This window comes from Acinetobacter sp. FB, assembly GCF_056033405.1.
Window position 1 is genome coordinate 1,038,089 of the sequence record NZ_CM148502.1, and the last position, 57,671, is coordinate 1,095,759.

The window sequence follows — 57,671 nt, forward strand, 5'->3', positions numbered from 1 at the left end:
AAAATGGCTATGGCGAAATTAATTTTGGACATGCTTCAGAACAGCAACCACAGTCAGATCAGGCTTTGGGGTCAATGGTTGAACCCAGTGTTTTGAATGTGACGATTCAACAAAAAATGTTGCAGCAGCTCAAAGATTACCGAACTCAAGTTAAAGTTGTTCGAATTGAACAGATTCCGCAAGGCTGGTCAATTCAATTGGCAGATGGCACAACACTAAAAACCAAGTTGCTGGTTGGTGCAGATGGTGCGAATTCTTTTGTACGTGAGCAAGCGTATATTGATCTAGATGTCTTGGATTATAAGCAAGCCGCGATCAGTTGTTCGATTAAAACCACTCAGCCGAATCACTATGTGGCACGACAAATTTTCCTACCGACGGGTCCATTGGCTTATTTGCCGATGGCGAGCCTTGATCCACAAGAGAACGGCTATTGGCAGTCGATTGTTTGGACTTTACCTGATGATTATGCCGATGAATATTCAGCATTAAATGATCAAGACTTTATGCGCTTACTGACTCAAGAAAGTCTGCAAATGTTGGGAGAAGTGGTTGAGGTGCGTTCTAGAGCACAGTTCCCACTAAAAGCTCGCGCTGCCCAGCGTTATATTAAATCTGGTTTAGCCTTGATTGGCGATGCAGCACATGTAATTCATCCTTTGGCTGGTCAAGGTGTAAATATTGGCTGTCTGGATGCTGCGGTATTGTGTGATGTTCTACTGCATGATTTAAAACGCGGTGTGTGGGCCAATGAGCAAACTCTATTGCGTTATGAACACCAACGTAAAGGTCAGAATGATGCCATGATGCACAGTATGTCCGCGATTGGTTGGTTGGAAAGTTCAGAATTATTTCCCTTTGTTTGGGCACGGAACTTTGGTCTAAAACAAGTTGAACAATTCGATTGGTTTAAAGATCGCTTTATGCGACAAGCGAATGGATTAGGGGCGTTACAGCACACTCGTTACGCTTGCTAAAAAACAGTAGATATTTTTTAAACAATCATTTATAAATCAGAGTGAATTTGGTTATAAAAAGCACAATTTAATGAATATTTTGCTTTGATAAATGAGAAGAGCTTGTTAAATTTCATCAAGTTCTGATGACCAAATAACGATGATGAGAGTTTAGTCATTGTGGGGAGAGTAATATGACGGAAATGAATGATTACGACGAAAACACTGAAGATTCTGCGGTAGACGATGAAGAAGCGAAAGCTGCAGAAAGTGGTGCGGATAGCGAAGAGTCAAGTGCCAATGATGCAGATTTGGCTGAAGCAGAAACCTTAACAGTAACTGCCAAACAGAAACAACGCCAAGCTCTAGAAGATGAGGTTGCAGCGTTTTTGGCACGTGGTGGGCGTATTACCGAAGTGCCACCGGGTGAGACCCACGAATAATTTATGCATAAAAGAAGCCTAATCATAGGCTTCTTTTTATTGAATTAAAGTATTAAAGTAAATAGGATTCTGTGTTTACTATATTATTAATTTATTGAAATATTTTTCTTATCTTTCATAGTCGAACTCTTGCTAATCAATCCTCCAATTGCACCCATTAAATTGCTCATTAGCCAGTTTATAATAAACCAAACAATTGTTTTGATAGTTGCCAGTAGTTACGAAAAGAGAGCAGTTGAAAGTTGATAAGGATTAAAATTAAAACCATAAATTGTCATGATTAAGGTGCTTTTTTATGTTGGTGAGATTCATGCTCACATTCAAGTGGTTGATGTAACTCCTTTAAAATACCACATTGCTGAATTGTACGATGTTGAGAACATTGCTGTTTTAGGTGATAAAGATCTTGCTTGAGATGTTCTAGATTTTTTATTTTCTGAGAAACTTCATCAAGATATTGGTCTATTAGATGATCTACTTCCATACATGTTTGATCTGGATTTGCGGATAGTTCTTTGAGTTTTTGAATATCGTGTAGTGTAATTCCAAGCTCCCGACAATGTTTTAGAAATAAAACCTCTGAAAGCATCTGTTCAGAGTAATAGCGATAATTTCCAGCACTTCTTTTTGCTTTTTCAAGCAATCCAATTTTTTCATAATAACGAATGGTATCGACTGAAACACCAGTCTCTTTTGCTAATTGTCCAATCGTAAGATTAATCATGCTTGACTCTGGAGTTACTCTAGGGTTTTAAATCACTATAAAAGATTATGTGAGAAAAGTCATGGCAGGATGTGGATGCAATACAGCATGTGCCCCACCAAAAAACATTAGCCCAAAATTTAGAAAAGCACTTTGGATTGCTTTAGTTTTAAATGCACTGATGTTTTTTGTTGAGATTATTGGTGGTTCACATGCACGTTCTGTGTCGTTATGGGCAGATGCATTAGATTTTGCAGGTGATGCTGCCAACTATGCCATCTCATTGGCAGTGTTGTCGATGACCTTGTATTGGCGGGCGACAGCGGCTTTGTTAAAAGGTATTACCATGGCTGCGTTTGGCATTTTCGTTATGATGAAAGTGATGTGGACATGGTGGCTTGGGATCACGCCTGAACCGATGCTGATGGGAACGATTGGTGTACTTGCATTAGTCGTGAATGTGGTTGTTGCATTAATGCTTTATGCATTCCGTGATGGTGATGCAAATATGCGGTCAGTATGGCTTTGTAGCCGTAATGATGCGATTGGTAATATTGCGGTGGTTATCGCTGCGGTGGGGGTATTTGGGACAGGAACCATGTTTCCAGATTTAATTGTTGCTTTTATCATTGCATATTTAGGTGTTTCATCTGGTTTGAGTGTCATTCAACAAGCCAGAGCAGAAAGAAAAATAGACCCAAATACTTTCGGTACAAAAGCTTAAAAGAGATTGTTTTGATACTTTATTTTAACAAAGGTGTAGATTTCACAGAAATCTACACCTTTGTTTTTTTTAATCTTTTTGAGTGAGTTCTAAAGCACGTTGATAAGCAACTTTCTTTTTGATACCTGTCAAATCAGCAGCCAATTGAGATGCTGCCTTGACTGATAAATCTTGTAATAAGCGTTTTAGCAACTCATCCAATTTATCTTGTTCCATGTCTTTTTCAGCAGTGGCACCACCCACCACGACTACAATTTCACCTTTCTCTTGGTTGTGATCATTTTCAATAAAAGTGACCAACTCTTTTAAAGTCATTTTTTTAATAGTTTCAAAGGTTTTTGTGATTTCACGAGCAAAACCTACAGGACGATCTTCACCAAATACCTCAGCCATATTTTTAATACTATCTAAAATACGATGTGGTGCTTCATAGAAAATGAGTGTTTGTGTCTCATCTTTTAGTTTTTCAAGTTGGCTAATTCGTTGCGAAGCCTTTGACGGTAAGAAACCTTCAAAACTAAAGCGATCACTTGGTAAACCTACAGCACTCAAAGCTGCAATTGCAGCACAGGCACCTGGTACTGGAATGACGCGGATATTATGTTCTTGTGCTGCGCGTACTAACTTAAATCCAGGGTCACTAATTAACGGTGTTCCCGCATCACTAATCAGAGCAATACTTTCACCATTTAACATTCTTTGTATAAGTTGATCAATTTTGTTACTTTCATTGTGATCATGGCACGCTGTTAACGGTGTTGAGATAGTATAGTGTTTAAATAATTGAGCAGATTGACGAGTGTCTTCTGCCGCAACCACCGATACAGACTTTAAAATATCAATCGCACGAAAGGTCATGTCATCTAAGTGCCCAATCGGGGTTGCTACAACAAATAATTGAGCACTCATAAAAGGTAACTCCCTCATGTATTACAAAAAATATTGTTTGCTGCTAGGTTTGGCAGCGCTTGTGAGTCCTGTATATGCGGACATACTCGTGATTCTACCTGAATCGGGTACGATGGCGCGAGCGAGTCAAAGCATCAAACGTGGTTTTCTGAGTGCTTATACAGCATCTGGCAATAAAGAAAAAATTATTTTTGTAGATTCAACTAAAAATAGTATCGATACGATTTTTAAGAAAAAAATAGATCACAACGTCCATTTGATTGTTGGGCCCTTACTACGAACTGAAATTGAAGAGGTGACTCAAATGAATCCTCAAATTCCTGTGCTTGCTTTAAATGATGTTAATACTCAAAGTGATAAGGTATGGCAATTTAGCCTAGCAAAGCAACAAGATGCGGCAGCATTAAATCATCGTTTTCAAAAAGATCGCATCAAAAAGCTTTTTATCGTTCGAGAAACAGGAACTGAGTCAGCAACAGAACTTTTGCTCTCTGCACTAAAGGATCAATTTGCATCAGAAACAGAATTTGTTGATGAAATACCACAAAAACGATCAAGTAAAGAAGGGGTATTATTGTTAGGGAGTCACCATTGGTTGGAACAATTAGGTACATTACCCGAAAAGAATATTTACGTCACACCGATGAGTATTGAGCAGGGACAATCTATTCCAATCGGTTTAAGTTTTTGTGATACACCGGCGCTATATAATGGACAATGGGCAGATTTAATCGAAGCCTATAAGAAACAACCAGAAACAATGGCATTTCAACGTTTATTAGCTTTTGGAGGAGATGCTTGGACGATAAGTCAACAATTATTAGAAAACCCTGAGCGTAAATTCTCCTTTGAAGGACGTACAGGTACGATTAGCGTTAAAGATGGAAAAATTGATAGGCAACCTTTTTGTTATCAACAACAAAAAAATGAAATTCAAATTTTAAAATAAAAATGGTCGTAGTATGACAGAAGATATTGTTGAGGATTTGGGGCGTTGGGCAGAACAAAAAGCAAGGGAATTATTGGAATTAGAAAATTACCAATATGTAAATCAAAATTATCATTCTAGATATGGTGAAATTGATCTGATTGTAAGATCAGGTAAAGAGCTTGTTTTTGTTGAAGTAAAGGCTAGATCTTTAGGGAGTTATGCGACCGCTTGTGAAGTTATTACTCGCGCGCAACAACGTAAAATCATTAAAACAGCACAATTTTTTTTACAAAAACATCCTAGTTATGATGATTTTGATTGTCGTTTTGATGTGATTTGTTTTGATTTTCCAAAGAAATTTGCAAAAACAGTACAACCAGATTTTTCCAAATTGCAGTATGATCAGCAATGGATTCAACATGCGTTTACTTTAGATTGAGTAATAATTTATTATTTTTTAAGATAAATGCCAAAGATTTAACAAGTTTGAAGATAGGGAGTCTTGCCAAGTGTTAAAACGTTTAACGATTACGTTACTTTGCGCTGCAAGTTTATCAGGATGTGCGAGTTTTATTTCAGGTGGTACAGGAACTTCGCCGATTGGTACTGAAAGTGGTGAACGTAGTTTAGGGCAGGTTTTTATTGATTCCTCAATTAAACGCACTGCAAATATTAATTTGTATAAATTGGATCATCGCTTTAAGCAGTCACGAATCAATATTGAAAGTTTTCATAGTAATGTTTTATTAACAGGGCAAGTTCCTGATCCTTATTTGAAACAATTAGCAGAAGACAATTTAAGAGCGATGAGTGATGTAAAAGCTGTGCATAATTACATTACTGTTGGTGATAAAGTAAATTACAACACGATTATGCAGGACTCTACTGTGACTGCAAATACTCGTGGTTTGCTAATGAGAGCACCTGTTGTATCTGACAGTAAAGTATTAGTTCATACTGAAAATGGCATCCTTTATGTGATGGGGCGTTTAAATACTGCTGAGATAAGAGATTTAGATGATGTCTTACAAAAAGTTGGTAATGTGAGTAAAATCGTGACACTGATTGATAATATTGATCAACCATCTGGAACGGTAGCAAGTGCTACAGCAGCAACACCGATGATTGGTGGTGCTTCAACACAACCTTTAGTTGAAACTCCAGTTGCAATTGATCCCGATCAGACTGAACCAGCGACTATTACTCCGACTAAACCCTAATCTATGAAGCAACTTATTCAACAAGTACAAGAAAATGTTATACGGGCGAAAAACTTTTATCAGGAATTTCGCCTATATGATTTAGCAAGCTATTCGATGAATTATCTGACGCCAAAGGATACTTTTGAAAAAGAAGAACATCTTGCTTATGGGTTAAAAGCCAGAAATCGACTGGATCTTTATCGAACCAAGAATCCAAAGAAACAAAAACCTTTGATTGTTTTTGTACATGGTGGATCCTGGCAACATGGTAATAAGAGAGATTATTTATTCATTGGTGAAACCTTTGCTCGAGAAGGTTTTGATGTTGCTGTTATTAATTATCAACTTGCTCCAGAGAATATCTTTCCAGCATTTGTCGATGATCTAGCGCAAGCGATTCATTATTTGAATCAAAATAAAGCGAAGCTGAATATTTCAACCGATAACATCATTTTGATGGGACATTCTGCGGGTGCCTTTAATGTGATGTCTGTGGTGTATTCTGCTCAGCCTCAGCAATTTAAATATACAGATAATATTAAGGCAATTGTGGGTTTGGCTGGTCCGTATCATTTTGACTATAAAGATGATCCTTTATCTGAACATGCTTTTGATCAAAAAACATCGTATCAACAAGTGATGCCGTATTATTTTATCAATCCGAATAAGATTAAACATTATTTACTGATGGCTGAGAATGATCAGTTGGTTGGTAATCATAATAGTTTCGATCTTGATAAGGCATTGAGAGAAAAGGGTAATCATAGCCATGTGATGATTATTCCTAAGACTGGACACATTACGATTGTGGCGACTTTGGCCAGTTTTGTAAGCCATTACTTCAAAACCAAGCGAACGATTTTGCATTTCTTAGATGAAGCTTTAGAAGATTAAATAAAAAAGCATCTTGATTAAGATGCTTTTTTATTCTCAATGATTTGCATAATCATTGCATGTGCAATACTACCTTTAAATGGAATTTCAGGTAGTTGATCAAACTTAAAGAATTGAGCCTCGCTAATTTCTTCCACTTGTAATTGAATATCACCTGAATCATATTCAGCATGAAAAGCAATCATTAAATTACTTGGAAATGGCCACGGTTGGCTCGACATATAACGAATATTTTTTAGTTTTAAACCGACTTCTTCAAAAGCCTCTCGTTGCACAGCTTCTTCTAATGTTTCACCGACTTCAACAAATCCGGCAATTAGCCCGTACATATTACTTTTATTATGCGCTGATTTCGCAAGTAAGATTTCATCATCACCTTTTGTAATGATTGTAATAATACAAGGCTGAACGCGAGGATATTGATGATAGCCACAAGCAGGGCAAACCATTGCATATTCTTTAGCATGAATTTCAGTCATATGACCGCAATGGCTACAGAATTTATGGTTACGTCGCCATTCTAATAGTTGGACAGCTCGACTAGCTTGAAGAAATTCTGTAGTTGACCATGACTGAATCAGTTCACGGATTGGAACGAGCTGATAGCCATCGGGAATGGCTTCATTTTCAAGTAGATCACGCGCGATCACGTGATCATTATGATTCAAGGGTAAATCACTTGCTAACTTTTCAACTTCTGGCAGTTGAAGATTTTGGTCGACTAGCAGTTTTTGGTGTTGAAAAATATAAGCAAGTGATAGTTGAGTCATTATGCGGCTATGTTTTGTAATTGCTGACTGCTTGATAATGCCACATCAAACATAGATTGCAATACAGGTTGCTTATTCTTCAGGTTATCAACGAGTAAATCTAAACCAGCAACAACATTTAGAATGCAGTTAATTTGCTCAGCATCAATCGCTTCGTTCTGATTCAAACGATGCTGTGCAAAATGTGCTGCACCTAACAGTGCAGTTTGTTGAGCAGAGCTACCTAAGAATAACGCAGCGCCTGATAACTCATTCAGATATACAGGAAGGGCTTCTAATGTATTAGCTGTTGGATCTTGTACATACAAACTCAAGGTTTGAGTCAATGTTTCAATCAAAGTCTTAGTTTCAGTCAACAATGCTCGATGAGCTTCATCTAAACGATCTAAAGAAATTTGCATATTGTTGACGCGTAATTGTAAACGACTTGAAGTGTAATTACGCTCTAAGATACCGATTGAATTCATCGATGCCAAAATACTATTCATTAACTGTTGAATAGAAGTTGCATCAGTTAATGTATTCGGTTGACTCAGTTTTTCAGCTTGCTGAGTTAATTCTTTAGCTGCTTCATTTAAGTTAAGTACCTTAAATACATTAGAAAGTTGAGTTAACTTTTGCTGTAGTTCTTGGGTTTTTTCAGCTGACATATTTTGATGGTTATACTCAATTTCATTACGAATTTGAGCCATTTCATTTGTCATTAATTGACTGATTGTATGTACTGTTTCATAGTCAGGGCCGTATAAATGACGACTCAAAACTTGAAGTTGAGTATCACTGAGCAATTCATCACCAATATTCAATTGTTGACGAATGTGTTGTGATAAATCATCTTCTTGACTAATGCAGATCGTCAAAATATCTGCCAAGTCAGCAATACTGTTTTGATAAGTTGTTGGTTGAGCCAAGAATTTTGCAATATTCGTTTCGATTTGAATAAGCGTACGTAAACGTGCCTCTGTAATAAGAAGTTCATCAATATGACCTAAGCCAACATTGACCAATTGCCAATACTGCTGACTAGGCAGATTGTTAGCTAAACCCGCAAGATAAACACCAACAAGCTTAATTCCCTGTAAATCGAGAGGAGATTCACTTTGTTTGATTAGCTTGTTTAAGCACAATTTATAAAGCTGATGGATATACTGCGACTGTTCCAAACTTGGTGCTTGTGGCAAATTAAAGTTTGGTGTCATGAAATCCAGTAAAGGTTGGAGTGTTTGACCTTCTTTGGTAATTGGCTTGCCTAAAGCTTTCTCCAAGCGATTAAGCGTATCAATTAAGAACTGAGGTACTTTGACTTCACGTAAACAAATAAACTCAATATAGCGTTTTAACATCGTTGTACCTTCACTGAGAGCAACGACATCGCTAGTTTTAATTTGTTGAGGTTGAGCCATGATTTGACGCATAAGCTCAGCTGAATATTGAGTGATTTGTGCCAAATGAGGCATATCAATTAATGCAAGTACTTGTGTGCATTGTTCGAACTGATTAAGTGCGTCATCAATACCAAAAGGCAATGCTTGTTCTTCGGCAAGCGTATTGACTGCTGTCTCCACCAATTTAATCGAATTGTCGATCTCATTTTTTATTATTAATAATGCAGTTGGGTCGAAATGAATCGAGGTTTGGTAAGACATATGACCTACACCTTTCCTAAGTTGTTATATCCATGAACCTCCTAGAATAGGAGGCAAAATCATTAACAGTTAATATAACTTAAGTTTGAAAACTTGAAATACAAAAAATTACACTCAACAGCAAATTTATTTTGCAAAAAGGCAAGCGCTTCCATGTTTTTGCTCAAATTGTTTGACCCAAGTCTCATGTTCATTTAGTTCATGTTCTGATGGATAGATAATTGGTAAATCTACTTCGATACGAGAACGAGTAGTTTTATTTTGGTTCTGTTCATTTTGTGAAAGAGCATCCATATCAAAAGAAACTTGTCCACCCGTCATTGCGAGATAAACATCAGCCAAAATTTCAGCATCGAGTAACGCACCATGGAAGGTACGATCACGTGCAGGAATTTCATAACGGCGAACTAAAGCATCTAAAGAGTTCTTTTGCCCAGGATGTTTATTTTTAGCTAAAGCCAGTGTATCTGTAACTTCGCAAACATCTGATAATAATGGCAGACCAACACGTTTGAACTCCATATTTAGGAAGTTCATATCGAATGTCGCGTTATGCGCAATAATTTCAGCGCCTTGTAAAAAATTAAACAGTGTGTCAGCAATTTCTGCATATTTAGGTTTATCTTGCAAAAACTCATCGCTGATACCGTGAATATCTTCAGAGTCACCTACAGGTTTTTCTGGATTGATATAAATATGAATTGAGCTTCCTGTAAGTTTACGATTGATCATTTCAATCGCACCAACCTCAATAATACGGTCACCATCTTGGAAATAGAAACCTGTAGTTTCAGTATCCAAAATAAGTTGGCGAGGGCCTTGCAACTGTACTTTTGCCTCAGTAATGACAATTTGAGGATGAGTTGTCGTTGTTGATGTATTTGGGCTTGCTGAGTGACTTATTACAGCTACATTAGGATTAATTTCCTCGATACTGATCTCTTCGACTTCTTCAACCAAGTTATCAATATCTTCATCAAGGTCGAGACCAAATGGGTCATCTAATAACCAGTCAGATTCAGGCTTTTTTGTATCAGCGTTAGCCTGCACGAGAGATTTCATTTGTTGAGCCGTTTGTTCGGCACCGAGATTGGCCAATTGATCAGCCATTTCATTACCAGCATGTCCAGCATGCCCTTTGATCCAATTCCATTCAATTTTTCGGTTAGCGCAAACAGCATCTAACTTTTTCCATAAATCAGGATTTTTAACATCTTTCCAATTTTTCTTTTTCCAACCATGAATCCATTCAGTAATACCTTGTTTAACGTAATTGGAATCTGTCCAAATAATTAGATGTGCGTCTGCAGGGCAGAAACTTACCCCTTCAATTGCAGCTTGCAGTTCCATTCTGTTATTGGTTGTTTCAGGTTCTCCGCCACAAAGTTTATGTTCACCCTGTTCGGTAATGATATATGCACCCCAACCACCTAAACCTGGATTGCCTTTACATGCGCCATCAACATAAAGTGTGATTGTTTGAGACATAGTTGAACCTAAAGTTAAAAGTTTGTGTTGTATTGCGAGATTACATTCATAAAAAACGACGTTTTATTTGAATGCGTGTAGCTAGAGTTTAGCACTCTAGCTAGAGAAGTTATATTTTAAAGCTTAATTCGGGTGTTGAACGGTTACAAAACTCATATTTTTTAATTTCTTGTAACATTTCCATGCAAATCACGTTAAATTATTGCCTTGTCTAAGTGACATGCTTTACTACAATGGCAAATCAAAGAAATAAACTAGCGTGAGTTGACTGGAAGTTTTTATGTATAAATCGAACACATTGGTGCTGCAAACATCTGCAACATCATTATTCAAAATCACTGTACTCACTTCTGCTCTAACTGCGTTGGGAATCACGACAGGTTGTTCCTCAACTCCACAGTCAAATAAAGTATCATCATCTAAGCAAGTTGGTTCAGGTTATTTGGATGCAAGTAGTTTAGATTCTTTAGAAGATTTATTATCAGCTACCGATATGCGCGCTGTTGAAGGTGATCGTTTATTGGTACTGAAACATGGTGATGTGTGGAAGCGAATGACAGTTGGATTCAAAATGGATTTAAACCATTGGGATTCTCGTATTGAAGCACAACGTAGTTGGTTTATTTCTCGTCAACCATATTTAGATCGCTTAAGCGCGCGTGCCAGTCGTTATTTGTATCACACAGTTAAAGAAGCTGAACGTCGTGGTATGCCAACCGAATTGGCTTTACTTCCTGTTATTGAAAGTTCTTACGACCCCGCTGCAACCAGTAGTGCAGCAGCAGCAGGTCTATGGCAATTTATCCCAAGTACGGGACGTATTTATGGTTTGCAGCAAACCAGTCTATATGATGGTCGCCGTGATGTGGTTGAGTCGACACGCGCTGCTTATGAGTTTTTAGGCAGTTTATATAATCAATTTGGTTCTTGGGAATTAGCTTTGGCTGCTTATAACGCAGGACCGGGTCGTATTCAACAGGCGATTAACCGTAACCGTGCAGCAGGATTACCAACGGATTACTGGTCGTTAAAACTTCCGCAAGAAACCATGAACTATGTTCCACGCTTCTTGGCTGTTGCTCAAATTATTAAAAATCCAGGTTCTTATGGCGTAAGTTTACCGCCTATCGCAAACCGTCCACACTTCCGTGAAGTTGGTTTGGCTGCACCTTTGGATATGAATCAAATTGCTTCAATTACAGGCTTAAGCCGTGCCGAATTGTATGCTTTGAACCCTGCTCATCGCGGTGAAACTGTTGATCCAATGAGCCCAATGCGTATTTTAATTCCTGCAGATTTAAGTCCGTCAGTTGATACGAAATTGCGTTCTGGAAAAGTAAGTTCAGGTGGTTTCTGGGCAAGCAATAGCCAACCACCTGCAATGAATAACAATACACCTAATGTCGCTACCACCACAGTTCGAACCAATATCAACTCTGGTCAGACGATTACACCGTCAACTAAGACACCACCGCCTTTAACAGCAAGTAATACAGTAGTAACGCGCCCAACAACATCAACGTTGACTAAAACCAATACACCACGAGGTTCTGATGCATTAGCTTCATTTGCTGCTGCTGCCGATGTGCCTAGTGCACCGCGTATTCCTGTCGCGATTACACCAGCGGAAAACGTAAAGCCAGTTAAGATTGAGCCGCCGATTTCGGTTAAAGAGCGTGAACAAATTATTGCCGCTGTAAAAGAAACGGGTGAGAAGAAAACAGTTACTCAAGTATTAGAACCACAAGCGACACAAGCTGAAAAAGATCAAGTTGTTGCTGAAATCAAAGCGATTGCACCTCAAGGTACAGAAATTGTCGATCCATTTGATGGCAAGATTAAATTAACAGCAATTCAAACCAGCCAATCTGTTGCTGATCAGAAAGGTGTTGAAGTCAGCAAGGGCTTTGCTTATCCAAAAAACTTAGTTGAAGATGCAGCGACAGCAAATAGTGAAGATGCTAAACGCAATCAAGGAAAGCCGTATATTAAAACGGATACGGATGTTGTTGTGGTTGCTCCGAAAGGAAAACGTAGCACTTATGTCGTTTTACCGGGTGATACCTTGGCTTTGATTGCACAAAAAAATGGCGTCAATTGGCGTGATATCGCAACATGGAACCAGATTGATCCGACTGGAACTTTATTTGTAGGTGCAAGCCTGTATTTATATGACGCAAAACCACAGGTTGTTGAGGCTGTAAAAGTCGTTGAGCGTAAACCTGAGAGTTATGTCGTACAATCAGGGGATAATCTTACCAATTTAGCAACCCGTTTTGATTTAACTTTAAAACAGTTAGCAGACTATAATAATTTATCAGTGACAGATAATTTATTTGTTGGCCAAAAACTAACGCTCAAAGAACCAAAAAACAATCCACGGAACACTCAATTAAACGCGGCACAACAATCAACTCGCGCTGTCGAAAATAAAGCAACGACGATGCAAAAGGTTGCCACGAAATCTTATACAGTGAAGCGTGGCGAATATTTAAAACTGATTGCAGATCGTTATGCTTTATCTAATCAAGAATTGGCTGGTTTAACTTCTGGTTTGACTGCAAGTAGCAATTTATTTGTTGGGCAAAAAATTAACGTACCGCTGCATGAGGTTTCAAAAACAGAAGAAAATGTTGAACCTAAAAGTACGGTTAAATATGAAAATGTAACAGCATCAAGTAACTATAAGACAGAGTCTTATATCGTACAGCGTGGTGATACTTTATCGAGTATCGCAACAAAATCTAAAATTACATTGAGTGAATTGGCTGAACTGAATAACTTCAAAGCAAACAAAAGTGTTCGTTTAGGGCAAGTTTTAAAAGTGCCAGCAGGTTCAACGATTCCTGAGCAATATGTCGTGCAATCTGGTGATAGCCTTAATGCGATTGCAAATAAATATGAGCTGACAGTAAATTATATTGCTGATTTAAATGGTTTAGAACGTACAGCAGGTGTCCGCGTTGGTCAAAAGCTCAAGCTAACTGGTGATGTCCCGAGTAAAAATAATCTCAGTGCAAATAGCAAGTTAAAAGAGAAAGAGCGTGAAGAAACTGCGCCAGATGTTTATACCGTAAAATCAGGTGATACTTTAAGCAACATCGCGAGTCGTTATTATTTACAACTAGATTATGTAACTGCTTTAAATGGTCTATCTCGTGGTAGTAGTGTTCGTGTTGGGCAAAAGCTAAAACTTACGGGTGATGTACCAAAAGCCGAATCAGCAAAATCTGAAAATAGTAAAAACAGTGCTAAGTCTACGCCAAGCAAGAATACAGAAAAATATACGGTGAAGGCGGGTGAGTCTCTAAATAGTATTGCGAACCGTTTTGGACTGTCTGGTCGTGAATTGGCTGAGTTAAATGATTTGAAAGCGAATGCAAGTTTGCAACGCGGTCAAAGTATTTCAGTACCTAAAACAGTGACTGAATACAAAGTAAAACGTGGTGATACTTTGATTGGTCTAGCAAGTAAATATGGTATGGACACCAGTGCACTTGCTGAAATGAATGATTTCACTCCAAGTACACAACTACGTATTGGTGATGTGATTAAAGTTCCAAATCTGTAATTAGGAATGAATCAGTTTGTTTTAGTTAAAAGGCTTAGTCTATTCTGTGGGCTAAGCCTTTTTGCTCATTTCGCATGCGCTACTATGCGGACGACACCTTATTTAGCAATGCATGTTCAGCCCAAATATGCAAAGTTAAATGCGATGCCTTATGCCAATCCGAATGCACCTAAAGGGGGAATGCTCAGTCAATCTAGTTTAGGCACATTCGATAATTTAAATAGCATGAATGGCAAAGGGAGTTCTACGGAAGGTGTAAATTATCTTTTTGATAGTTTGATGGATCGCGCTTTAGATGAGCCTCGGGTCATGTACCCATTATTAGCTGAAAAAGTGAGTTACGACCCTGATCATCTTAAAGATGTGACCTTCCATTTGAATCCGCAGGCCCGTTTTAACAATGGTCAGCCCTTGACCGCAGAAGATGTTAAATTCACCTTTGATACCTACCAAACCAAAGCCAATTTAGGCTTTCAAATGTATTTGTCTGATTTAGAAAAAACAGAAGTGCTTTCTAAGTATCAGGTCAAATTTATTTTTAAGTCTAAGAATAATGTGGAAATGCCACTGATTTTGGCGAGTCTACCCATCTATTCAAAATTGGATTGGAAAAATAAAGATTTTACGCGTGTGACATTACAACCGATTGTCGGTTCAGGGCCTTATATTGTTGAGCGAATTGATGCAGGGCGGAGTATCACCTATAAACGCAGTCCAAACTATTGGGCCAAGGATTTGCCAGTCAATAAAGGGCGTTATAATTTTGATCGACTCAAATATGTGTATTATCGAAATTTAGATGTTAGTTTTGAGGGTTTTAAATCTCGCCAATTTAATTTATATGAAGAAAAAAATATTCGTAATTGGATGACAGCTTATCATTTTCCCGCCGTGCAAGCAGGTCAGATCAAAAAATATAAAGCACGTTTGGGGACACCGCTCGATATTCAAAGCTTGGTGTTTAATATTCGTCGTGCTCCTCTAAATGATATTTATCTTCGTCAGGCACTCACATATGCCTATGATTTTGAATGGCAAAATAAAGCTTTATTCTTTAATCAAAATCAGCGTTTACAAAGCTATTTCGATAATACTGATCTGGCTGCTACGGGTCGACCAAGTTCGGCAGAGTTAAAAATTTTGAATTCTGTCAGGGCTCAGCTGCATCCACTCATGCGACAAGGTGTGTTAGCAGATTGGCATTATCCTGTTTCTGATGGCAGTGGTTTCAATCGGCAGAGTTTATTGGTTGCACAAAAGATTTTAAAAGATGCTGGCTATGTGATTCATCGTAATCAGTTATATGATCGACAGGGCAAAGCGGTTCGTATTGAATTATTAATGCAGCAAGAAAATCCACAACGTGAGTTGATGCCTTTTGTGCGTAATTTGAATCGTTTGGGAATCCAAGTTAACCTCAGACAGGTGGATGTTCCGCAATATATGGAGCGAATCCGTCATCAAGATTTCGATATGATGATGTTGAAATTGCCACAGACATTGACACCCGGTAAAGAGCAAGCCCAGTTTTGGGGGAGTACTGCTGCGGATGAAGCAGGAAATTATAACTATTCAGGGATAAAGAACCCTGCAATAGATCAGATGATTAACAAAATTGTCGCTGCAAAAACCCGAGAAGAAGTAGTCTTGTATACTCATGTACTCGACCGTTTATTACGTGCAGGGTATTATCAAATTCTGACCTACGGTAAACCTGAGCGATGGTTTGCTTATTGGGATATCTATCAGCAACCGAAAATAAAACCGAAACTTTCTGTAGGGTGGGAATATTGGTGGGTGGATCGTGTAAAAGCTAATAAACTCGATCAACCAATACGAAAATCTGACTTAAAATAATGAAGGATCTTATTAGATGGTTCACTATATTCTGAAAAGAATGTTATTGATGATCCCGACCTTATTTTTCATTTTATTGATTAATTTTGTTATTGTGCAAATTGCACCGGGTGGTCCTGTCGAACAAGCCATTCAGCAAATTCAGAATGCGCAAGGTTTAGGTGTCGGGAATAATGCCCAATCTAGTTTGAGTACCTTGGCTCAATATCAAGGGGCACGTGGGTTAAGTCCTGAAATGATCGAAAAAATCAAAGCACAGTATGGTTTTGATCGTCCCGCATATGAACGTTTTTGGTTAATGTTCAAAGGTTATTCGACCTTGGATTTTGGTACCAGTTTTTTCAAAGACAAACCTGTAATACAACTTCTTTATGAAAAGTTACCTGTAACACTGTCTTTAGGAATATGGAGTACTTTTCTGATTTATTTGATCGCAATTCCCTTAGGTATTAAGAAAGCCAAAAATAATGGTTTGCTATTTGATCAATCGACTTCGTTGTTGCTTGCGGTGAGTTATGCTATTCCATCTTTTGTTTTTGCCATTCTGCTCATCGTTTTCTTTGCAGGTGGGAGTTATCTACAGTGGTTTCCATTACAAGGATTAGTCTCTGAAAACTTTAATCAGTTAAGTTTTTTCGCCAAAATAAAAGACTATCTATGGCATATGAGTTTACCCATTTTAAGTATGGTATTGGGTAGTTTTGCTGCGCGAACCTATTTGACCAAATATTCTTTTGTAGAAGAATTAAAGAAACCGTATGTTCTGACGGCACGATCAAAAGGTTTAAATGACAATCAGGTACTTTATGGGCATGTTTTCCGTAATGCCATTTTAGTGGTGGTTGCGGCTTTGCCCGAAGCATTGGTGGGTATTTTCTTCGTCGGTAACTTATTTATCGAGATCATTTTTAATCTCGATGGGATTGGCTTATTGGGTTTTGAAGCAATCACCCAACGTGATTATCCTGTAATTTTTGGAACTTTGTTCTTATTTACCTTATTTGGAATGATTTTACGTTTAATTGGTGATTTGCTCTATCAAATGATTGACCCTCGGATTGATTTTGAAGCGAGGGGTGGAAAATGATGTCACCTCTGATGCGCGCACGATTTCACCGTTTTAGACAAAATAAATTGGGTGTCCGTTGTCTTCTTCTATTTTTAATCATTTTTATTTTGTCATTATTTGCGGAATTGATTGCCAACGATAAACCTTTGTTGGTTCGTTATCAGCAGTCCTTGTATTTTCCTATTTTTAAAGATTATCCAGAAACCACGTTTGGTGGTGTTTTTGAAACGGCGACAGATTATCAAGACCCTGCGGTAAAACAATTAATTCAAAATCAAGGCTGGATGATTTCACCCCCCGTTGCATTTTCTTATCAATCACCAAATCTGTCGCTTACTGTACCTGTGCCGTCAAAACCAAGTCCACAAAACTGGCTTGGAACGGATGATCAGGGACGGGATGTATTTGCTCGCATCCTTTATGGTTTGCGTATCTCGCTCTTATTTGGATTTGCCTTGACGCTTTGTTCCGCTGTGATCGGTGTTATTGTCGGTGCAATTCAGGGATATTACGGTGGTTGGATTGATTTAATTGGGCAGCGTATTTTAGAGGTATGGGGTGGTTTACCTATGCTTTTTATCGTCATGATTTTGGTCAGTATGTTTAGCCCTAGTGTCTATTGGTTGTTTTTAATCATGTTGTTGTTTGGTTGGACCGAATTAGTGGGTTTAGTCAGAGCAGAGTTTTTGCGTGCCCGAAATTTTGATTATGTTCGTGCGGCTCAAGCCTTGGGTGTTCGTGATCATCGAATTATTTTTAAGCATATTTTACCCAATGCCATGAGTTCTAGCTTGTCGCAAATACCTTTTATGTTGACCGCCAATATTATCGCTTTAACTGCATTGGACTTTCTCGGTTATGGTTTGCCTGCTGATGCCGCTTCGCTTGGAGAATTATTATTACAAGGCAAAAATAATCTTGATGCACCTTGGCTGGTGCTTTCAGGATTCTTTACGCTAGCGATTGTACTTTCTTTATTAATTTATATTGGGGAGGCGGCACGTGATGCATTTGACCCAAGACGATAATACAGTTTCGAATCCAGCTTTATTAAGAGTTAAGCAACTTAGCATTCACAATGAAACAGGACATCGTCTTGTGGAAGATTTGAGTTTTGATGTTTATCCTGCACAGACTATTGCGATTGTGGGAGAAAGTGGGTCTGGTAAATCAATCAGTGCGTTAGCTTTATTGGGGTTGTTACCCAATAATCTAACAGTACAAGGACAAGTCGAGTTTGCAGGTCAAGCGCTGTTGTCTTTAAGTCCAGTTCAGTTACAGCAGATTCGAGGCAAGCGGATTGCCATCATTTTCCAAGAACCAATGACTGCATTAAATCCTTTGCATCATGTCGAAAAAATGATGGCTGAAAGCCTCATTTTGCAGGGTATTCCTAAGGCTAACATTCGACAGCAGATGCTTTCTTTATTGCAAGATGTTGGGATTGACGATGCCAAGCAAATTCTTAAATGTTATCCATATGAATTGTCGGGAGGGCAACGACAGCGTGTAATGTTGGCGATGGCTTTGGCTTTAGAGCCAGAGATTTTGATTGCGGATGAACCAACAACAGCTTTGGATGTGGTATTGCAGACACAAATTTTAGCTTTATTAAAAAGACTACAACAGCAACGAAAGATGGCGATGATTTTGATTAGCCATGATCTAAATCTTGTTAAGCAATATACAGATCATGTGGTCGTGCTGAATCAAGGTCAGGTAGAAGAGCAGGGTAGTACGACTGAAATTTTTACACACCCCAAAACTGCATATACACAAAATTTACTCAATCACGACTTTGGACAAGCTCTATCGCTAACGCCGAGCGAGACATTACTTGAACTAAAAAATGTCATAGTAAAATACCCGATTAAACATGGTTTATTGAACCAAATTAAAGCGTATAAGGTCGTAGCGGACTCAATAAATTTCAATTTGTCCAAAGGCGAGGCTTTGGGTATTGTTGGTGAGAGTGGTTCGGGAAAATCATCATTGGCTTTGGCGATTGCACGTTTGATTTCAAGTGAAGGAGAAATTTGTTTGCAGTCCCATAACTTAAATCAACTCAATCAAAAACAACTTCGCCCCCTACGCCGTGATTTTCAAATTGTATTCCAAGATCCTTTTAGTAGCCTGAATCCTCGTATGTCTGTTGAGCAAATTATTGCGGAAGGACTTAACCTTCAAAATATTATCAAGCAACGACCTGATCAGGAAATTGATGACGTTTTAACGAAAGTTGAACTCTCTTTAGAGGATAAAAACAAATATCCGCATCAACTTTCAGGTGGTCAACGACAAAGGGTCGCACTGGCACGCGCTTTAGTTTTAAAACCGAAGCTGATTATTCTAGATGAACCAACTTCTGCCTTGGATCGAGTAACACAACGTTCAATCATTGCGTTGTTGCGTCGTTTACAGCAACAGGAGCAGATTAGTTATTTATTTATCAGTCATGACTTGCAAGTCATTAAAGCCTTGTGCCAAAAAGTCATGGTGATGCATCATGCGAAAGTATTGGAATATCAAGCAACAGCACTTTTATTTAGTCAGCCCCAAACAGCGTATACCCGTCAATTGATTGCCGCGAGCGAATATTAGCATTGAAATTAAATTGACATATGATATTGTCAGTTTATCGGAAGAACGCTTGACAGTTACAATAATCAGATTAAATTAGAGTAAATACTCTAATGAAGACAGAGGATGACCATGAGTCAGATTGCAGACAGTATTCAAATTCGTAATACCACATTTAAAAACCGTATTATAAAAGGGGCAATGAGTGAAGCACTTGCTAATCACGAAGGGCAGCCAAATGAATTGCACATAGGCTTGTATGAGGCTTGGGCAAAAGGTGGTTTAGGTTGTGCGATTACAGGCAATGTCATGGTCAATATTGCTGCCAAAAATGAGCCTGGTGTGGTTGCGATTGAAACTGAACGTGACTTAGCAAAATTAAAGCAATGGGCTGATGTTGGTAAAAAATATGGCATGGTGCAATTGATTCAATTGTCTCACCCTGGTCGCCAATGTCCAAAAGGTTTGAATAAAGAAACTGTTGCGCCATCGGCAGTTCCTTTTAGTCCAATGCTTGCAGCAATGTTTGGAACTCCCCGAGAACTTAAACATGAAGAAATCTTAGATATTATTCAACGTTTTGCAACAGCCGCAGCAGTGTGTGAAAAAGCAGGATTTGAAGGTGTGCAGCTCCATGGTGCACATGGTTATTTGATTAGCCAGTTTCTATCTCCATTAACCAATAAACGTACCGATCAATGGGGTGGTTCGATTGAGAATCGTATGCGTTTCTTGGTTGAGATCTATAAGGCTGTCCGTGCTGCAACATCAGAAAACTTTATCATTTCTGTGAAACTTAATTCAGCTGATTTCCAACGCGGTGGAATCACAGAAGAAGATGTCATTACTGTATTTAAAACCATTGATGAAGCTGGTATTGATATTATCGAAATCTCAGGTGGTACGTATGAAGCACCTGCAATGGCGGGTGCTAAAGCTGAATCGCGTAAAGCCAGTACCATTGCACGAGAAGCTTATTTCTTAGAATTTGCTGAAAAAATTCGTCAGCATGTGGCATGCAAATTGATGGTAACGGGTGGTTTCCGTACAGTAGCAGGAATGAATGCAGCACTTCAAAGTGGTGCATGTGATTTTATTGGTATTGCTCGACCACTTGCAGTTGAAACTGATCTTACTGATCGCTTAATTGCGGGCAATGATGTACGTTATGCAGTGAACCAAATTAAAACAGGGATTCCTTTTGTCGATAAAATGGCAATCATGGAAATTATTTGGTATGCGGCACAATTTAAAGCGATTGGGCAGGGTAAAAAACCAAATCCTAAATTGTCACCTTTAATTGTGTTTTTAAATTATGCAAAAGGCAATATCAAGGCTGTTGTTAAAGGTCGAGTGAATTCGCGTAAATCTGCATAATTGAATTACCACGCAATCGTCCAATAAGATTGAAACATAGAAGCAGACCATTGTCCTTTGATTAAAGATTTTTTAAAGGCAGGTCTGTTTTCTATTTGGGCTAAATAACGCTGTATATGTTTAAATTGATGGTTGTTTTGTGCGCAAGCCAATAATGGAAACCACATCAAAATATCTGCAACCGTAAATTGATCCCCAGCAAACCATAAGTGATCTTTTAAATGTTTATCAATGATGGTCATTTGTTGCTGTAACGATGGATTTAAATAGCCTTGATCAAATCCATATTTTAAAAATTTTGAAACGAAGCGAACAGGAAATGGTGTACGTTGTACAATTTGATGAAAAATTTGTTTGAGCAGTAGGTCTGGAATAAATGTGGCTTCACAATAATTTTTCCAATAATAAAAACTTTGAAGTTGTGATCCTAATAATTTAGTTTGCCCTAATTGAGGATATAGATAAGACAAGTAATCAATAATCGCTGAAGTTTCGGCTAAGATAAAAATTTGCTCTTGATTTATTATTTCAACGGCAGGAAATTTCGATAATTGATGCGGTGAATTTTTCTTTTCATCTAAGTCTGAATGGTGGTTGATGACTAATTCGTAGGGAAGTCCTAATTCTTCTAAAAACCAAACGATGCGTTGAGAACGTGAATTTTGTAAGTGGAATAAACGGATTTGCATATTAAGTTTAAATTTATGGTTTTGATCTGTTTTCAGTATAGGGTAGAAAATATGCTAAGGATAATAAAATAGATTTTTCAAAATAATTATTTTGTAGCAGCTCTATTTATAAAGAGCCAATAAAAAAGCCACTGTCTTAAAGATGCAGTGGCTTTTTTGAATTTGGCGTCCCTACGGGGATTCGAACCCCGGTTACCGCCGTGAAAGGGCGATGTCCTAGGCCTCTAGACGATAGGGACTTCTCGAGGTGGGTGTATATTAGGGCTCTGTCACTAAACTGTCAAGAAGATGAGGAGACAGTTTGTTCAAAATATAGCAAAACAGTTCAGCTGTCTTTTGAGTATCGTACAATGCAGAATGAGCCTCTTTGCCATCAAACTCGATGCCAGCTTGAATACAAGCCCGTGCTAGTACTGTTTGACCAAACATGACAGCACTCAAAGTTACGGTATCAAATACCGAAAAGCTGTGAAAAGGATTCTGATTTTTTGTACCAGATCGAGCAATTGCAGCTTGTAAAAAGCCTAAGTCAAAGTGAGCATTATGTCCTACCAATACTGCATGGGTACAATGCTGTGCTTTGCGGACTTCCGTGAGTGATTTGAAAATACGACGTAAAGCTGTCCGCTCATCTTCAGCCATCGCAACACGCATCGGATTAAAAGGGTCAATTCCAATGAAGTCTAATGAGCGACGATCTAAGTTTGCACCTTCAAAAGGATTGATGTGTGCATGGAATGATGGGCCAGGTATGAACTGACCTTGCTCATCATAGACAATCGGGATACAAGCAATTTCAAGTAATGCATCAGTCTGAGAATTAAAACCTGCTGTTTCAACATCAACAACAACAGGTAAGAATCCACGAAAACGCTGACCAATCACAGGAGCTTTGTTTTCTTCTTGTGTCACACTTTTCTCCATTGCAGTGTTTTACCTGCATGAAGTGGAATGATTTTTTGATCTTCTAGATAATCAAAAGATTCAGCAACCGTATTTTCTTCTTTCACCAAAGTGATTGTTGAAGTATTACGTGGTAAACCATAGAAGTCAGCACCGAACATACTTGCGAAACCTTCTAAGCGTTCTAACTTACCCACTTGATCAAAGGCCTGTGCATAAAGTTCAATTGCATTTGGCGCACTATAGCAACCCGCACATCCACATGCATTCTCTTTGGCATTCTGGGCATGTGGTGCACTGTCAGTACCTAAGAAGAATTTTGGATTACCACTAGTTGCAACTTCTAATAATGTGGTTTGGTGCGTTTGACGCTTTAAAATTGGCAAACAATAGAAGTGAGGTTTCACACCACCGACCAACATGTCATTACGGTTGAAGAGCAAGTGTTGTGGTGTAATCGTTGCGGCAACATTACGATCTTGTTCAAGTACAAAATTTGCAGCGTCACTCGTCGTAATATGTTCTAACACAACTTTTAATTTTGGGAACTGCTTCAATAATGGCGATAAAATTTCGTCAAGGAAGCGTTTTTCACGATCAAAAATATCGACATGATTGTGAGTAACTTCGCCGTGTAACAACAACGGGACTTGGTGTTCTTCAAGTTGTTCAATCACGGCATAGACTTTACGAATATCGCTAACGCCATTATCCGAATTTGTCGTTGCGCCAGCGGGGTAGAGTTTGATCGCATTTACATATTCAGATTCTTTGATTTTAAGAACTTCTTGAGGGGAAGTGAAATCGGTAAAATAAAGAACCATACGCGGATCAAAATGTAGTCCTTCTGGAACATGAGCGAGAATACGATCTCGATATGCCAAAGCTTCTTCTACAGTTTTGACTGGTGGAACTAAGTTCGGCATACAGATCGCGCGTGCAAATTGTTTCGCAAGATCTGGAACAGTACGTTTTAAAGCTAATCCATCACGCAAGTGAGCGTGCCAATCATCTGGCTGTAAAAGTGTAATCGTATTCAAGGTATACTTCAGGCTTAAAAATAATATAAATAATAATGCATATAGTGCGAAAATGGTAACTACAATTATGGATAAGTGGTTACGCAAAGCGCATGAAAATATGAGAAATTGTGTTATTTTTATGCTGGATAAGAATACAGCATTATAAGAAGAGTGAGAGGGATGGAAAATCAATATGATATTAAGCAGTTACGTAAAGAAAAAGAAGATCTAGAACAGTTAGTCATTACACATTCTAGAATCAAGAAAACACAAAAAAATTTGCCTACCCAACTCGAAAATGAGTTTTGGCAATTTAATATTGATCGAACTAGAATCAATGCGATTCAGTTCTTTGGTCAAGGGGTAATTACGTATACGATTTTTGTACTTTTGATTTTGCCATCGAATTTGTTGGTCATTCGAAAAAGCACCCATTTCTTTTTAGATTTTGTATATAGCATTTTAAGCTTGGTTGTTGTTGGTGCAGCACTATTTTTATTTTGGACATTTTCTCGTTTTAGACGGCTTAACCTATTATTTTATCCTGCAACCTGTGTGATTGTATTTTGTACGATTGTCATCCCCTCATTGTTAATGATGAGTATTTCTAATCTGGTGCTACAAAGCCAGTCGATGGTGTTGATTGCATTCTTATATATGCTGGGTTTTATTTTGAGTGGGATTAAACCCAAACATATGTTATGGATAGGTTCTTCAGCAGCAATTGTGATCTTATTATCGTTATACTTTCTCAAAGTACCCTGTGATTTTTTAATGCTAGGGCGTACGTTTATAGGAAGTTTATTGTTGGGTTTTTCGATTAGTGTAATGCTCACCTCTAAGGACAGAAAATTATTTCTAAAAACTAAAATATCTGAAATTGATGAGAAAATTCTACGCTTACAAGCATCTGAACTTTTACATTTAAGCCAACATGACGAGTTAACAAAAGTTTCGAATAGACGTACATTTGAAGAAATGTTTAGTTATTACTATGAACTCGCATGTAAAGAAAGTAAGGCAATGTCAGTATTATTTATAGATATTGATTATTTTAAAAACTATAACGATTTTTATGGTCATCAGATGGGAGATCAAGTCATTTCCGCGATTGCGAAAACGATTAAAAGCTCAATTCGGCACATGGATTTCATTGCACGTTATGGGGGCGAGGAATTTGTGGTGCTTTTACCAGAAACATCTGCTCAAGGTGCATATGCTGTAGCAACCAATATCTATCGAGCGATTGATCGGCAGATGATTCCACATGAAAAATCACTAGTTTCTAATCATGTGACCATTAGTTTGGGTATTACGGTGTTTAATGGAAACCCTAAAATTAGTCAAGATTCGGTGATTCATACTGCGGATAAAGCGCTATATAGAGCGAAACAACTTGGACGTAATCAGATTTATTATCAACCACTTCCCAGTGTTGAATAAAGAATAAAAAACCGAATACCACAAGTATCCGGTTTTTTTATTGAACAATCTAAATTATTCGAGGAATTTAACGGTAACACCAGAGCGTACTTTTCCACCAAGGTCATTTGCATCCCAGTTGGTTAAGCGAATACAACCATGTGATGCAGTCTTAGAGATCAAAGATGGATTTGGCGTTCCATGAATCCCAAAAGATCGTTTGCTTAAACCGATCCAAATATTACCTACAGGTGCATTTGGACCTGGTGGTAGCATTAAAGGTTTTAAGTTATTGCCTTGAACGAAATTTGAAGGTGAATAACTGTAGTATGGATTTTTAGTTACCCCTACAACCTTATACGTACCCGTTGGAGATGGTGTATCAGAACTGCCAATTGTCGCAGGAAATGACGCGATCATTTGATTACGACTATTGAATAAATAAAGTTGACGAGCACCTTTATGTGCCACAATTAAATGAATATCTTCTGGCAAATCATTGCGAACATTCGCAACAATGATTTTTTCACCTGCTTTCTTAAAGGTTGCAGTTGGATTTAATTTTTTGAGGAAACCTTCATCCATATGAAACTTTTCGCCCAACATCTCTGTTACACGCGTGTAGTACAAACCTTTCATTTTTGCTTGTAATGCATAGTCAGAAGGGATTGAGTCTGCGTAAGGACCTTTTAAATCTGCATCCGTGATCGTGTATTCAACATAAGTTGGTTTAGTTTGTTGAGCGACTAAAGCATCCCAAGTTTCTTTAGTAAGTTGACCTGTTGGTGTAAGGCCATTCATTTGTTGAAATGAAGCAATTGCTTTTAGTGTATTTTTACCATTTGAGCCATCAATTGCACCTGGTGAGGCGTGAGCATTGTTCAACATCACATGCGCACGTGCATATACAGGAAATTGACCTTTACCAATATTTTCATACCAGTCAGCTGTATTCAAACTGTCTAAAGTCCATGAAACTTTGACAGCTGGTGCTGTTGTAGTCGTGGTATCAGGTGCATTTTCTAATTTTTGAGATACCGCAGAAGCTGCTCCAGTATCAACTTGTGGGTCAGAAGCTGCTTGGGCTGTTACTCCTGAGGCTGGTTGAGCAACTACGCTCGATGCAGCAGAACGTTCAATAGATAATGGGTCAATAGGATCTTGAACTGGAGCTGAGATTTTTTTTGGATTTAATGGTTGCTCAGTTGTTGGGGCAGCAAAAGCAACATTAGCAAAAATACAACTTAAACTCATAGCGAGTAATGAGCGAACAAACATGTAATTCAACCTTAAGAATTATTCATATTGAGATATAAGATATTGCAAGTATTACAGAAAATAGCACAGCTTGCAGTAGCAGTTTTGTGTCCAAGTAAAAAAATAGTTGAAGTCTGATTTGTTGTATGGGTTTTCAATTATAAATTCGAGGTTAACTTTGTTATGATGCATTCAACATGAAAAAATTTAGAGATTGGTAATGACAACGTTGAAAAATGATCGTTTTTTACGAGCTTTATTACGTGAACCTGTAGACACCACACCCGTTTGGATGATGCGTCAAGCAGGGCGTTATTTACCAGAATATCGTGAAACTCGTGCTCAGGCAGGCGATTTCTTATCTCTATGTAAAAATACTGAATTTGCCTGCGAAGTAACATTACAACCGTTACGCCGCTATGAGCTTGATGCTGCGATTTTATTTTCTGATATTTTGACTATACCTGATGCTTTAGGTCTAGGTTTGTATTTTGAAACAGGTGAAGGGCCAAAGTTTCATAAAACAGTGCGCACTGAACAAGATGTGGCGAATTTACCTAAACTAAATTCTAAATCAGATCTAGCTTATGTCATGAATGCAGTTTCAACGATTCGATCTGCTTTAAATGGGCAAGTCCCTTTAATTGGTTTTTCTGGTAGTCCTTGGACACTAGCGACTTATATGATTGAAGGTGGTTCAAGCAAAGAATTTCGTTTCACAAAAAATATGATGTACGCACAGCCAGAAGTATTACATGCTTTACTTGATCATCTTGCTGATTCAGTGATTGATTATCTGAATGCTCAAATTGATGCAGGCGCTCAAGCGATTCAAATTTTTGATAGCTGGGGTGGTGCGCTAGCGCATAGGGAATATATTGAATTCTCACTGAACTATATGACCAAGATTATTGCAGGATTACAACGTGAAAAAGATGGTCGACGTATTCCGATTATTGTCTTCACGAAAGGTGGCGGTCAGTGGTTGGAGACGATGCTGACCACAGGTGCGGATGCGTTTGGCCTAGATTGGACTACACCGCTTTATACTGCACGTGATGTGGTTGCAGGGCGTGCTGCTTTACAAGGGAATTTAGATCCTGCTGTGCTTTATGGTTCAGCTGCTTCAATTGAAAAATCTGTGAAATCGATGTTGGATGATGCGTATGCCAATGGTGAAAAAACAGGGTATATCGCAAACTTAGGTCATGGTATTACCCAATGGGTCGATCCAGCACAGCCTAAGATTTTTGTAGATACTGTTCATGAATACAGTACTAAATATTTAGGTTGATATTTTTAATCATTTCAAAGTAAACGCGCTAGGATCAGTTTTGTGCAGTTGATTGTATTACCGCTCAACTTTATCTTTAAGGCAGCTTCGGCTGCCTTATTTGGGTTGTTGCTTTTGATTGCATTTGCAGTCACCGCACCGATGGCAAGTCATGAATATTGGGGCTTTTTTCGTTATGATTATTTGTTGTTTTATGCACTGATTATTCAAGCCTGTCTGATTTATTTAAAGCTCGAGTCATGGGCAGAAGCGAAAGTGATTGCTTTATTCCACATCATGGCGATGGGAATGGAAATATTTTTGACCCATCCAGCGATTGCCTCATGGCAATATCCTCAACCAGCCATATTTAAATTACTGACTGTGCCATTGTTTGCTGGGTTTATGTATTCAGCAGTGGGTAGTTTTTTTGCTCGTTCTTTGCGACTCTATAATGTTTCATTCGAGAATTTGCCGAATTTTGGCAATATGCTGTGTTTAGCAGTATTGTCTTACCTTAATTTTATGACCAAGTTTTTTATTCCTGACTATCGAATGGTTTTATTTGTTTGGAGTATTATTATTTTTTGGAAGACCAAACTTTATTTTCAATTACAACAGCATCAGTTTAAAGTTCCGATGTTACCTGTACTATTGGTGCTTGCCTTCTTGATCTGGATTGCAGAAAACATTAGTACATTTTATAAAATCTGGTTATATCCAAGTCAAGTTGATGCTTGGCATATGGTGGGTTGGGGCAAGTTAGGTTCTTGGTATTTATTATTACTTTTAAGTTTAGTCTTAGTTTTAAAAATATTAGGTGTGCGAGATAAAAATGGATCTTGGCGATTGCGCTAAAAGATTATAGTCGTGCAAATGGAGCTTTTATTGAGCTCCTTTTTGTTATGAATATTTCATATATATTTCAAAATTTATTTGCTAAAAAAGTTTAACCTAGTTATGTTAATCCTTGTGTAAGAACAATTACACAGCACAATAGTGATAACAAATAGTTAAAAATAATTGAGACTGGAGACATTTCTTATGTTAAAAAAAATTGCATTAGCAGCTTTGCTAGCAGCTGGCTCAAGTGTTGCGATGGCTGATAATGATGTTGGTTGCGGTGCTGGTACACAAATTTGGGCAGGTCAAAAAGGTATTGCACCTAAAATCCTTGCAGCAACAACCAATGGGATTTTTACGAACCAATTATTAGGTATTACGTTCGGTACTTTAGGATGCCGCCAAGGTGGTACGGTAACGGCTCAAGTTGTGACATTTACCAATGAAAATGCAGAGTCTTTAGCGCGTGATATGGCAGTTGGTCAAGGCGAAAGTTTAAATGTACTTGCTGAATTAATGCAAATTAAAGCCAACGACAAAGCACGCTTCTTTGCTGTGTCTAAAGCAAACTTTGCTGAAATTTATTCAAGCAAAAATACAAACTCACTTCAAGTTTTAGATGCTTTACAAAGTGTGATGGCAAAAGATGCTGTGCTTAAAGCATACGTTTAATTTGTTGCACGATAAAACCCTGTCTTGATGGCAGGGTTTTCTTATACCTATTCTGATTATTTTAAAAAATTGCGATTGAATGAAATTAGCTACTTTTGTATTTACGTCTTTGATATGTCATTTTACATATGCCTCGGTTGAATCTGATTTACAAAAGTATTTAGACCTTGCTCAACAAAAACAATTAGATCAGCAAACCACATGGCAACGTTTGATGTATGCTGATCAAAAACAAAATAGTGAAGTTACTTATGCTGGTTATTTTTATGCCAAAGATGGAAAAAAAAATTTAAATAGCGAATTACAAGCAGATATTAAAGCCTTGTTTCGTGAAGCCCCAGATAACCAATCCATCCGTTGTAAGTTTCCTGCACGTAGCCGTTGGTTGATGCAGCAACTCAATATTGATGTACGACAACTTCCAAAAGTAAATTGCGTTGAATTTAACGATTGGATCAATCAAATCAAGCCGCATAAAGCCACGTTGATTTATGCCACTGACTTTATGGGCAATCCGAGTTCGATGTTTGGGCATACTTTGCTACGCCTAGACCCTAAAGATCAGAAGCAACTCAATCTAGTGTCCTATGCAGTGAACTATGCTGCCACAGTGAAAGGTGATGATAACTGGTCTTATGCATGGAAAGGCTTAACAGGACAGTATCCCGGTGAATATTCACTAATGCCGTATTATCGTAAAGTAAAAGAGTATGGTGATTTTGAAAGTCGTGATCTATGGGAATATGAGCTCAATTTAACACCTGAAGAAACTCGTTTTTTGGTTGAACATATTTGGGAAATGCAGCATGTGAGTTTTCCCTATTATTTCGTCAGTGATAATTGTGCTTATCGTTTATTAGGTCTAATTGATTTAGTACGTCCCGATTTAAACCTAAAACAGCAGTTTAGTTACGCTGCAATTCCAATCGAAACCTTAAAGGCTGTTGATCAGCAAGCTTTAGTTAAAGAAGTGGTCTATCGTCCTGCATTGGAAACTCAACTACTTTCGCAAGCCAAACAACATGGTACAGATTTGGCTAAAGTTGCCCATCAAATTGCTTTTATTGAAACTGATCAAGTTCAATCCACGCTAAAAATATATAGTCAGCAAGATCAGGCCAAGATTTTAGAAATGGCTTACGATGATTTATATCTACAATATATCAGCCGCCAAGTTGATGCCAATATTGCTCAGCCAAAATTAAGGCAGCTTCTTGCTGAAAGAAGTCAAATTGAAGTTGAAAAGCAACGCCAAGAACCCTTACGTCCAAAAATGCAGCCTGTAGAAGGGCATCATGCACGTAATTTGTCAGTGAATGTGGGTGAGGTGCAAGGAAAAAAGTTTGTTGAGCTGGGTCATCGTCAGGCTTATCACGATTTGATTGATCCACAAGGAGGTTATCGCACAGGCACACAATTACTGTTTTTAGATGGTAGTCTGCAATATCGTGATGACAAGCTCAAGCTCGAACATTTAGATCTATTGTCAGTGAATTCTTATAATCCAGTTCAACCTTTTAAATCGCCATTAACTTGGGGATTTAATCTAGGTTGGAAACAAGAAGCGATTGAGAAGGGGCAATTTAGTGAAGATGCGCAACATGGTGTGATGAATCTGAATATGCAAGTCGGTTATAGCGTGGCAGATTATGATCGTCGGCATTTGTGTTATGCCCAATTACAAAGTCATATTCAAGGTGGGAAAGATTTAGATAAAGGTTGGCGCGTTGGAGCTGGGCCGACTGTAGGTTGTATGAACGTATGGTCTGATCATATTAACAGCGTGGTACAGATCGAGTTACCTTATTGGCAAGATCAGAACCAGTGGAATTTAAGAGTCGGTACACAGATACAATATAGTGTGAATACAAATCATGCTCTGCGTCTAAATTGGGATTTTGAACAACAAGATCATAAAGACTGGAATAAAGTAGGTTTAGGCTATGTTCTGTTTTTTTAGATAAGATATCACTAGGATCAGGCTAATTTCCAGTATCTAGACTTCAACGATGACATAGTATTTTTTAACTGCTTCAACGACTTCAAATGTACCGATAAATGCGGGTGGGATAATCCCTGCATTTCCAGCAGTCACTTCAATAAAAGAATGAGTTTTTGCATCATGGATACGGACAACTCCTTCAATCACATGAAAGAACTCTTGTTTATTTTCAGCGAATTGAATATTCCATGCACCGACTTCACACTGCCAGATGCCACAGTCCATATTTGGATGTCCATATAAGCTATAGGTGAGACGTTCAGGCTTACCTCGCACCAGACGATCGGGACGAGGGTAATCAATAGTTGCTTCATTGGCGATTAAATCGCCGAAACCTGCTAACTGAACTGATGACATTCTAGATTGCTCAGCTTAATAGCTTTCAGGAACAGCACTTAAGAACTCACGGCGTGCATCTTTGTCAGTTTTAAAATCACCAACAAAAGAAACCGTACGTGTCGTTGACTCTTGCTTGCCAACACCACGCATCATCATACACATATGAGCAGAATCGATTACTACAGCCACACCACGTGCTTGTGTCACTTCCGCAACAGCTTCTGCAATTTGTTGTGTTAAGTTTTCTTGAATTTGCAAACGACGCGCAAACATTTCTGTAATACGTGCAAATTTAGATAAACCTAAAACTTGACCTTCAGGTAAATAAGCAATGTGAACACGACCATAGAATGGGAGAAGGTGATGTTCACAAAGCGAATAAAACTCGATGTTTTTTACCAATACCATTTCATGGTTATCGGATGGGAAAACCGCACTATTTGTAACTTCTTCAAGGGTTTTGCTATAACCAGAAGTTAAAAAAGAAAAAGCTTTAGCCGCACGCATAGGCGTATCTTTTAAGCCTGGGCGATTTAGATCTTCACCAACGGCAGTTAAAATATTTGCGTACGATTGCTGCATAGACATAACAATGTTCACTTAGGTGGGTTGAACAAAACGGGAATTGTATCAGAAAACGACTCAAAAACTTAATTTTGAACCAAATGCCGATTATTGTTTATGCTTTGGGTTCTTTTCTGCACGTTTTAAGAGCACTAAAACAGCACCAGTACCCCCTTGATTTTCAGGTGCGCTGACAAATGCAAGTACATCACGATGTTGTCTAAGCCAGCCATTGACATAGGTTTTTAAAATGGCTTCAGGTCCTTTACCGTGAACAATTTTGATGACATTTTGATTTTCATCTTTTGCCATTTGAATGATTTGTAGAACGGCTGCTCGGGCTTGTTCAACGGTACAGCCATGTAAATCGACTGCTTCAAACCAACGAGTTTTACCTGCTTTTAAATCTTCAAATACTTTGTGCTGCAAGGTTGCAATGCGATAGCTTAAAGTCGCTTGGCTTGCCACTGGATTTAAGATCGCTTGAGTATCCGAAATTTCTGTAAGCTCTTGCTCTGCACTACCTTCGGCAGCTGCGCGTTTTGCTAAAGTTTGGGCATCAACTTTTTTGCGACGTGTGATTTTAGTATCGGCAATATTTTGATTGTCGATAGGTTTTACCCCTAGTAGGGCTTTTTTAAAAAGCTCAGTATCTTCCAACACTTCAGCAACAGCTTGAGTCTTTTTTGACTCTGCTTGTTTGGCAATAGCACTCGCTTGCGGATTGGAAATTTGCTTTTTAAAGGCTTTCAGTAAATTAAACTGATCTTTAGAAAGCGATGAATCGTGTTTACTCATAAGTTTAGAAAAATAGGCAAGATACCAGAGATACAAAATTATAGTCCGAAACTGTGATGATTTGAACTGAATTGCATTCATGGGGAAAAGGAATGCAATTTAAATCATTAGACAGAGTTGAATGTGTAGGGGCGAAGTTAATTTAATTTTTACTTCTACTGTGATCTTTGTATTAAAAAACTAAGTGTTTAATGGCGTTTATTACTTAAGAAGGAGTAATGATTTTGATAATGCGTGACTGGTTTAAGCCTTTATTCTTAAAGCGATCATAAAGTTCAAAGCATATATGCTCATTTACTTGAACACGCGGCAAAGTGTTATCAAAGTCAAAATAACGAATATAGCCAGATTGGTCCATGACAATCGCTAGCCGCTCGATTTGATTTCGTTTCTTCGGGAACATTTTATATTGTTTTACGATGCCACACTCTTCAGTTTTAATATAGGTCCTTGCAGGAGATAAATACATGGCAATGCCAATAAGAATAAGCCCAGGAATTAAAGTAAAGAAATAAGCGACTCTTGGATCTTTAAAACTCTGAATTTTTTCGTAGAAAAATAGATGACTATAAATAGGAAAGCCAACTAAAAAGATCAGCCCCAGGATTAATAAAAAATTACTCATTTCGTTTCATCAATTTTTAATCTTTTAAACTCTAATTTTTATTCTTTATTTAGAGTCTATATCTAGTTCTAGCAACATTTTAAAGGTTCAAGGCAGAATTTTACCTTGAACCTGATTTGCTTAGATCTGCTCAGGCCGCCCAAACAATGCATTAAATGCTTGATCTGGACGTGGCTGTTTCATAAAGCTTTCACCCACAAGGAAAGCATGAATATCATTGGCTTGCATCATTTCTACATCAGCAGGAGTTGCAATACCACTTTCTGTTACTAAAACACGAGAAGCAGGCAATAATTTCTTTAAACGTAATGAAGTATTTAAATCAACATCAAAGGTTTTAAGATTACGGTTATTCACACCCAAGATACATTGCTCAGAAAGTTTTAGAGCACGTTCTAATTCATATTCATCATGCACTTCGACCAACACATCCAACTGATGCTCGAATGCAGTTTTTGACATTTCTTCAAGCTGTTGATCTGATAAACATGCCACAATCAATAAAATACAATCGGCATGCAGCGCACGTGCTTCAACAACATTATAAGGATCAACCAAGAAATCTTTGCGCAACGCAGGTAGGGCACCGTGATTACGTGCAATCGCAATATTTTCATCCGCACCTTGGAAGAAATCCACATCTGTCAATACAGACAAGCAAGCAGCGCCAGCTTGTTCATATTGCTGTGCAATCTCCGCAGGATTGAAATCTGCACGAATCACGCCTTTAGATGGAGAAGCTTTTTTAATTTCAGCAATAACGGCTGGATGTTTGTGTTGTAGCGCATTGGCAAAACCACGAACAGGTGTTGCTTCTTTTGCCCACTGTTCTACATCATGCAAACTACGTTGTTTTAAACGTGTTGCAAGCTCCTCATGTTTGCGGTCAACAATTTTACCTAAAATGGTATTTTGAATATCGATCATGAGAAGTCCTTAGTCTGCTTGAGATTGTTTCAATGTCTTGGTAAATTCAGCCAAGATACTCATTTTTTCTAAGGCTTGTCCGCCATAAAGAATGTCTTGAGCGAACTCAACTGCTTGCTTGTAAGTCTTGGTGATACCAGCAACATAAATACCTGCACCAGCATTGAGTGCAATCATGTTTGCTGCTTTTTCACCAATATCTGATTTATCTCGGCTTAAAGCATCTTTGATTAGCTTTAAGCTTTCTTCTGAACTATTCACCACTAAACCAGTGAGGGTTTGAGATGGAATGCCTACATCATCTGGTGTCAAAGTCCATTCAGTAATTTCGCCATCTTTCAGTTCAGCAACTGTGGTTGGTGCTGCAAGACTGATCTCATCTAAACCATCTTTAGAGTGTACAACTAGTACATGCACTGCACCCAACTGCTTTAATACTTCAGCGATAGGGCGGCATAACTCATCTGAAAATACCCCGATCACAAAACGATTCACACCAGCAGGATTCGTTAATGGGCCAAGTAGATTGAAAATACTACGAATACCTAACTCACGACGAGGTGCAACTGCATAACGCATGGCTTTATGATGATTTGGTGCAAATAGGAAACCTACACCCATTTCACGGATGCAGCGTTCGGTTTGTTGCATATCTAGATCAAGCTGAATTCCCATTTGTTCTAGTACATCGGATGAACCTGACTTACTCGACACACCACGGTTACCATGTTTGGCAATCGTTGCACCAGCAGCAGCAATAACGAAACTTGAAGCTGTAGATACGTTAAATAAATTCTGACCATCTCCACCTGTGCCGACAATATCGACCAAATGAGGAATATCACTCACATCAATTTTAATTGCAAACTCACGCATAATGCGTGCGGCGGCAGTGATTTCATCAATACTTTCACCTTTCATGCGCAAGCCCATCATCAGTGCACCGATTTGTGCATCAGTTGCTTCGCCCTGCATAATGCTACGCATGACATCTTCCATTTGTGGCTGGGTAAGATGAATGTTTTTGGTAATGTGATTAAGAGCCTGTTGGATATTCATAGTCATGAGTTACAGCATTAATGATTAAAATTCTTAAGTGAAGTTGGTTAATAAAGAAGAAGGGCTTGGTTTTGTGAGAAATGGCTCACTTGCTAATCGGCTATGTTAGCAGAAAATAGCCCCAGTTTTATGTTTGTGCTTAGATTTTAATTTAAATAGCTAGGCAGAGTGTTTTTTTATTCTTTTCTAATCATGATCTGTATAAAATAAAAAGCCAATCATCGAATCGAATGATTGGCTTTGATTGAAACAATATTTGATCAATCGTGATCGATGTTGTTTCTAAGCCCAAGTATTTGACTTGTTGCCACACCAGCAGTCATGGAGCCATTTACATTTAAAGCCGTACGGCCCATATCAATCAACGGTTCAATCGAAATTAGCAAAGCCACTAAAGTAACTGGTAATCCCATTGCTGGTAATACAATTAAAGCAGCAAAAGTTGCACCGCCACCAACACCTGCGACACCAATTGAACTCAGTGTAACAATTGTCACCAGTTGCGCTATCCATAAAGGATCAAGAGGATTAATTCCTACTGTAGGTGCTACCATAACCGCAAGCATAGCTGGGTATAAACCAGCACAACCATTTTGACCTATTGTTGCTCCAAATGATGCTGAAAAACTGGCGATGCCTTCTGGAACACCCAATTGTTTATGTTGCGTTTCAATATTGAGAGGAATGCTTGCTGCACTTGAGCGGCTTGTAAATGCAAAAGTAAGTACAGGAAAAACTTTTTTGAAAAACTCAATTGGGTTGACACGAACGAATAACAAAATTAGCCCATGTACAATAAACATAACGGCAAGACCGAGATAAGAAGCTACTAGAAACTCACCTAGTTTAACAATGTCAGCAAGGTTTGCAGTTGCGACCATTTTCGCCATGAGTGCTAATACACCATAAGGCGTAAATTGCATCACTAAACGCACTAAGCCAATAATCAAGGCTTGTAATGCTTCGATGCCATGTCGAATTCTCTCACCATTGATAGGGTCTTTATCCATCAGTTTTAATGCTGCAACGCCTAAAAAAGCTGAGAAGATCACGACACTAATGATCGATGTTGGTCGTATACCTGTTAAATCAGCAAAAGGGTTTTGTGGTAATAAAGAGAGAAGTAATTTAGGTATATCTAGGTTCGTGACTTGACCAATGTAATCGCTTTGAATTGCAGCAAGGCGCGCAGTTTCTTTAGTGCCTTGGACTAAGCCCTCGGCAGTTAAACCAAATAAGTTAGTAATGCTAATTCCGACAAAAGCCGCAATCGCTGTGGTAACCAGTAAAATACCAATAACAAATACGCTGATTTTACCTAATGAGGTGGTTTGATGGAGTTTGACAACCGCACTTAAAATGGAGATAAAAATAAGTGGCATGATCACCATTTGTAAAAGTTGAACATAACCATTACCGATAAGATTGAACCATGCAACAGATTGTTCAATAATTGCACTGTCGCTGTAAATCGCTTTAAGGCCTAAACCATAAACAATACCTACGATCATACCGATCAGTACTTTTTTAGAAAGACTCCAATCTTGTCGGTAGCTAAAAAACAATCCTGCGATCAGCAAGAGAAAAACAATAATATTCAATAAAACTATGATATTCACAATAGGCTATCCTGATTGATATTTCAGGGGGAGATCTCTAGAAAATAATGATTCAGATTCTATCATTCAGCACCCATGAAGCTTAATCATTCCTATGACTATACTTAATCTAAAAAATTAAAAAGGAATTCCAGAACTGGAAAAATTAGGGTGAATTCCTTCTTCTGAAATACATGAAAAATATTTTAATTTTTTAAAAAGAATGATTTGCTTTGAATTAAATCTTTAAGTTTTGATTTTAATGCTGAAAAATTAATCAGTGTGTATGAATTATATAGTGATTTTATATGTTCAAAATAAAAACAGCTTATTAATACAAATAAGCTGTTTTTAAATAAAACTTAGTAATTAAGCGTAAATATCTAAAAAGTTTTTAAAAATTTGATGACCATGTTCGCTCAAAATAGATTCGGGATGGAACTGAACACCTTCAATAGGAAGTGTTTTATGTTTCACGCCCATAATTTCTTCAATTGTGCCATCTGTTTGGTTCGTCCAGCACGTCACCTCTAGACATTCTGGCAACGTTTCTTGCTCAATTACCAATGAGTGGTAACGTGTAGCAGCAAACGGGGAAGGTAAGTGACTAAAAATTCCTTTGTCACTGTGATGCATATCAGATAAACGACCATGCATAACCGTTTTAGCGCGGATAATCTTGCCACCAAATGCCTGTCCAATCGCTTGATGTCCAAGACAGACACCCAATAAAGGAATTTTACCCGCAAAATGGTTAATTGCAGGAATAGAAATTCCTGCTTCACTTGGTGAGCAAGGGCCTGGGCCTATAACCAAGTATTTTGGCTGCCATCGTTCAATGTCCTCTAATGTCACTTGATCATTACGAACGACTTTTACTTCCTGATTCAACTCGCCAAAATACTGGACGATGTTGTAAGTAAATGAGTCATAGTTGTCGATCATTAGAAGCATGACTTTATAACCTTTTGAAAAATAATTGCTTTATTGAACTGTTAATGTGATTACTCTATTCTAAAGTTATATTTCTTTAGGATTTATTGAAGCTTAAAGGAATATGTTGAAAATAGAGAAGAATAATCATAACAAAAACAAATGATCAATGTTGAATATTTCAATTACCCGATGTTTAGTTGGTTTTGATTAATTATGATAGAAATCGTGTTTAAAAATCAGAATAAACTTCATAAATTTAAAGGTTTGAATAAAAATATACAAAGTGAACCAAAAGTCTAAATGAATTGATTGGAATGAAGTTCAAAAGAATGATATAAAAAGCGAATTTATGCTAACTCATGATAGTGTAAATTGCACTACATTAGTTCTCTGTTATATGTTTTGCACCACTTTGGTTCGTTATGTCTATTTTGGGGACGAGCTGAGATCGGAATGTTTAAATATGGTGCATTTGTGAAAGCAAACATTATAGTGGACATAGGACATGGAGCTTAAAGCATTTTTTCTGCAAAGAATTTCAATGTTTTAGGTATGCTTTAAAATTGTTGGTATGATAATTGCTAATTATATATCAACAACTAACACGCACTTAACAAGTGCATAAAAATTTCATTGGAGCAAATGAGCATGGCGAACAAGGTCCTTCAACTCATCAAAGAAAGTGGCGCAAAATGGGTCGATTTTCGCTTTACTGATACTAAGGGTAAAGAGCAACACGTAACTTACCCAGCTGACACAATTGATGAAGATACATTTGAAGACGGTAAAATGTTTGATGGTTCTTCAATCGCTGGTTGGAAAGGCATTGAAGCTTCTGACATGATCTTACGTCCAGATGCTGAAACAGGTTTTCTTGACCCGTTCTTTGCTGAGCCAACAGTTGTTGTAACTTGTGACGTAATCGAGCCATCTACTGGTCAAGGTTACGAGCGTGACCCACGTTCGATTGCTCGTCGTGCTGAAGAATATTTAAAATCTACTGGTATCGGTGATACTGCATTCTTTGGTCCAGAACCAGAATTCTTCGTTTTTGACGAAGTTAAATGGGACATCGATATGTCTGGCGCACGCCACACATTGATCGCTGAAGAAGCTGCATGGTCTACTGGTAAAGACTATGAAGCTGGTAACTCTGGTCATCGTCCACGTGTTAAAGGTGGTTATTTCCCAGTTCCTCCAGTTGACTCTCATCAAGACATGCGTGCTGAAATGTGTGCACGTATCGAAGACATCATGGGCCCTGGTCGTGTAGAAGTACATCACCACGAAGTTGCTTCTTGCCAATTAGAAATTGGTGTGAGCTTCAACACTATGGTTCGTAAAGCGGACGAAGTTCAGCAGTTCAAATATGCAGTTTGGAACGTTGCTCATCAATATGGCAAAACAGCGACATTTATGCCTAAGCCAATGGTAGGTGATAACGGTTCTGGTATGCACGTTCATATGTCTATCTCTAAAGATGGCAAGAACTTGTTTGCTGGTGATGAATATGCTGGTTTATCTGAAATGGCATTGTTCTTCATTGGTGGTATCATCAAGCACGCTCGTGCATTGAATGCAATCACGAACCCAGGTACAAACTCTTATAAGCGTTTAGTTCCACACTACGAAGCTCCGATTATGCTTGCTTACTCAGCACGTAACCGTTCTGCTTCTATCCGTATTCCTTACGTTTCTAGCCCTAAAGGCAAGCGTATCGAAGCACGTTTCCCAGATCCATTAATGAACCCATACTTAGGTTTTGCTGCATTGTTAATGGCTGGTCTTGATGGCATCCAGAACAAGATCCATCCAGGTGAAGCTGCTGATAAGAACTTGTATGACCTTCCTCCTGAAGAAGAAGCAAAAATCCCAACAGTTGCTCATAACTTAGAAATGGCAATTGCTGCACTTGAAGCGGATCACGAGTTCTTATTAAAAGGTGGTGTATTCACTAAAGAAATGCTTGATGCATATATCGAACTTAAAACTGAAGATGTACGTCGTCTTAATACGACTACTCACCCAGTTGAATTTGATATGTACTACAGCCTGTAATACATTAGATTCTGAAAAAGCTCGCTTCGGCGAGCTTTTTTTATGTTTTTGATTCAATTGAAAGTCATACGCTTTTTCCAAAGAAATTCATGTAAACTAGTTGCGATGTTTTTAGTGAGCCAAGCATGCGAAATTTACGACCAAACAGAATTAAGGGGCGAGAGATCCCAGCTGAATTAAAAAAATGGTTGTATGCATCTGGTTCTCTCACTCAGCAATTGACTGATTTGGGGGAGGGGGCATTTCATGTCGAGCGACTCAATGAACAGTTTCAACGACTCACTTTTAACGATAGCCAATGGATGCAAATGCCAGCACACCATATTGCATGGGTACGTGAAACGAATCTATATGGTAATCAGGCGCAGGCTTGGGTGAAAGCAAAAAGTATTTTTCCAATTTTAAGCTTACACAAGAAAGCTCGATTATTTCGGCATATCCGTAATAAGCCAATCGGTTGGTTTTTATTTCAACGAACTAATCCAGCTTGTGAAAGAAGGGTTATTTATCTAGAAGAAGGTTGGACTAGACAAAGTTGTTATACTTGGCATGGTTGTAAATTTATCGTGCAAGAGACTTTTCTCCCAGCATTTGAGCAGTTTATTCAACAGCATTGACTCTAAGGATTCATCATGGAAACAGTGCAACATACGACTTGGCGACAACGTTTAGAAGCCTATTATTATTTATGCCGCTTTGATAAGCCAATTGGTACTGAGTTGGTTTTTTGGCCGACTATGTGGGCTTTGTGGATTGCTGCAAAAGGGACACCAGATCTTAAGATATTATTGCTTATGATTTTGGGTGTTATTTTTATGCGTGCAGCAGGCTGTGCGATCAATGATTTTGCTGACCGTAAAGTTGATGCGCATGTTGAACGTACAAAAACACGCCCTTTAGCTACAGGTATAATTCGTGCTCGCGAGGCTGTTTTTGTATTTTTAGCTTTAGTTACTGCAAGTGCTATGTTGCTATTTTTCCTGCCGATCGAAACCTTTTATTGGTCATTTGGTGCATTATTTTTAGCGTTTATTTATCCTTTTATGAAGCGCTTTACCAATTTACCACAAGTGTTTTTAGGTGCTGCTTTTTCATGGTCAATTCCGATGGCATACACTGCGGTTGGGCAAACGCCAGATTTAACCTGTTGGCTTTTATATTTCGGTAATTTGGCTTGGACAGTCGCTTATGATACACAATATGCAATTACTGATCGTGAATATGATTTGAAAATTGGTGTGAAATCTACCGCAATTTTATTTGGTAATTACGATATACCGATAATTGGTTTATTACAGTTGATTAGCTTGTTATTAATTGGTTCGGCTTTGTATCTGGAGCATCTTTTTATACCATTTGGAATGATTGCATTACTTGTTGTTGCATGGGATTTTGTTTATCAGGCATATAAAACTAAAGATCGAGAACCACAGATTTGTTTCTGGGCATTCCGTCACAATCGTTGGGTAGGAATGATAATTTTTCTGGGAATCTTTTTAGAATTAATGTTTTAAAATGACTTATTAGTTGAAAAGTGTCCTATACAGGGCATTTTTTTTGTGCATTAATAAAGCAGCATGTAGTTTCATGCTCAAAAAACAAAGACAAAAGGATATTTTATGAAACGGTCAAAAATTGCTTTAGCAATGACATTCTCTATTTCAGCATTATTTTTAACTGCATGTAATGATAATAATGATGATTACACTGGAGTAGATTCGAGTAAAACCTATTTGTATGAAAGCAATTATGCGATTGATACGGTTAATAATGCTGCTTCGATTAAAGTAATGACGTATAACATGGCAAATGTTCAGGGTCGAACGGCAACTGCAACAGCGATGGTATTGTTCCCTAAAGTTGCTAAACCTGCAGATGGTTATCGTGTAGTCGTATGGGAACATGGAACTGTTGGGGTGGGTGATGGTTGTGCACCTAGTAAAAATGCGATTAATCCTCGCTTTAAAATTCTTGCTGATACCTTATTAGCAGCTGGATATGTGGTAATTGCACCTGATTATGAAGGGTTGGGTACTGCAGGTGTTCATCCATACCTTAATTTAAGTAGTGAAGCTAAATCCGCATTGGCTGCAGTGAAGGCTGTAAAAGACCATTATGGAAATCAGTTGAAAGGTGATTGGATGTCAATTGGTCAATCACAAGGCGGACATGCATCACTGGGCACTGCTGAATTTGCGAATTCAGATATAAGTTATAAAGGGGCTGTAGCAGGTGCTCCTGCATCAAGCTTGGGTACGATTATTCAGATTTATATTGACCCACAGTTTAATCTTGATGCCAATGGGAGACCTAAGTCTTTAAGTAAGTTGGATGAAGCCTTGCAACAAGTACGTTATGCAATAGCGAATAATATACTCACGCCAGCTCAAGGTCAGGCAAAAATTGATGAAATTGCCGATGGTTATGCTGAATTATTGGCGTATGCGGCTTTGGCTAGTGCAGGAATCAAGGCACAGCAGCCAAACTATGATTTTAAACAAATTTTTACGTCAGGTGCTGCTGATATCGCTGAATTAGCATATGGTCGTACGGGCGATGATGGTGCATGCTTGAGTTATCCAGCCCCAGATAGTGCTAATGGATTACAGGAGAAATTTAAAGCGGGAATTTTAGCTTTCTTAGCAGACCCTACACATCAAATCACACAGTTTGGTATTGATCTAACTAAATTTAAAGAAGATGTTGTGGTGCAAAATTTCTTAGCGGCGACTCAGCCTGCAACCAATGCGACTAAAGAAAAAGTAATTAAGACACCTGTCTTACTTATTCAGGGAGAAAAAGATCAAGCGGTATTGCCAGCAGTTACGCAACTGTTAGTTAAGAATATGAAAGACAATGCTTTAAAATTCTTCCCACAAGCAGCTTATGATGAAAATTATTTATTAGATATCGTACCGAATGCAACGCATACGCAGGCGATCATTTGTAGAAATGCAAAAGCAGTGGAGTTTATTCAAAAATATATGTCAGCAGGTACGGGTATTGTGCTGACTGATGCTCAAAAAGATGCGAGTCAAAACGCTCAGTGTACAGGTAAGTTTTAAGCTTTTATTTAGATCATAGCTTTCAAAAAAGAGTCTCTTCATAGAGGCTCTTTTTTGTTATATTGTTACATTAAGATGAGTTGTGTTATTGAAATCTGGATCATTTATGAGTCAACAATCTACTGAAAAGAAGTCAGTACCTTGGTTATTAATGGGTTTGGGGTTACTCATCCCGATCTTTATTGTAGGAATGGCTTTCCTAGCTGCAAAAAGTGATGCAGAAACCAAGAAAAAATATGATCAACAACATGCAGAAATTGCAAAGAAATTTGAAAAGCAGAAAAATGCTGAATCAGCAATTCAGTCTGAATAATCCTTAATTAAGAAATTTGATTTATCGAATGTCCATCTGTAATTGTTTTACAGATGGAATTTGAGTGTAGCGATGCACTTTGTACCCTGCCTCTAGAAGCATTTGATCGCGTTTTTTGTCTTCTAATTCTTTTCCAATATGACTTGGATCATCAAGTTCGATGATTGCCAATACATTCATTTCTTGGTCTAAGATCACGAAATCAGTCACTTTGCGATTGAATTGACTACGAATTTTATAATGGTCGCTGGTAATTAAAGCACTGAAAGCGACTTGTGTAAGGATGTGATTGTTAGGAAATGCCTGTTGTAGCCTCGTGAACATCTTTGATTCAAATGTGGTAATGACAGGGCGAGCAAAAAACTTCTGCTGGGGTAGAAAAGAACGTAGGCAACTAATTAAAAGTAATACTGTGCTAATCAAGCCAATAAGCAAGAAGATAATCTGATTAGATGCAAACATATTTATTATCAATACATGAATAAAAAACCCACTCAATAAGAGTGGGTTTTTAGAATCTTGGCTCTCCCACCTGGGCTCGAACCAGGGACCTGCGGATTAACAGTCCGTCGCTCTACCGACTGAGCTATGGGAGAATCTGGATAGGCATTCTATGCATGAATAGAGGTGTGGTCAAGAGCTGAATAATAAAAAAATTAAATATTGATTTGATTGTACTTTTTATCAGCATTTTTATAAATTTAATGGATAGGATACTTTGTTTTTAGTAGGAGCTAGGATGAATTTCGATCAATAAAAAAGCCTATATCATATTGGATATAGGCTTCTTTGAATTTGGCTCTCCCACCTGGGCTCGAACCAGGGACCTGCGGATTAACAGTCCGTCGCTCTACCGACTGAGCTATGGGAGAATCTGAATGCCATTATAGGCAGCTTTTAAAATCGGTCAAGCTAAAAGTGTCATGTTTCTTTCATTTTTTCACTGTATGCTTTTTATTTGCACAATTAGGGCGAAATCGGAAAAATAACTTGAACTTTGATCAGGCTGTTGTTAGATTCGAAACAGAAAAGTGTTTAGATTTTTATCTAGACCGTGTGGATTTAACCCAACTTGCCAGCACTAAAATGGCTAAATCGGAGGTCAAAATGACTATTCTTAGCATTCAATCTATTTTTTCAAATTTATCTTTTTATCAAGATCATTATCTTGAAATCATTGAAGATCCTCAGCAGTATTACACATCAGTTGAAAACTGCTTTTTGAATACATTTCCATTTAAGCAACAAGCTTTATTTCTAGGCGATTTATTGCAACTTTGGTTTGGTGATAAATGGAAAATCCAAAATGCAAAAAATTTATTGACGCAGAAAAATGTATTAACGGTGAATGAGCATTTACCTTTGTACTTATTTCAGCTCGGTGGTGAGCTTATTTTGGGTGCAAATACTGCACTGGCTTGGTCAGTTGCAGAAAATAAAATTGTAGCTGTGCAAGTGAAGAGTATTTGGCAATATGCTGTTTTTAGTCACTTATGCTCACGACCAAAAAACTTTCATGAAAATAAAGCGATTGCATGAAGTCATAGTAAACACAAATCTACAGCATAAAATTAAGGGGCGTATATATGTCACTGTATAATTTTTTAATATTATCGCCCTTATTTTTGTATCAATCTAAATCAAGCTGATGTGTATGAAGTCAAAGAAATAGATTATTTTTGAAGTATCTTATGAACATAAAATTATGTTGCAGAAATTATTAAATTTAATCTTTGTTTTATTCTATTCTAAAATTAATTGATAACAATTTTGAATAAAAGGTAAATTTATAATGAAAGGACAATGTGTTTGTGGTGAAACCACATTTGAAGTTGAATTAAGCAATCATGACGTACATGCCTGTCATTGCTCAATTTGTCGTCGACAGACCAGTGGTGTGATTATGACGATTGATGTGAAACAGGGCAGCTTAAAATTTTTAAAACAAGACCATCTCTCTATCTATAATTCATCGGCTTGGGGCGAGCGGGGCTTCTGTAATGCTTGTGGCACAAATTTATTTTGGCGGACTAAAGATCAGAATTATTGCAATATTAATGCTTTTGCATTGAATGAGTCACCTCAAGATTTGAATTTTGATTTGGAAATCTATATTGATAGTAAGCCTGAGTTTTATGCGTTTCAAAATGCAACGAAGAAGATGACTGAAGCTGATGTGGTTGCTTTATTTAATGCAGAATCAAAAGAATAAATTTTTAGCTGATTTATAAAGACAAAAAAAGAAGCTTCATTAAGAAGCTTCTTTTTATCGCAACTCAGATTATTGAGCGGCTTTTTCTGCTGCAATCGAAGCAATTGCGGCATCAACACCATCAATTGAGTCTGCTGCTTTTTTAATACGTGCCAAAGCATCAACTAATACATCATCAGCAGTTGCATAAGAAATACGCATAAAGCCACCTAAACCAAAAGCGTCGCCTGGTACAACAGCTACACCAGTTTCTTCAAGCAACCATTCAGAGAATTCTGTGCAAGATTTTAAACCTTTGGCACGAATTAATGGACGGATATTGGCATAGGCATAGAATGCGCCATCAGCAGGTAGGCAAGAAATACCGTTGATTTCATTTAAGCCATTTACCACAAGGTCATGACGGCGTTTAAATGCTTCAATCATTGGTTTTAATACATCTTGAGGACCGTTCAATGCCGCTTCTGCTGCAACTTGAGAAATTGAAGTTGGGTTAGATGTCGATTGAGATTGAATATTTTTCATCGCACCAATGAGTTTTGCTGGACCAGCAGCATAACCAATACGCCAACCTGTCATTGCATACGCTTTTGATACGCCGTTAAGGACAATTGTACGATCATATAAGTCAGGTGCAATTGTTGCGATGTTATAGAACTCATCTTCCCAACGAATTGGTTCGTACATGTCGTCAGAAGCAATTAATACTTGTGGATGACGACGAAGTACCTCAGCCAAAGCTTCTAATTCAGCTTTGGTATAAATCATACCTGTTGGGTTAGACGGGCTGTTTAATACAAGTAAACGTGTATTTGGTGTAATAGCAGCTTCCAATTGTTCTGGTGTGATTTTGAAGCGTTGTTCTTCACCACATTTCACAATAACAGGCGTACCTTCAGCAATAATTACCATATCTGGGTAGCTTACCCAGAATGGTGCAGGAATGATTACTTCATCACCCTTGTTTAACAAAGCAAGTGCCAAGTTAAAGAAACTTTGTTTACCACCACAAGATACTAAAATCTGATTAGGTTGGTAGTCTAAGTTATTATCACGTTTTAATTTTGCGATAATTGCTTTTTTTAAACTTGGAGTACCGTCTACAGCTGTATATTTTGTAAAGCCTTTATTAATCGCTTCAATAGCAGCATCTTTGATATGTTGAGGGGTATCAAAGTCTGGTTCGCCTGCACCTAAACCAATCACGTTTTTACCAGCAGCTTTAAGCTCAGCAGCTTTGTTGGTTACTGCAAGTGTAGGGGACGGTTTGATGGCATTGACACGATCAGAGAGACGTACGTCCACGGCATTATTCCTTCTTATGGGATTAGAAAATAAAAAAGCAGCTCATTTTAGCTTAAATCGATTTATTTGTGGCTGAAACTTACCTTGATTGAATAAAAAGTTACCAAATTATAGGTTTAGGTCGTACAGTACTTTTTTACATATTTTATTTTTAGCAAAATAATAAAAATCTATTACAATGGGCGCTAGAAATTTAAATTTCGAGAGAATTTCAATGACTGCGCAACAACCTAAAGCCAAGAAAGCTTTAGTCAAATTACCTTTCCCTATGCCATCTACTCAGGATGACTCTGAGGATGCTACGCATAATCAGGTGCGACCAAAACCTGAGCAATATGCAGATCGTACTTGGATGCCACCACGTGGTACTCGTCGTTCGATGGGTAAACGCTAATTTAAATAAAAAACAGGCAATATGCCTGTTTTTTTATTTCTTTGGCATTTCTTCATAATATTTTTTTTTCATTTGATACATGTGATGATCTGCGCGTTTTAGCATATCTTCGACTTGCTCATTTTCTTTTGTTGTGGCGTGCCCAATCGCAATAATAATAGGATGACTTGAGTAATATTGATTATCTATATTAAAAAGTTCCTGAATAGTTTGCAGCATCATCAATACATTCGCTTCATCGGCACCCGGCATTAAAATCACAAACTCGTCGCCACCGATTCGAGAAGCTGTATAAGCCGTATTTGTAATTGCTTGATTTAAGACATGACCTACACGACGTAATAAACCATCACCAATATCGTGACCAAGTTGATCATTAGTTTCTTTTAAACCATTCATGTCTAAAAAAATTGAAGAAACAGGGCGGATAATGCTGCGATTTAAACGATTAAGCTCCTCAGTAAAGAAAGCACGATTATAAAGCTTGGTTAGTACATCATGCTGACCTAAATATTCGAGATAATTTTCAGCTTTCTTTCTTGCAGTAATATCTGTAAGAGCCACCTGTACCAATCCCCAAGTTTCTTCATACCCTGGGAATACGGTAAATTGCAGTAAGACATTTCTAATTTGTCCATCTAATGCATAGTTGATAGCTTCACGTTTGTGGTGAATATTTCCTTGCCATAGTTCAATTAGTTGTTCTCTAAATGTTTCCACCATCTCTTCGGCAAAAATTTTATGGGTATTTTTTAGTAAAGTCTCTTTGTCTGGGGCTTTAAATAAAGCGAGAGTCGCCTGATTGACATCTAAAATTAAAATATCTTCTATACATTGACGAACAAATTCAGGATGTACATCTAAAAAAGTCCTAAAGTCTTCAATACCTAATAGCCTAAGCTGATCAATTCTGTTTTTAATACGGCTAAAATCTTCAACCCAAAGAGAGGTGGGAGAGTAGATAAACATAGATTCAGCTAAGCGACGATTTTTTTCTTCCTGACGTAGTGCATTTTGATAAGGAGTAATATCTTCGGTAGTAATTAATACCCGTTCAAAACTAGATTCAGAACCAGGTAAAATGGCTCCTCTTAACTGAACATCAATACGTTTGCCTGATAAGGTGTAATTCACGGTAGTGCTTGAAAAATGGGTTTTACCATTCCACAATGCCTCAAGTTCATAAATATGGGATTCAAACATTTCTTTTTTAAAAATAAGATTTAAGTTGGCACATAACTCTTCTTGGTTTTTTGCTTCAAAAAGTTCTAAAGTTTTTTGATTAACACGAATAATTTTAATTTTATGAGCACATTCGGTAACTAAGTGTTTATTTAGATTTAAAAATTCATGGAGGTTTTCAATTCCTTGCTTTCTCCATAAATCAAATTGTTGTTTAACTTCACTGAAGTCTTCAATCCACATTGGAATTGGAGTTAAGTCAAAAATTGAAGAATCTAAAGTTTCCATACGTTTCTTTTAAGTATTCAGTTTGCCTTAAAGTATAATGAGAAAAATTAAGATTTGGAAAATAATCAATTTAAATTTATTGGAATAATAATATTAACTATAAGCAAAACAAAAAAATGAGAAAGCAGAATTTATCTGCTTCACTCATAAAATATCATAATAAATTAACGGTTTATAGGATGCTGTATTTCCAGTTCACCACGCCAGAGTTTCATAAAGTCATATTCATCAATATCATAGAGTTCCATTAAGGCAATAATCACACTGACGAAAATCATGGCACCTTCAGAGTTGTTCTGAAAATTGAAAATCTTTCCATTCAGTTTTCCCAAAATGTCACTGATTTCATGCTCACGTCCACGCCCATAGCGATCACGCGGATAAAGTTCTTCATTAAGTACAATTAACGCGATGGCTTTTTCTGACGGGCTTAGTTTTGTTTGTTCTAAAGCTTCCTCAAAAGATTCATATCCATGATTAAAATAAAAAATGACTTCATCGCAAATGAAACTATGAACCATTTGTGCAGTTAGATCTGGAAATTGCGAAACAGCATCATCCTCGATGTAAGGTCGAAAAGATTCTGGAAAAATCACATTCGAATGAATTCCTTTGAATAAAGGTGCAATCTCAGAGACTTTATATCCTGCGATACCACAGCCCAATGCAGTTAAAAAATATTTCACTTTGGGATGATTTTTTGCATAAATTTTAAAATCATCGACATAATGCTCAATTTGAGAAAGTGGCATTTGCTGGATATGTTCATTTAATGTTGGAATAGCAAAACTTTGCCCAGCCCAACCTCGTCCGACACCGTTAACTGCTGCGAAATGTTGTGCCGCGACACGTGCTGCGCCACTATCATGTATGCCAGCTAAATTACTACCAAAAACAAATACGGTATCTTCAGGAAGTTCAGTGACAATAGTTTCATCGTGATATTGATAAGACATATTTTTTATCATTCAAATGTATATTGATCTCATGTTGCAACCGATTGAATAAGGGGTCAATAGTGCTTTAGATTTTTCTTATCGTTATTTCTTGATGCTACTTTTATTCCTCTTGATTACACGAGCGATTTTATTGTAGATGGAACTTAAATGGATAGAGAGCGCATTGATTTAGCTATGAGCTTGTAAATTAGAGCATTAAATCAAAAGAGATTTGATTTCGACCATTGGTTTTTGCTTGATAGAGTAAATCATCTGCACGTTGTAATGCATATTCAATATCATACACATTATGAATATGGGTTAGACCATAACTTGCTGTCATTTTAATTTGATAATTCGTAAAAGTTGTCTGTTCTAGCAATGTCTTATAATGTTCGATGCGCATCAGGGCAGTAGCAGCATTTTCTGCGATGAATAAACAAATAAACTCTTCACCACCAAAACGAGCGATAAGATCTTCGGCTTGTTTATCTTTCAGCATCATTTGGCTAACACCATGTAAAATCTGATCGCCAATATAATGTCCCCAAGTATCATTAATGCTTTTAAAATGATCCAGATCGAGACTCACGAGAAAATATGATTGTGAGGTAAATGACAAGGATGCAGTTTTTTCAAAAAAACCACGACGATTGAGTAGATGGGTCAAAGGATCATGTAAGCGATCGTTATTCAGATGATAAACGACATCTTTAATTGCGCAGCCACTTAATACAATGGCAAACAGGATATTTAAAATAATATTGATAGACATCCCTAATAACCACCAATTAGAGGAGGTTAATGCAATGTGATTGTGATCAATATTATCTAAAAAAAAGAAATTTATTGTGGCTCTAACAAATGAGTAGAGAACGTTAATAAAATAGAAAATGAACACCCAACGATCGAAAGAGCGGCTGTTAGAGAGTTGACGGAATAAATCAGGAAAAACCAATACGCCAATACTTCCTAAAGCAATATTGAGAATCACTAGGCGCAGCCATATTTGTGGCGCTATATAGGAATAATAGGTCAGGGCGAGCAAGGCAGAGAAAAAAATTAAAAAAGCAATTCTATGCTGAAAGGTGGTGTTTAGTTTTAAACTAATTGCATAAGCACCAATCCAACTGCCTAATAAATATAAAACGGATGTAAATGGTGCTGCTAAGGTAAGTTGAGGATTTGACATTAAACATTGAGCAAACAATGCAATAGAGGGAATGGTATATGCCAATCCAATCCATAATAAAAAAATATCAGCCTTAAAAAAAAGACGGCAGCAAGTAAATGCCAAACCAATAAAAAACAGGCAACTGGGGACAATTAATATAAAATATTGCGCATTGAGTGAATTCACAGCAATTTTTCTAAATTCTTGATATTTTTGAAAGGTGTAGATTAATGTGCTTTTATATATGAATTCAACACACTTAATCGAAAATATCAAAATAATTGAGTAAAAACTCTAGCTTACTCATATTTTTTTATTAATTGGTAAATAATTTATATGTATTTACGATTGGCATAATATTTTATAGTGAAATACATAAAAGTGATTGTAAATTGAGTCAATTGCCTCCATCAATAAGGCATCGATTGAAAAGGGTATTCTTGTGAGCGAAAACCAACCTTTTGAGTTAGTCACCAATTATCAACCTGCTGGTGATCAACCACAAGCGATTAAGAAGTTAGTTAATGGCATTGAGCATGGTCTTCGTAATCAGTTACTACTTGGAGTAACGGGTTCTGGTAAAACCTATACCATGGCGAATGTGATTGCACAAACACAGCGTCCAACGATTGTCATGGCGCACAACAAAACGCTTGCTGCACAGCTTTATGGTGAGTTCAAAGCTTTTTTCCCGAATAATGCAGTTGAGTATTTCGTCAGTTATTACGATTACTATCAACCAGAAGCCTATGTGCCATCATCCGATACCTTTATCGAAAAAGACTCAGCAATCAACGACCACATTGACCAAATGCGTCTTTCTGCAACGCGTGCTTTATTAGAGCGTCGTGATGCCATTATTGTCGCTTCAGTTTCTGCGATTTATGGTTTGGGTGATCCGAATGCCTATATGCAAATGCTGTTGCATATTGTGCAAGGCGATCGCGTCAGCCGTGATGAGATCATTCGCCGTTTGGTGGAAATGCAATATACTCGTAATGAATTGGAGTTCTTGCGTGGTACTTATCGTATTCGTGGAGAAATTATTGATATTTTCCCTGCTGAGTCGGATAAAGATGCGATTAGAGTGGAGTTATTTGATGATGAGGTTGATTCGATCCGCTGGTTTGACCCATTGACAGGAAAACTAGTGCGTAAAGTACCACGTGTGACGATTTATCCGAAAAGTCATTATGTTACGCCAAAAGATCATTTAACTCGTGCGATTGATACCATTAAAGATGAATTAAAAGACCAGCTTAAATTTTTCAAGGATCATGACAAATTACTGGAAGCACAACGTATCGAACAGCGTACTCGCTACGATTTAGAGATGATGCAACAGTTGGGTTATACCAATGGCATTGAAAACTATTCACGTCATCTTTCAGGTCGAGGGGCAGGCGAAGCGCCACCGACTTTATTTGATTATATCCCTGAAGATGCCTTGTTGATCATTGATGAATCGCATGTGACTGTTCCTCAAATTGGTGCAATGTATAAAGGTGACCGTTCACGTAAAGAAAATTTGGTGAATTATGGTTTCCGCTTACCAAGTGCTTTGGATAACCGTCCAATGAAATTTGAAGAGTGGGAGCGAATTGTTCCAACGACCGTTTTTGTGAGTGCAACGCCTGCACATTACGAATTGGAAAAGTCAGAGCAAATCGTTGAGCAGGTAGTTCGTCCAACAGGTTTGATTGATCCTGAAATTGAAGTACGTCCAGTATTAACTCAAGTCGATGATGTACTTTCTGAAATCAATATTCGTAAACAACTGAATGAACGTGTGCTTGTGACAACTTTGACTAAACGTATGGCTGAGGATTTAACTTCATATCTTAAAGAATATGGCGTTAAAGTGGCCTATCTGCACTCGGATATTGATACGGTTGAACGTGTGAAAATTATTCACGAGCTACGTACTGGTGTACATGATGTATTGGTCGGGATTAACTTGCTGCGTGAAGGTCTGGATATGCCAGAAGTGTCTTTGGTTGCAATCTTAGATGCGGATAAAGAAGGCTTCCTGCGTTCAGAGCGTTCATTGATTCAAACCATTGGTCGTGCAGCACGTAATGTGAAAGGTAAAGCGATTTTATATGCCGATCGTATTACAGATTCAATGCGTAATGCGATGGATGAAACAGATCGTCGTCGTAACAAACAAATTGAATTTAATGAATTACATGGCATTACCCCACGTAGTGCTGTGCGCCAAGCAATTAAAGAAATCGATACTGGTGAAGTACTTAGTGATGATGAAATCGATGAAAAACTGCTTGAGCAAGCGCAGAGTATCAGTGCTGACGAACAGCATCTTTTATCGGATCCAAAGCTGTTTGCCAAGCATATTACCAAGCTTGAAAAAGAGATGTTAAAAGCTTCAAAAGAGCTTCAGTTTGAGCAGGCAGCAAGATTGCGAGATGAGATTGTTCGTCTCAAAGCCCATATGTTGCAATCCTAATCTAGCAGAAAAATCCTCAGGAGGGATACATATCGCAACAATCTTTGTTTATAAAATAGGCTATGTTGAAAAGCTAAATATATGACTATTGATAACAAATTTCTGTTTTGAGGATTTCCCATGCCGCTGATTAAGAATTTCCCTAAAGCGAGTTGGCGTTTAACAAAAATTGCAATTGGTGGAGTGGTCTTAACTGGACTGGCTGTAGGAACGATTGCTTATGCACAATCAAAGTCTTTACCTACAGTTGAAAAAGTAGAGCTCGATAAATATTTAGGTGTTTGGTATGAAGTTGCTCGTAAGCCAATGTTCTTTGAGCGTAAATGTGCTTATAACGTGACAGCAACTTATACGTTAAACGAAAATGGCAATATTGTTGTTGATAACAAATGTTATGACGGTGAAGGTATTTTACAACGCAGTTTAGGTGAGGCGTTTGTTGCGAATGCGCCTTTTAACACCAAATTAAGAGTGAGCTTTTTACCTGAAGGCGTGCGTTGGATTCCTGTTGCACGCGGAGATTACTGGGTTTTAAAGCTTGATGAAGATTATCAAACAGTATTGGTTGGAGAGCCGAGCCGTAAATATTTATGGGTGCTTTCTAGAACGCCTAATCCGAAGAAAGAAACAGTTCATGAATATTTAAATTATGCTAAATCCTTGGGGTATGACATCGGTGACGTGATTTACCCAGAACATCGTTAAATCAGCTATACTTATTTAAAACCATGCTTGCATGGTTTTTTTATTTTTATATAGTGGATAATTCACGTTTTAAGATACATCCCAAATGCTTCTGAGGTCAAAATGTTAAAAGGCATCGCTTATTCAGTTTTGGCTTCTGTCACCTTTGGGATTCTGTATTTTTATACTCAATTACTGGGTGCGTTAGATAGTGAACAAACTTTTGGGTGGCGAATTATTGCCACAATTCCATTTTTGACTTTATTTATGTGGTTTAGTGGTGACTTGACGCATATCAAAACTATATTTAATCGAATCATAGCAAAGCCTACTTTATTAGTGTTTCTAATGATCACTTCCGTATTGACCTCAGCACAATTATGGTTATTTTTATGGGGGCCAATTCACGGAAGAGGTCTACAAGTTTCTTTGGGTTATTTCCTTTTGCCTTTGGTGTTGGTCCTTGCTGGTAGTTTTCTCTATGGAGAGCGATTATCTAAATTTCAATATGTTGCTGTGCTGTTGGCTGGATTTGGTGTAGCACATGAAATTTGGCGCTTAGGTACAATAGCTTGGGAAACTGCTTTTGTTGCTTTAGGTTATGCAGCCTACTTTATTCTTCGTAAAAAAATTCAAACGGACCACTTAGGTGGTTTTTGGTGGGATTTATTCTTGATCCTGCCAATTGCGATTTTCTTTACTCAGACAGGTGAAACTCCATATTTAAAGTTTTTAGAGCATCCTAGTTTGGGAGTTGTCGTTCTAGGTTTAGGTTTGTTGAGTGCGATTGGCCTAGGAAGTTATATTTTAGCAAGTCGCTATTTACCCTTAATTATTTTTGGTTTACTGGGGTATTTGGAGCCTGTTTTATTGGCATTCGCGTCGTTGGTGCTTGGTGAAAAAATCAGCTCAGGTGAATGGTTAACTTATATTCCAATTTGGTTGGCAGTATTGGTATTGGTAATTGAAGGAGCATGGCATCTGTATCAACAACGACAGCGTAAGCAGCATTTACATCTAAATGTGAAACAATATTCAAAGCGAATCAATTTTGATGATCAAAGTTAAAGTTTAGGAATTGATTACAAACAAGAGAAAGCTATCAATAAAACTGCTATGAGAATGATTTAAATTACACGTATTATGATGATTGAAAAAGACTTTTACCTAAAATCACAAAAATAATTATAGGTATTTTATGAATTTATAGTGAATTAGGACAAAATCTTAGCTCAATTAACAGCTTTTGATTCAATCTTGATGATAATTCCATTACAATTATGGCGTTTTAAAAATTCACGCCCAGTATAGATATTAAATTTGAGGACGTAACTGTGAGCAAAGACACTATCGTTGCCCTACACGCAGAACATCAAGGCCGTTGGAAAAACCGTGAAGAAATCGCGGAACGCATGATTGCTTTGATTGGTCAATTATACCGTGAGAAAAATATTGTTGTTTCTGTTTACGGTCGTTCTTTAATAAACCGTTCAGTGATTCAAATTTTAAAATCACATCGCCGTACACGTATGCTTGATGTAGAACTTTCAGTTGTTCATACCTTCCCAATTTTGGAAGCGTTAATGAAAATTGAAAACATTGGTTCTGCTGAAGTAGACATCGGTAAACTTGCTGTTGAATATAAAAATCAAGGTGGCGATGTAGATGCATTTGTTGCAAATGCCGTTGCTTCGATTCAAGGTAAAGCAAAATCTGAACAACCTAAAGATGTCGTTCTTTACGGTTTTGGTCGTATCGGTCGTATCTTGGCCCGCTTAATCATTAGCCAATCTGGTTTAGGTCGTGGTTTAAGCCTTAAAGCAATCGTTGTTCGTAAATCATCTGATGGTGACTTAGCAAAACGTGCTTCATTATTACGTCGCGATTCTATTCACGGTACTTTTGACGGTACAATTTCTGTTGATGAAGAAAACGAAGCAATCATTGCAAACGGTCAATTCATTAAAGTGATCTATGCTTCAAGCCCAAGCGAAGTAGATTACACAGCTTATGGTATTGAAAATGCGCTTCTTATCGACAATACAGGTAAATGGCGTGATGCTGAAGGTCTAAGCCAACACTTGAAATGTGCAGGTATTGCACGTGTAGTCTTGACTGCACCAAGTAAAGGCGAGATGAAGAACGTTGTATACGGAGTAAACAATACAGATATCCTAGATGAAGACAAAATCATCTCTGCTGCAAGCTGTACTACGAACGCAATTACACCTGTATTAAAAGTTTTAGATGACAAATACAAAGTATTAAATGGTCATGTTGAAACAGTTCACTCATTCACAAACGACCAAAACTTAATTGATAACTATCACAAGGCTGACCGTCGTGGTCGTGCTGCGACATTAAACATGGTTATTACTGAAACAGGTGCTGCGAAAGCGGTTGCGAAAGCATTACCAGGTCTTAAAGGTAAGTTAACAGGTAACTCTGTACGTGTTCCTACGCCAAACGTTTCACTTGCAATCTTGAACTTAAACTTAGAGAAAGAAGTTGATCGTGAGGAAGTGAATGAATACATTCGTCAAATCTCGATTAATTCTAGCCTACAAGGTCAAATTGGTTATACCAACTCGACTGAAGTTGTATCGAGTGACTTTATTGGTTCACGTACTGCAGGTGTGTTTGATGCGCAAGCAACAATCACTTCTGGTACGCGTTTAACAGCATATGTTTGGTACGATAACGAAGTGGGTTATAGCTGCCAAGTATTGCGTATCGCTGAACAAATGTGTGGCGTAAGCTATACAAAAATTCCAGCTGAAACAAATGCATAATTTGTGAAGGTTGAAAAAAGGAGCTGATTTAAAGCTCCTTTTTTTATGCTTAGTTATATCTAAAATATTGTATTTTAATTTACCGTATGTTTAATTATGCTTCTAATAAATAAAAGTGCTTCATAATGAAAAAATATATATTCACTATTTTAGTTGCAAGTATCAGCTTGCATATACAAGCAAATCCTCAAACTTTTGATTTAACGCCAGTTTTACAAGATCGTTATGAAAAAGATTGTGCAGTTCGCTCTGATTATGACTTATATAAATTTCCTAATATTTCGAAAAAACTACAAGCTTATGTGGTCAAGAATGAATTGGAAGAAGAACCTGCCTTTGTTAGTAATGTTTTTATATTGAAAAATGTGGAATATCGGGGTGTACCCGTTACTAAGATAGAGTTCTCGTATGGGAATCTAGCTAAACAAATTAATCAAGCTTTATATTTCGATCTTTCAACCGCAAAAGCGAAACAGAGCTTTAGTAAAATTCAATTTAAACGTAAGCAAACTAAAGCAGATGCAAGTCTAGACATTACCAAAGAGGGGAATATGACATCTGTATATTGCTCTTGGACAGATCAAAAAAACTAGATACCGTCTTTGGAGATGTTTAAAACATAACTACTCATTATTAATCTTAATCGTACAAAATAAGGGCTGAACAACATACATAAATGAATGAAAATAACTGCATAGGATAATAGTTCGATAGGGATATGTCATTGTTGCAGTTGAAGCGTTTATTTGC

54 protein-coding genes and 3 tRNA genes (2 of these 57 running past the window's edge) are annotated in these 57,671 nt (G+C 37.7%); 32 read left to right on the forward strand and 25 right to left on the reverse strand.

All coding sequences use genetic code 11. From position 1 onward, the window contains the following. Positions 1-977, forward strand: partial view of an FAD-dependent monooxygenase gene (locus tag AC0JIQ_RS04795; RefSeq protein ID WP_474202799.1) — the 3' portion only. Its footprint begins 256 nt before the window's first position; 977 of the gene's 1,233 nt are visible here — the last part of the coding sequence; the start codon falls outside the window, past its left edge; it ends in the stop codon at positions 975-977. Positions 978-1,150: 173 nt separating this feature from the next. Then, positions 1,151-1,399 (forward strand): hypothetical protein, encoded by a 249-nt coding sequence (locus AC0JIQ_RS04800; protein WP_004663162.1) that lies wholly within the window; start codon positions 1,151-1,153, stop codon positions 1,397-1,399. A 280-nt stretch (positions 1,400-1,679) separates the two neighbouring features. On the opposite strand, the gene AC0JIQ_RS04805 is transcribed toward AC0JIQ_RS04800, so the two are convergent. Then, a complete protein-coding gene (locus AC0JIQ_RS04805; protein ID WP_474202800.1) occupies positions 1,680-2,123 on the reverse strand; it encodes a MerR family transcriptional regulator in 444 nt (147 codons plus the stop codon). 61 nt (positions 2,124-2,184) lie between these two features. Here AC0JIQ_RS04805 and AC0JIQ_RS04810 point away from each other — a divergent pair, with 61 nt between their 5' ends. Then, positions 2,185-2,826 carry a cation efflux transmembrane domain-containing protein gene (locus AC0JIQ_RS04810; RefSeq protein WP_474202801.1) on the forward strand — a complete coding sequence of 214 codons (642 nt, stop codon included), beginning with the start codon at positions 2,185-2,187 and terminating at the stop codon, positions 2,824-2,826. A 69-nt stretch (positions 2,827-2,895) separates the two neighbouring features. Here AC0JIQ_RS04810 and rsmI read toward each other — a convergent pair whose 3' ends face one another. Beyond that, positions 2,896-3,735 carry a 16S rRNA (cytidine(1402)-2'-O)-methyltransferase gene (gene rsmI, locus AC0JIQ_RS04815; RefSeq protein WP_474202802.1) on the reverse strand — a complete coding sequence of 280 codons (840 nt, stop codon included), beginning with the start codon at positions 3,733-3,735 and terminating at the stop codon, positions 2,896-2,898. A 16-nt stretch (positions 3,736-3,751) separates the two neighbouring features. Here rsmI and AC0JIQ_RS04820 point away from each other — a divergent pair, with 16 nt between their 5' ends. From AC0JIQ_RS04820 to AC0JIQ_RS04835, 4 genes are all read left to right on the forward strand, one after another. Then, positions 3,752-4,684 (forward strand): penicillin-binding protein activator, encoded by a 933-nt coding sequence (locus tag AC0JIQ_RS04820; RefSeq protein ID WP_474202803.1) that lies wholly within the window; start codon positions 3,752-3,754, stop codon positions 4,682-4,684. 13 nt (positions 4,685-4,697) lie between these two features. After that, positions 4,698-5,105: a YraN family protein gene (locus tag AC0JIQ_RS04825; protein ID WP_474202804.1), complete on the forward strand. Its 408-nt coding sequence runs from the start codon at positions 4,698-4,700 to the stop codon at positions 5,103-5,105. Positions 5,106-5,175: 70 nt separating this feature from the next. After that, entirely contained in the window at positions 5,176-5,886 is a 711-nt protein-coding gene (locus AC0JIQ_RS04830; RefSeq protein ID WP_050040524.1) for a BON domain-containing protein, read from the forward strand. A gap of 3 nt (positions 5,887-5,889) precedes the next feature. Beyond that, positions 5,890-6,762, forward strand: a complete 873-nt coding sequence (locus AC0JIQ_RS04835) for an alpha/beta hydrolase (protein ID WP_004663150.1) — start codon at positions 5,890-5,892, stop codon at positions 6,760-6,762. A gap of 17 nt (positions 6,763-6,779) precedes the next feature. On the opposite strand, the gene nudC is transcribed toward AC0JIQ_RS04835, so the two are convergent. The 3 genes from nudC to dnaQ form a co-directional block, all read right to left on the reverse strand. After that, positions 6,780-7,532, reverse strand: a complete 753-nt coding sequence (gene nudC / locus AC0JIQ_RS04840) for an NAD(+) diphosphatase (RefSeq protein WP_346509746.1) — start codon at positions 7,530-7,532, stop codon at positions 6,780-6,782. Continuing rightward, entirely contained in the window at positions 7,532-9,178 is a 1,647-nt protein-coding gene (locus tag AC0JIQ_RS04845; RefSeq protein WP_241281681.1) for a chemotaxis protein, read from the reverse strand. The genes nudC and AC0JIQ_RS04845 overlap by 1 nt, the downstream gene beginning before the upstream one ends. Positions 9,179-9,304: 126 nt before the next feature. Next, entirely contained in the window at positions 9,305-10,666 is a 1,362-nt protein-coding gene (gene dnaQ, locus AC0JIQ_RS04850) for a DNA polymerase III subunit epsilon (protein WP_474202805.1), read from the reverse strand. A 280-nt stretch (positions 10,667-10,946) separates the two neighbouring features. On the opposite strand from dnaQ, the gene AC0JIQ_RS04855 reads away from it, so the two are divergent. From AC0JIQ_RS04855 to AC0JIQ_RS04880, 6 genes are all read left to right on the forward strand, one after another. Beyond that, positions 10,947-14,237, forward strand: a complete 3,291-nt coding sequence (locus AC0JIQ_RS04855) for a lytic transglycosylase (protein ID WP_474202806.1) — start codon at positions 10,947-10,949, stop codon at positions 14,235-14,237. Positions 14,238-14,243: 6 nt separating this feature from the next. Beyond that, positions 14,244-16,094: an extracellular solute-binding protein gene (locus AC0JIQ_RS04860; RefSeq protein WP_474202807.1), complete on the forward strand. Its 1,851-nt coding sequence runs from the start codon at positions 14,244-14,246 to the stop codon at positions 16,092-16,094. 16 nt (positions 16,095-16,110) lie between these two features. After that, positions 16,111-17,181 carry a microcin C ABC transporter permease YejB gene (yejB, locus tag AC0JIQ_RS04865; protein ID WP_474202808.1) on the forward strand — a complete coding sequence of 357 codons (1,071 nt, stop codon included), beginning with the start codon at positions 16,111-16,113 and terminating at the stop codon, positions 17,179-17,181. Continuing rightward, positions 17,181-18,191: an ABC transporter permease gene (locus AC0JIQ_RS04870; RefSeq protein ID WP_474203225.1), complete on the forward strand. Its 1,011-nt coding sequence runs from the start codon at positions 17,181-17,183 to the stop codon at positions 18,189-18,191. Before yejB ends, AC0JIQ_RS04870 begins: the two co-directional genes overlap by 1 nt. After that, the gene (locus tag AC0JIQ_RS04875; protein WP_474203226.1) at positions 18,169-19,764 is read left to right on the forward strand and encodes an ABC transporter ATP-binding protein; all 1,596 of its coding nucleotides are present in this window, start codon (positions 18,169-18,171) and stop codon (positions 19,762-19,764) included. Before AC0JIQ_RS04870 ends, AC0JIQ_RS04875 begins: the two co-directional genes overlap by 23 nt. A gap of 111 nt (positions 19,765-19,875) precedes the next feature. Continuing rightward, positions 19,876-21,120: an NADH:flavin oxidoreductase/NADH oxidase family protein gene (locus tag AC0JIQ_RS04880; RefSeq protein WP_269228376.1), complete on the forward strand. Its 1,245-nt coding sequence runs from the start codon at positions 19,876-19,878 to the stop codon at positions 21,118-21,120. A 5-nt stretch (positions 21,121-21,125) separates the two neighbouring features. On the opposite strand, the gene AC0JIQ_RS04885 is transcribed toward AC0JIQ_RS04880, so the two are convergent. From AC0JIQ_RS04885 to pyrC, 4 genes are all read right to left on the reverse strand, one after another. Next, the gene (locus AC0JIQ_RS04885) at positions 21,126-21,809 is read right to left on the reverse strand and encodes a glutathione S-transferase (protein WP_474202809.1); all 684 of its coding nucleotides are present in this window, start codon (positions 21,807-21,809) and stop codon (positions 21,126-21,128) included. Between the two features lie 163 nt (positions 21,810-21,972). Continuing rightward, a tRNA-Glu gene (locus AC0JIQ_RS04890) sits at positions 21,973-22,048 on the reverse strand. A 19-nt stretch (positions 22,049-22,067) separates the two neighbouring features. After that, positions 22,068-22,733: a ribonuclease T gene (gene rnt, locus AC0JIQ_RS04895; protein WP_241281675.1), complete on the reverse strand. Its 666-nt coding sequence runs from the start codon at positions 22,731-22,733 to the stop codon at positions 22,068-22,070. Next, positions 22,718-23,752 carry a dihydroorotase gene (pyrC, locus tag AC0JIQ_RS04900; RefSeq protein WP_034602647.1) on the reverse strand — a complete coding sequence of 345 codons (1,035 nt, stop codon included), beginning with the start codon at positions 23,750-23,752 and terminating at the stop codon, positions 22,718-22,720. Before pyrC ends, rnt begins: the two co-directional genes overlap by 16 nt. Positions 23,753-23,914: 162 nt before the next feature. Between pyrC and AC0JIQ_RS04905 the strand changes: the two genes are divergently transcribed. Beyond that, on the forward strand, positions 23,915-25,177 hold the full coding sequence (locus tag AC0JIQ_RS04905; protein WP_474202810.1) for a GGDEF domain-containing protein: 1,263 nt from the start codon (positions 23,915-23,917) through the stop codon (positions 25,175-25,177). Between the two features lie 54 nt (positions 25,178-25,231). Here AC0JIQ_RS04905 and AC0JIQ_RS04910 read toward each other — a convergent pair whose 3' ends face one another. Beyond that, positions 25,232-26,434, reverse strand: a complete 1,203-nt coding sequence (locus AC0JIQ_RS04910) for a L,D-transpeptidase family protein (protein ID WP_474202811.1) — start codon at positions 26,432-26,434, stop codon at positions 25,232-25,234. A 199-nt stretch (positions 26,435-26,633) separates the two neighbouring features. On the opposite strand from AC0JIQ_RS04910, the gene hemE reads away from it, so the two are divergent. The 4 genes from hemE to AC0JIQ_RS04930 all read left to right on the forward strand — a co-directional run bounded on the left by hemE (position 26,634) and on the right by AC0JIQ_RS04930 (position 31,161). Continuing rightward, on the forward strand, positions 26,634-27,707 hold the full coding sequence (hemE, locus tag AC0JIQ_RS04915; protein WP_474202812.1) for a uroporphyrinogen decarboxylase: 1,074 nt from the start codon (positions 26,634-26,636) through the stop codon (positions 27,705-27,707). 42 nt (positions 27,708-27,749) lie between these two features. Then, positions 27,750-28,544 (forward strand): DUF817 domain-containing protein, encoded by a 795-nt coding sequence (locus tag AC0JIQ_RS04920; protein WP_087536271.1) that lies wholly within the window; start codon positions 27,750-27,752, stop codon positions 28,542-28,544. Between the two features lie 186 nt (positions 28,545-28,730). Beyond that, the gene (locus AC0JIQ_RS04925; protein WP_004663119.1) at positions 28,731-29,201 is read left to right on the forward strand and encodes a DUF3015 family protein; all 471 of its coding nucleotides are present in this window, start codon (positions 28,731-28,733) and stop codon (positions 29,199-29,201) included. Positions 29,202-29,280: 79 nt separating this feature from the next. Next, a complete protein-coding gene (locus tag AC0JIQ_RS04930) occupies positions 29,281-31,161 on the forward strand; it encodes an Lnb N-terminal periplasmic domain-containing protein (RefSeq protein ID WP_474202813.1) in 1,881 nt (626 codons plus the stop codon). 36 nt (positions 31,162-31,197) lie between these two features. On the opposite strand, the gene AC0JIQ_RS04935 is transcribed toward AC0JIQ_RS04930, so the two are convergent. The 8 genes from AC0JIQ_RS04935 to AC0JIQ_RS04970 all read right to left on the reverse strand — a co-directional run bounded on the left by AC0JIQ_RS04935 (position 31,198) and on the right by AC0JIQ_RS04970 (position 38,067). Next, positions 31,198-31,560 (reverse strand): cupin domain-containing protein, encoded by a 363-nt coding sequence (locus AC0JIQ_RS04935; RefSeq protein ID WP_474202814.1) that lies wholly within the window; start codon positions 31,558-31,560, stop codon positions 31,198-31,200. A 15-nt stretch (positions 31,561-31,575) separates the two neighbouring features. Next, positions 31,576-32,124: a GTP cyclohydrolase I FolE gene (folE, locus tag AC0JIQ_RS04940; protein ID WP_017397502.1), complete on the reverse strand. Its 549-nt coding sequence runs from the start codon at positions 32,122-32,124 to the stop codon at positions 31,576-31,578. A gap of 90 nt (positions 32,125-32,214) precedes the next feature. Further along, a complete protein-coding gene (locus tag AC0JIQ_RS04945) occupies positions 32,215-32,904 on the reverse strand; it encodes a Smr/MutS family protein (RefSeq protein ID WP_474202815.1) in 690 nt (229 codons plus the stop codon). Between the two features lie 205 nt (positions 32,905-33,109). After that, positions 33,110-33,529: a hypothetical protein gene (locus AC0JIQ_RS04950; protein WP_004912345.1), complete on the reverse strand. Its 420-nt coding sequence runs from the start codon at positions 33,527-33,529 to the stop codon at positions 33,110-33,112. Between the two features lie 120 nt (positions 33,530-33,649). Further along, entirely contained in the window at positions 33,650-34,456 is an 807-nt protein-coding gene (gene trpC / locus AC0JIQ_RS04955; RefSeq protein WP_474202816.1) for an indole-3-glycerol phosphate synthase TrpC, read from the reverse strand. Positions 34,457-34,465: 9 nt separating this feature from the next. Then, positions 34,466-35,515, reverse strand: coding sequence for an anthranilate phosphoribosyltransferase (gene trpD / locus AC0JIQ_RS04960; RefSeq protein ID WP_042862535.1), 1,050 nt, complete (start codon positions 35,513-35,515; stop codon positions 34,466-34,468). Positions 35,516-35,775: 260 nt separating this feature from the next. After that, the gene (locus tag AC0JIQ_RS04965) at positions 35,776-37,134 is read right to left on the reverse strand and encodes an L-cystine transporter (RefSeq protein WP_474202817.1); all 1,359 of its coding nucleotides are present in this window, start codon (positions 37,132-37,134) and stop codon (positions 35,776-35,778) included. Between the two features lie 348 nt (positions 37,135-37,482). Further along, positions 37,483-38,067: an anthranilate synthase component II gene (locus tag AC0JIQ_RS04970; RefSeq protein ID WP_474202818.1), complete on the reverse strand. Its 585-nt coding sequence runs from the start codon at positions 38,065-38,067 to the stop codon at positions 37,483-37,485. Between the two features lie 624 nt (positions 38,068-38,691). Here AC0JIQ_RS04970 and glnA point away from each other — a divergent pair. The 5 genes from glnA to AC0JIQ_RS04995 all read left to right on the forward strand — a co-directional run bounded on the left by glnA (position 38,692) and on the right by AC0JIQ_RS04995 (position 43,485). Next, the gene (glnA, locus tag AC0JIQ_RS04975) at positions 38,692-40,107 is read left to right on the forward strand and encodes a type I glutamate--ammonia ligase (protein ID WP_171062418.1); all 1,416 of its coding nucleotides are present in this window, start codon (positions 38,692-38,694) and stop codon (positions 40,105-40,107) included. 125 nt (positions 40,108-40,232) lie between these two features. Further along, entirely contained in the window at positions 40,233-40,724 is a 492-nt protein-coding gene (locus AC0JIQ_RS04980) for a chorismate--pyruvate lyase family protein (RefSeq protein ID WP_004663105.1), read from the forward strand. Positions 40,725-40,739: 15 nt separating this feature from the next. Beyond that, complete coding sequence (ubiA, locus tag AC0JIQ_RS04985) at positions 40,740-41,621, forward strand: 4-hydroxybenzoate octaprenyltransferase (RefSeq protein WP_346509781.1); 882 nt, start codon at positions 40,740-40,742, stop codon at positions 41,619-41,621. A 105-nt stretch (positions 41,622-41,726) separates the two neighbouring features. Beyond that, the gene (locus AC0JIQ_RS04990) at positions 41,727-43,172 is read left to right on the forward strand and encodes an alpha/beta hydrolase (protein WP_474202819.1); all 1,446 of its coding nucleotides are present in this window, start codon (positions 41,727-41,729) and stop codon (positions 43,170-43,172) included. Positions 43,173-43,278: 106 nt separating this feature from the next. After that, positions 43,279-43,485, forward strand: a complete 207-nt coding sequence (locus tag AC0JIQ_RS04995) for a hypothetical protein (protein ID WP_087543867.1) — start codon at positions 43,279-43,281, stop codon at positions 43,483-43,485. Between the two features lie 21 nt (positions 43,486-43,506). On the opposite strand, the gene AC0JIQ_RS05000 is transcribed toward AC0JIQ_RS04995, so the two are convergent. The 3 genes from AC0JIQ_RS05000 to AC0JIQ_RS05010 all read right to left on the reverse strand — a co-directional run bounded on the left by AC0JIQ_RS05000 (position 43,507) and on the right by AC0JIQ_RS05010 (position 44,357). Next, complete coding sequence (locus AC0JIQ_RS05000; protein ID WP_005217459.1) at positions 43,507-43,947, reverse strand: DUF2726 domain-containing protein; 441 nt, start codon at positions 43,945-43,947, stop codon at positions 43,507-43,509. A 58-nt stretch (positions 43,948-44,005) separates the two neighbouring features. Next, positions 44,006-44,081 (reverse strand) — tRNA-Asn (locus AC0JIQ_RS05005). A 200-nt stretch (positions 44,082-44,281) separates the two neighbouring features. Next, a tRNA-Asn gene (locus tag AC0JIQ_RS05010) sits at positions 44,282-44,357 on the reverse strand. A 235-nt stretch (positions 44,358-44,592) separates the two neighbouring features. Here AC0JIQ_RS05010 and AC0JIQ_RS05015 point away from each other — a divergent pair. Continuing rightward, complete coding sequence (locus AC0JIQ_RS05015) at positions 44,593-45,024, forward strand: hypothetical protein (RefSeq protein WP_474202820.1); 432 nt, start codon at positions 44,593-44,595, stop codon at positions 45,022-45,024. 253 nt (positions 45,025-45,277) lie between these two features. After that, entirely contained in the window at positions 45,278-45,697 is a 420-nt protein-coding gene (locus AC0JIQ_RS05020; protein ID WP_474202821.1) for a GFA family protein, read from the forward strand. Between the two features lie 69 nt (positions 45,698-45,766). On the opposite strand, the gene AC0JIQ_RS05025 is transcribed toward AC0JIQ_RS05020, so the two are convergent. Then, a complete protein-coding gene (locus tag AC0JIQ_RS05025) occupies positions 45,767-47,002 on the reverse strand; it encodes a pyridoxal phosphate-dependent aminotransferase (RefSeq protein WP_005157664.1) in 1,236 nt (411 codons plus the stop codon). Between the two features lie 214 nt (positions 47,003-47,216). Between AC0JIQ_RS05025 and AC0JIQ_RS05030 the strand changes: the two genes are divergently transcribed. Further along, the gene (locus AC0JIQ_RS05030) at positions 47,217-47,396 is read left to right on the forward strand and encodes a hypothetical protein (RefSeq protein ID WP_005217453.1); all 180 of its coding nucleotides are present in this window, start codon (positions 47,217-47,219) and stop codon (positions 47,394-47,396) included. 33 nt (positions 47,397-47,429) lie between these two features. Here the strand turns inward: AC0JIQ_RS05030 and AC0JIQ_RS05035 are convergent, their stop codons facing one another. The 3 genes from AC0JIQ_RS05035 to AC0JIQ_RS05045 all read right to left on the reverse strand — a co-directional run bounded on the left by AC0JIQ_RS05035 (position 47,430) and on the right by AC0JIQ_RS05045 (position 51,164). Continuing rightward, positions 47,430-48,866 (reverse strand): sensor domain-containing diguanylate cyclase, encoded by a 1,437-nt coding sequence (locus AC0JIQ_RS05035; RefSeq protein WP_474202822.1) that lies wholly within the window; start codon positions 48,864-48,866, stop codon positions 47,430-47,432. A 164-nt stretch (positions 48,867-49,030) separates the two neighbouring features. Beyond that, the gene (locus AC0JIQ_RS05040; RefSeq protein WP_241339892.1) at positions 49,031-49,822 is read right to left on the reverse strand and encodes an A1S_2505 family phage non-structural protein; all 792 of its coding nucleotides are present in this window, start codon (positions 49,820-49,822) and stop codon (positions 49,031-49,033) included. A 190-nt stretch (positions 49,823-50,012) separates the two neighbouring features. Continuing rightward, positions 50,013-51,164 (reverse strand): GGDEF domain-containing protein, encoded by a 1,152-nt coding sequence (locus AC0JIQ_RS05045; protein WP_346509794.1) that lies wholly within the window; start codon positions 51,162-51,164, stop codon positions 50,013-50,015. A gap of 256 nt (positions 51,165-51,420) precedes the next feature. On the opposite strand from AC0JIQ_RS05045, the gene uvrB reads away from it, so the two are divergent. From uvrB to AC0JIQ_RS05075, 6 genes are all read left to right on the forward strand, one after another. Next, entirely contained in the window at positions 51,421-53,445 is a 2,025-nt protein-coding gene (gene uvrB / locus AC0JIQ_RS05050; protein WP_474202823.1) for an excinuclease ABC subunit UvrB, read from the forward strand. A gap of 120 nt (positions 53,446-53,565) precedes the next feature. Next, on the forward strand, positions 53,566-54,150 hold the full coding sequence (locus AC0JIQ_RS05055) for a lipocalin family protein (RefSeq protein WP_474202824.1): 585 nt from the start codon (positions 53,566-53,568) through the stop codon (positions 54,148-54,150). A gap of 102 nt (positions 54,151-54,252) precedes the next feature. Beyond that, positions 54,253-55,197, forward strand: coding sequence for an EamA family transporter RarD (rarD, locus tag AC0JIQ_RS05060; RefSeq protein WP_474202825.1), 945 nt, complete (start codon positions 54,253-54,255; stop codon positions 55,195-55,197). Positions 55,198-55,463: 266 nt separating this feature from the next. Beyond that, positions 55,464-56,921 (forward strand): glyceraldehyde-3-phosphate dehydrogenase, encoded by a 1,458-nt coding sequence (locus AC0JIQ_RS05065; protein WP_004663078.1) that lies wholly within the window; start codon positions 55,464-55,466, stop codon positions 56,919-56,921. A 125-nt stretch (positions 56,922-57,046) separates the two neighbouring features. Beyond that, positions 57,047-57,514: a hypothetical protein gene (locus AC0JIQ_RS05070; RefSeq protein ID WP_474202826.1), complete on the forward strand. Its 468-nt coding sequence runs from the start codon at positions 57,047-57,049 to the stop codon at positions 57,512-57,514. 131 nt (positions 57,515-57,645) lie between these two features. Beyond that, positions 57,646-57,671 carry the beginning of an MFS transporter gene (locus tag AC0JIQ_RS05075; protein WP_346510057.1) on the forward strand. The gene runs 715 nt beyond the window's last position, so 26 of the gene's 741 nt are visible here — the first part of the coding sequence; the start codon lies at positions 57,646-57,648; its stop codon lies off the right edge, out of view.

What these genes read in the sequence shown, in the direction of transcription:
- AC0JIQ_RS04800 (WP_004663162.1), top strand. Translation starts at nt 1,151, where the DNA reads ATGACGGAAATGAATGATTACGACGAAAACACTGAAGATTCTGCGGTA.
- AC0JIQ_RS04805 (WP_474202800.1), bottom strand. Translation starts at nt 2,123, where the DNA reads ATGATTAATCTTACGATTGGACAATTAGCAAAAGAGACTGGTGTTTCA.
- AC0JIQ_RS04810 (WP_474202801.1), top strand. Translation starts at nt 2,185, where the DNA reads ATGGCAGGATGTGGATGCAATACAGCATGTGCCCCACCAAAAAACATT.
- rsmI (WP_474202802.1), bottom strand. Translation starts at nt 3,735, where the DNA reads ATGAGTGCTCAATTATTTGTTGTAGCAACCCCGATTGGGCACTTAGAT.
- AC0JIQ_RS04820 (WP_474202803.1), top strand. Translation starts at nt 3,752, where the DNA reads ATGTATTACAAAAAATATTGTTTGCTGCTAGGTTTGGCAGCGCTTGTG.
- AC0JIQ_RS04825 (WP_474202804.1), top strand. Translation starts at nt 4,698, where the DNA reads ATGACAGAAGATATTGTTGAGGATTTGGGGCGTTGGGCAGAACAAAAA.
- AC0JIQ_RS04835 (WP_004663150.1), top strand. Translation starts at nt 5,890, where the DNA reads ATGAAGCAACTTATTCAACAAGTACAAGAAAATGTTATACGGGCGAAA.
- nudC (WP_346509746.1), bottom strand. Translation starts at nt 7,532, where the DNA reads ATGACTCAACTATCACTTGCTTATATTTTTCAACACCAAAAACTGCTA.
- AC0JIQ_RS04845 (WP_241281681.1), bottom strand. Translation starts at nt 9,178, where the DNA reads ATGTCTTACCAAACCTCGATTCATTTCGACCCAACTGCATTATTAATA.
- dnaQ (WP_474202805.1), bottom strand. Translation starts at nt 10,666, where the DNA reads ATGTCTCAAACAATCACACTTTATGTTGATGGCGCATGTAAAGGCAAT.
- AC0JIQ_RS04855 (WP_474202806.1), top strand. Translation starts at nt 10,947, where the DNA reads ATGTATAAATCGAACACATTGGTGCTGCAAACATCTGCAACATCATTA.
- AC0JIQ_RS04860 (WP_474202807.1), top strand. Translation starts at nt 14,244, where the DNA reads ATGAATCAGTTTGTTTTAGTTAAAAGGCTTAGTCTATTCTGTGGGCTA.
- yejB (WP_474202808.1), top strand. Translation starts at nt 16,111, where the DNA reads ATGGTTCACTATATTCTGAAAAGAATGTTATTGATGATCCCGACCTTA.
- AC0JIQ_RS04870 (WP_474203225.1), top strand. Translation starts at nt 17,181, where the DNA reads ATGTCACCTCTGATGCGCGCACGATTTCACCGTTTTAGACAAAATAAA.
- AC0JIQ_RS04875 (WP_474203226.1), top strand. Translation starts at nt 18,169, where the DNA reads ATGCATTTGACCCAAGACGATAATACAGTTTCGAATCCAGCTTTATTA.
- AC0JIQ_RS04880 (WP_269228376.1), top strand. Translation starts at nt 19,876, where the DNA reads ATGAGTCAGATTGCAGACAGTATTCAAATTCGTAATACCACATTTAAA.
- AC0JIQ_RS04885 (WP_474202809.1), bottom strand. Translation starts at nt 21,809, where the DNA reads ATGCAAATCCGTTTATTCCACTTACAAAATTCACGTTCTCAACGCATC.
- rnt (WP_241281675.1), bottom strand. Translation starts at nt 22,733, where the DNA reads ATGGAGAAAAGTGTGACACAAGAAGAAAACAAAGCTCCTGTGATTGGT.
- AC0JIQ_RS04905 (WP_474202810.1), top strand. Translation starts at nt 23,915, where the DNA reads ATGGAAAATCAATATGATATTAAGCAGTTACGTAAAGAAAAAGAAGAT.
- AC0JIQ_RS04910 (WP_474202811.1), bottom strand. Translation starts at nt 26,434, where the DNA reads ATGTTTGTTCGCTCATTACTCGCTATGAGTTTAAGTTGTATTTTTGCT.
- hemE (WP_474202812.1), top strand. Translation starts at nt 26,634, where the DNA reads ATGACAACGTTGAAAAATGATCGTTTTTTACGAGCTTTATTACGTGAA.
- AC0JIQ_RS04925 (WP_004663119.1), top strand. Translation starts at nt 28,731, where the DNA reads ATGTTAAAAAAAATTGCATTAGCAGCTTTGCTAGCAGCTGGCTCAAGT.
- AC0JIQ_RS04930 (WP_474202813.1), top strand. Translation starts at nt 29,281, where the DNA reads ATGAAATTAGCTACTTTTGTATTTACGTCTTTGATATGTCATTTTACA.
- AC0JIQ_RS04935 (WP_474202814.1), bottom strand. Translation starts at nt 31,560, where the DNA reads ATGTCATCAGTTCAGTTAGCAGGTTTCGGCGATTTAATCGCCAATGAA.
- folE (WP_017397502.1), bottom strand. Translation starts at nt 32,124, where the DNA reads ATGCAGCAATCGTACGCAAATATTTTAACTGCCGTTGGTGAAGATCTA.
- AC0JIQ_RS04945 (WP_474202815.1), bottom strand. Translation starts at nt 32,904, where the DNA reads ATGAGTAAACACGATTCATCGCTTTCTAAAGATCAGTTTAATTTACTG.
- AC0JIQ_RS04950 (WP_004912345.1), bottom strand. Translation starts at nt 33,529, where the DNA reads ATGAGTAATTTTTTATTAATCCTGGGGCTGATCTTTTTAGTTGGCTTT.
- trpC (WP_474202816.1), bottom strand. Translation starts at nt 34,456, where the DNA reads ATGATCGATATTCAAAATACCATTTTAGGTAAAATTGTTGACCGCAAA.
- trpD (WP_042862535.1), bottom strand. Translation starts at nt 35,515, where the DNA reads ATGAATATCCAACAGGCTCTTAATCACATTACCAAAAACATTCATCTT.
- AC0JIQ_RS04970 (WP_474202818.1), bottom strand. Translation starts at nt 38,067, where the DNA reads ATGCTTCTAATGATCGACAACTATGACTCATTTACTTACAACATCGTC.
- glnA (WP_171062418.1), top strand. Translation starts at nt 38,692, where the DNA reads ATGAGCATGGCGAACAAGGTCCTTCAACTCATCAAAGAAAGTGGCGCA.
- AC0JIQ_RS04980 (WP_004663105.1), top strand. Translation starts at nt 40,233, where the DNA reads ATGCGAAATTTACGACCAAACAGAATTAAGGGGCGAGAGATCCCAGCT.
- ubiA (WP_346509781.1), top strand. Translation starts at nt 40,740, where the DNA reads ATGGAAACAGTGCAACATACGACTTGGCGACAACGTTTAGAAGCCTAT.
- AC0JIQ_RS04990 (WP_474202819.1), top strand. Translation starts at nt 41,727, where the DNA reads ATGAAACGGTCAAAAATTGCTTTAGCAATGACATTCTCTATTTCAGCA.
- AC0JIQ_RS04995 (WP_087543867.1), top strand. Translation starts at nt 43,279, where the DNA reads ATGAGTCAACAATCTACTGAAAAGAAGTCAGTACCTTGGTTATTAATG.
- AC0JIQ_RS05000 (WP_005217459.1), bottom strand. Translation starts at nt 43,947, where the DNA reads ATGTTTGCATCTAATCAGATTATCTTCTTGCTTATTGGCTTGATTAGC.
- AC0JIQ_RS05015 (WP_474202820.1), top strand. Translation starts at nt 44,593, where the DNA reads ATGACTATTCTTAGCATTCAATCTATTTTTTCAAATTTATCTTTTTAT.
- AC0JIQ_RS05020 (WP_474202821.1), top strand. Translation starts at nt 45,278, where the DNA reads ATGAAAGGACAATGTGTTTGTGGTGAAACCACATTTGAAGTTGAATTA.
- AC0JIQ_RS05030 (WP_005217453.1), top strand. Translation starts at nt 47,217, where the DNA reads ATGACTGCGCAACAACCTAAAGCCAAGAAAGCTTTAGTCAAATTACCT.
- AC0JIQ_RS05035 (WP_474202822.1), bottom strand. Translation starts at nt 48,866, where the DNA reads ATGGAAACTTTAGATTCTTCAATTTTTGACTTAACTCCAATTCCAATG.
- AC0JIQ_RS05040 (WP_241339892.1), bottom strand. Translation starts at nt 49,822, where the DNA reads ATGTCTTATCAATATCACGATGAAACTATTGTCACTGAACTTCCTGAA.
- AC0JIQ_RS05055 (WP_474202824.1), top strand. Translation starts at nt 53,566, where the DNA reads ATGCCGCTGATTAAGAATTTCCCTAAAGCGAGTTGGCGTTTAACAAAA.
- rarD (WP_474202825.1), top strand. Translation starts at nt 54,253, where the DNA reads ATGTTAAAAGGCATCGCTTATTCAGTTTTGGCTTCTGTCACCTTTGGG.
- AC0JIQ_RS05070 (WP_474202826.1), top strand. Translation starts at nt 57,047, where the DNA reads ATGAAAAAATATATATTCACTATTTTAGTTGCAAGTATCAGCTTGCAT.